Annotated in this window: 48 protein-coding genes and 1 pseudogene (1 of these 49 running past the window's edge); 27 read left to right on the plus strand and 22 right to left on the minus strand. The window is 68.5% G+C overall.

The annotated features are described in order from the left end of the window. The first annotated feature begins 45 nt into the window (after positions 1 to 45). The 7 genes from QZ500_RS17060 to QZ500_RS17090 all read left to right on the plus strand — a co-directional run bounded on the left by QZ500_RS17060 (position 46) and on the right by QZ500_RS17090 (position 8,005). The gene (locus QZ500_RS17060; RefSeq protein WP_295856869.1) at positions 46 to 1,140 is read left to right on the plus strand and encodes an isocitrate/isopropylmalate dehydrogenase family protein; all 1,095 of its coding nucleotides are present in this window, start codon (positions 46 to 48) and stop codon (positions 1,138 to 1,140) included. 63 nt (positions 1,141 to 1,203) lie between these two features. Further along, positions 1,204 to 2,184 carry a tripartite tricarboxylate transporter substrate binding protein gene (locus tag QZ500_RS17065; protein WP_295856871.1) on the plus strand — a complete coding sequence of 327 codons (981 nt, stop codon included), beginning with the start codon at positions 1,204 to 1,206 and terminating at the stop codon, positions 2,182 to 2,184. A gap of 93 nt (positions 2,185 to 2,277) precedes the next feature. Then, positions 2,278 to 2,574, plus strand: coding sequence for an antibiotic biosynthesis monooxygenase (locus tag QZ500_RS17070; protein ID WP_295856873.1), 297 nt, complete (start codon positions 2,278 to 2,280; stop codon positions 2,572 to 2,574). A gap of 328 nt (positions 2,575 to 2,902) precedes the next feature. Beyond that, entirely contained in the window at positions 2,903 to 3,577 is a 675-nt protein-coding gene (locus tag QZ500_RS17075; protein ID WP_295856875.1) for a polymer-forming cytoskeletal protein, read from the plus strand. 140 nt (positions 3,578 to 3,717) lie between these two features. Then, entirely contained in the window at positions 3,718 to 4,767 is a 1,050-nt protein-coding gene (locus QZ500_RS17080) for a nitronate monooxygenase (RefSeq protein ID WP_295856877.1), read from the plus strand. 556 nt (positions 4,768 to 5,323) lie between these two features. Next, the gene (locus QZ500_RS17085) at positions 5,324 to 7,030 is read left to right on the plus strand and encodes a hypothetical protein (RefSeq protein WP_295856879.1); all 1,707 of its coding nucleotides are present in this window, start codon (positions 5,324 to 5,326) and stop codon (positions 7,028 to 7,030) included. Then, positions 7,031 to 8,005 (plus strand): HNH endonuclease, encoded by a 975-nt coding sequence (locus tag QZ500_RS17090; RefSeq protein WP_295856881.1) that lies wholly within the window; start codon positions 7,031 to 7,033, stop codon positions 8,003 to 8,005. An 8-nt stretch (positions 8,006 to 8,013) separates the two neighbouring features. On the opposite strand, the gene dndE is transcribed toward QZ500_RS17090, so the two are convergent. The 4 genes from dndE to dndB are packed head-to-tail and all read right to left on the minus strand — an operon-like array spanning position 8,014 to position 12,952. After that, positions 8,014 to 8,391 carry a DNA sulfur modification protein DndE gene (gene dndE / locus QZ500_RS17095; RefSeq protein ID WP_295856883.1) on the minus strand — a complete coding sequence of 126 codons (378 nt, stop codon included), beginning with the start codon at positions 8,389 to 8,391 and terminating at the stop codon, positions 8,014 to 8,016. Further along, positions 8,391 to 10,388: a DNA sulfur modification protein DndD gene (gene dndD, locus QZ500_RS17100; protein ID WP_295856885.1), complete on the minus strand. Its 1,998-nt coding sequence runs from the start codon at positions 10,386 to 10,388 to the stop codon at positions 8,391 to 8,393. Before dndD ends, dndE begins: the two co-directional genes overlap by 1 nt. Positions 10,389 to 10,391: 3 nt before the next feature. Continuing rightward, positions 10,392 to 11,843, minus strand: coding sequence for a DNA phosphorothioation system sulfurtransferase DndC (gene dndC / locus QZ500_RS17105; protein ID WP_295856886.1), 1,452 nt, complete (start codon positions 11,841 to 11,843; stop codon positions 10,392 to 10,394). Then, complete coding sequence (gene dndB, locus QZ500_RS17110; protein WP_295856888.1) at positions 11,840 to 12,952, minus strand: DNA sulfur modification protein DndB; 1,113 nt, start codon at positions 12,950 to 12,952, stop codon at positions 11,840 to 11,842. Before dndB ends, dndC begins: the two co-directional genes overlap by 4 nt. Before the next feature lie 732 nt (positions 12,953 to 13,684). Here dndB and QZ500_RS17115 point away from each other — a divergent pair. After that, positions 13,685 to 15,172, plus strand: a complete 1,488-nt coding sequence (locus QZ500_RS17115) for a M20/M25/M40 family metallo-hydrolase (RefSeq protein WP_295856890.1) — start codon at positions 13,685 to 13,687, stop codon at positions 15,170 to 15,172. Between the two features lie 77 nt (positions 15,173 to 15,249). On the opposite strand, the gene QZ500_RS17120 is transcribed toward QZ500_RS17115, so the two are convergent. The 3 genes from QZ500_RS17120 to QZ500_RS17130 all read right to left on the minus strand — a co-directional run bounded on the left by QZ500_RS17120 (position 15,250) and on the right by QZ500_RS17130 (position 18,902). Next, positions 15,250 to 16,782 (minus strand): iron-containing redox enzyme family protein, encoded by a 1,533-nt coding sequence (locus QZ500_RS17120; RefSeq protein WP_295856892.1) that lies wholly within the window; start codon positions 16,780 to 16,782, stop codon positions 15,250 to 15,252. A gap of 235 nt (positions 16,783 to 17,017) precedes the next feature. Next, positions 17,018 to 17,722, minus strand: coding sequence for a 16S rRNA (uracil(1498)-N(3))-methyltransferase (locus QZ500_RS17125; RefSeq protein ID WP_295856894.1), 705 nt, complete (start codon positions 17,720 to 17,722; stop codon positions 17,018 to 17,020). Between the two features lie 58 nt (positions 17,723 to 17,780). Beyond that, positions 17,781 to 18,902, minus strand: a complete 1,122-nt coding sequence (locus QZ500_RS17130; protein WP_295856896.1) for a phosphotransferase — start codon at positions 18,900 to 18,902, stop codon at positions 17,781 to 17,783. Between the two features lie 146 nt (positions 18,903 to 19,048). On the opposite strand from QZ500_RS17130, the gene lptD reads away from it, so the two are divergent. The 3 genes from lptD to rsmA are packed head-to-tail and all read left to right on the plus strand — an operon-like array spanning position 19,049 to position 23,722. Further along, positions 19,049 to 21,451, plus strand: coding sequence for an LPS assembly protein LptD (gene lptD, locus QZ500_RS17135; protein ID WP_295856897.1), 2,403 nt, complete (start codon positions 19,049 to 19,051; stop codon positions 21,449 to 21,451). 53 nt (positions 21,452 to 21,504) lie between these two features. Further along, on the plus strand, positions 21,505 to 22,932 hold the full coding sequence (locus QZ500_RS17140) for a peptidylprolyl isomerase (RefSeq protein ID WP_295856899.1): 1,428 nt from the start codon (positions 21,505 to 21,507) through the stop codon (positions 22,930 to 22,932). A 13-nt stretch (positions 22,933 to 22,945) separates the two neighbouring features. Further along, on the plus strand, positions 22,946 to 23,722 hold the full coding sequence (gene rsmA, locus QZ500_RS17145) for a 16S rRNA (adenine(1518)-N(6)/adenine(1519)-N(6))-dimethyltransferase RsmA (protein WP_295856900.1): 777 nt from the start codon (positions 22,946 to 22,948) through the stop codon (positions 23,720 to 23,722). A gap of 184 nt (positions 23,723 to 23,906) precedes the next feature. Here rsmA and QZ500_RS17150 read toward each other — a convergent pair whose 3' ends face one another. The 4 genes from QZ500_RS17150 to QZ500_RS17165 form a co-directional block, all read right to left on the minus strand. Next, entirely contained in the window at positions 23,907 to 24,035 is a 129-nt protein-coding gene (locus tag QZ500_RS17150) for a hypothetical protein (RefSeq protein ID WP_295856902.1), read from the minus strand. An 89-nt stretch (positions 24,036 to 24,124) separates the two neighbouring features. Continuing rightward, positions 24,125 to 24,556, minus strand: a complete 432-nt coding sequence (locus tag QZ500_RS17155; RefSeq protein WP_295856904.1) for a barstar family protein — start codon at positions 24,554 to 24,556, stop codon at positions 24,125 to 24,127. Between the two features lie 92 nt (positions 24,557 to 24,648). Next, a complete protein-coding gene (locus tag QZ500_RS17160; protein ID WP_295856906.1) occupies positions 24,649 to 25,107 on the minus strand; it encodes a ribonuclease in 459 nt (152 codons plus the stop codon). 207 nt (positions 25,108 to 25,314) lie between these two features. Continuing rightward, positions 25,315 to 27,636: an NADP-dependent malic enzyme gene (locus QZ500_RS17165; protein WP_295856907.1), complete on the minus strand. Its 2,322-nt coding sequence runs from the start codon at positions 27,634 to 27,636 to the stop codon at positions 25,315 to 25,317. Positions 27,637 to 27,837: 201 nt separating this feature from the next. Here QZ500_RS17165 and QZ500_RS17170 point away from each other — a divergent pair, with 201 nt between their 5' ends. The 9 genes from QZ500_RS17170 (at position 27,838) to chrA (ending at position 38,141) form a co-directional block, all read left to right on the plus strand. Then, positions 27,838 to 28,887 (plus strand): SPFH domain-containing protein, encoded by a 1,050-nt coding sequence (locus QZ500_RS17170; protein WP_295856909.1) that lies wholly within the window; start codon positions 27,838 to 27,840, stop codon positions 28,885 to 28,887. A gap of 89 nt (positions 28,888 to 28,976) precedes the next feature. Beyond that, positions 28,977 to 30,473, plus strand: a complete 1,497-nt coding sequence (locus QZ500_RS17175) for a DUF4178 domain-containing protein (protein ID WP_295856911.1) — start codon at positions 28,977 to 28,979, stop codon at positions 30,471 to 30,473. Positions 30,474 to 30,521: 48 nt separating this feature from the next. Further along, positions 30,522 to 30,743 carry a DUF350 domain-containing protein gene (locus tag QZ500_RS17180; protein WP_295856913.1) on the plus strand — a complete coding sequence of 74 codons (222 nt, stop codon included), beginning with the start codon at positions 30,522 to 30,524 and terminating at the stop codon, positions 30,741 to 30,743. A gap of 86 nt (positions 30,744 to 30,829) precedes the next feature. Continuing rightward, entirely contained in the window at positions 30,830 to 32,740 is a 1,911-nt protein-coding gene (locus QZ500_RS17185; RefSeq protein ID WP_295856914.1) for a 5'-nucleotidase C-terminal domain-containing protein, read from the plus strand. A gap of 175 nt (positions 32,741 to 32,915) precedes the next feature. Next, the gene (locus QZ500_RS17190; protein WP_295856916.1) at positions 32,916 to 33,350 is read left to right on the plus strand and encodes a nucleotidyltransferase substrate binding protein; all 435 of its coding nucleotides are present in this window, start codon (positions 32,916 to 32,918) and stop codon (positions 33,348 to 33,350) included. Beyond that, entirely contained in the window at positions 33,343 to 33,708 is a 366-nt protein-coding gene (locus QZ500_RS17195) for a nucleotidyltransferase family protein (protein ID WP_295856918.1), read from the plus strand. Before QZ500_RS17190 ends, QZ500_RS17195 begins: the two co-directional genes overlap by 8 nt. Continuing rightward, a complete protein-coding gene (locus QZ500_RS17200) occupies positions 33,705 to 35,249 on the plus strand; it encodes a polyamine aminopropyltransferase (RefSeq protein WP_295856920.1) in 1,545 nt (514 codons plus the stop codon). The genes QZ500_RS17195 and QZ500_RS17200 overlap by 4 nt, the downstream gene beginning before the upstream one ends. After that, positions 35,246 to 36,919, plus strand: a complete 1,674-nt coding sequence (locus QZ500_RS17205) for an FAD-dependent oxidoreductase (protein ID WP_295856922.1) — start codon at positions 35,246 to 35,248, stop codon at positions 36,917 to 36,919. The genes QZ500_RS17200 and QZ500_RS17205 overlap by 4 nt, the downstream gene beginning before the upstream one ends. Positions 36,920 to 36,950: 31 nt before the next feature. Next, the gene (chrA, locus tag QZ500_RS17210; protein WP_295856924.1) at positions 36,951 to 38,141 is read left to right on the plus strand and encodes a chromate efflux transporter; all 1,191 of its coding nucleotides are present in this window, start codon (positions 36,951 to 36,953) and stop codon (positions 38,139 to 38,141) included. A 115-nt stretch (positions 38,142 to 38,256) separates the two neighbouring features. On the opposite strand, the pseudogene QZ500_RS17215 reads toward chrA, so the two are convergent. From QZ500_RS17215 to QZ500_RS17245, 7 genes and pseudogenes are all read right to left on the minus strand, one after another. After that, positions 38,257 to 38,948, minus strand: a pseudogene (locus QZ500_RS17215) (MarC family protein). 206 nt (positions 38,949 to 39,154) lie between these two features. Beyond that, positions 39,155 to 41,476, minus strand: a complete 2,322-nt coding sequence (locus QZ500_RS17220; protein ID WP_295856926.1) for a molybdopterin guanine dinucleotide-containing S/N-oxide reductase — start codon at positions 41,474 to 41,476, stop codon at positions 39,155 to 39,157. Positions 41,477 to 41,619: 143 nt separating this feature from the next. Continuing rightward, a complete protein-coding gene (locus QZ500_RS17225; protein WP_295856928.1) occupies positions 41,620 to 42,606 on the minus strand; it encodes a tripartite tricarboxylate transporter substrate binding protein in 987 nt (328 codons plus the stop codon). A 33-nt stretch (positions 42,607 to 42,639) separates the two neighbouring features. Then, positions 42,640 to 43,506: a sulfurtransferase gene (locus QZ500_RS17230; RefSeq protein ID WP_295856929.1), complete on the minus strand. Its 867-nt coding sequence runs from the start codon at positions 43,504 to 43,506 to the stop codon at positions 42,640 to 42,642. 39 nt (positions 43,507 to 43,545) lie between these two features. Then, the gene (locus tag QZ500_RS17235) at positions 43,546 to 44,538 is read right to left on the minus strand and encodes a tripartite tricarboxylate transporter substrate binding protein (protein ID WP_295856931.1); all 993 of its coding nucleotides are present in this window, start codon (positions 44,536 to 44,538) and stop codon (positions 43,546 to 43,548) included. 132 nt (positions 44,539 to 44,670) lie between these two features. Then, positions 44,671 to 46,029 (minus strand): adenylosuccinate lyase, encoded by a 1,359-nt coding sequence (gene purB, locus QZ500_RS17240; RefSeq protein WP_295856932.1) that lies wholly within the window; start codon positions 46,027 to 46,029, stop codon positions 44,671 to 44,673. 74 nt (positions 46,030 to 46,103) lie between these two features. Next, on the minus strand, positions 46,104 to 47,567 hold the full coding sequence (locus tag QZ500_RS17245) for an FAD-binding oxidoreductase (protein ID WP_295857017.1): 1,464 nt from the start codon (positions 47,565 to 47,567) through the stop codon (positions 46,104 to 46,106). 172 nt (positions 47,568 to 47,739) lie between these two features. Between QZ500_RS17245 and QZ500_RS17250 the strand changes: the two genes are divergently transcribed. From QZ500_RS17250 to QZ500_RS17265, 4 genes are all read left to right on the plus strand, one after another. Next, positions 47,740 to 48,549: an IclR family transcriptional regulator gene (locus tag QZ500_RS17250; RefSeq protein WP_295856933.1), complete on the plus strand. Its 810-nt coding sequence runs from the start codon at positions 47,740 to 47,742 to the stop codon at positions 48,547 to 48,549. Between the two features lie 335 nt (positions 48,550 to 48,884). Continuing rightward, positions 48,885 to 49,484, plus strand: coding sequence for a DUF4303 domain-containing protein (locus QZ500_RS17255; protein WP_295856934.1), 600 nt, complete (start codon positions 48,885 to 48,887; stop codon positions 49,482 to 49,484). A 59-nt stretch (positions 49,485 to 49,543) separates the two neighbouring features. Further along, positions 49,544 to 49,885, plus strand: a complete 342-nt coding sequence (locus QZ500_RS17260) for a hypothetical protein (protein WP_295856935.1) — start codon at positions 49,544 to 49,546, stop codon at positions 49,883 to 49,885. Between the two features lie 153 nt (positions 49,886 to 50,038). Beyond that, on the plus strand, positions 50,039 to 50,578 hold the full coding sequence (locus QZ500_RS17265; RefSeq protein ID WP_295856936.1) for a hypothetical protein: 540 nt from the start codon (positions 50,039 to 50,041) through the stop codon (positions 50,576 to 50,578). Between the two features lie 64 nt (positions 50,579 to 50,642). Here QZ500_RS17265 and QZ500_RS17270 read toward each other — a convergent pair whose 3' ends face one another. The 3 genes from QZ500_RS17270 to QZ500_RS17280 form a co-directional block, all read right to left on the minus strand. Beyond that, the gene (locus tag QZ500_RS17270; protein ID WP_295856937.1) at positions 50,643 to 51,023 is read right to left on the minus strand and encodes a PIN domain-containing protein; all 381 of its coding nucleotides are present in this window, start codon (positions 51,021 to 51,023) and stop codon (positions 50,643 to 50,645) included. Beyond that, complete coding sequence (locus QZ500_RS17275; protein ID WP_295856939.1) at positions 51,020 to 51,223, minus strand: type II toxin-antitoxin system VapB family antitoxin; 204 nt, start codon at positions 51,221 to 51,223, stop codon at positions 51,020 to 51,022. The genes QZ500_RS17270 and QZ500_RS17275 overlap by 4 nt, the downstream gene beginning before the upstream one ends. An 85-nt stretch (positions 51,224 to 51,308) precedes the next feature. After that, entirely contained in the window at positions 51,309 to 52,733 is a 1,425-nt protein-coding gene (locus QZ500_RS17280; RefSeq protein WP_295856941.1) for an MmgE/PrpD family protein, read from the minus strand. A 79-nt stretch (positions 52,734 to 52,812) separates the two neighbouring features. Between QZ500_RS17280 and QZ500_RS17285 the strand changes: the two genes are divergently transcribed. The 3 genes from QZ500_RS17285 to QZ500_RS17295 all read left to right on the plus strand — a co-directional run bounded on the left by QZ500_RS17285 (position 52,813) and on the right by QZ500_RS17295 (position 55,758). Next, positions 52,813 to 53,685: an MBL fold metallo-hydrolase gene (locus QZ500_RS17285; RefSeq protein ID WP_295856943.1), complete on the plus strand. Its 873-nt coding sequence runs from the start codon at positions 52,813 to 52,815 to the stop codon at positions 53,683 to 53,685. A gap of 281 nt (positions 53,686 to 53,966) precedes the next feature. Further along, positions 53,967 to 55,430, plus strand: coding sequence for an esterase-like activity of phytase family protein (locus tag QZ500_RS17290; protein ID WP_295856945.1), 1,464 nt, complete (start codon positions 53,967 to 53,969; stop codon positions 55,428 to 55,430). Between the two features lie 112 nt (positions 55,431 to 55,542). Next, positions 55,543 to 55,758 (plus strand): hypothetical protein, encoded by a 216-nt coding sequence (locus QZ500_RS17295; protein ID WP_295856947.1) that lies wholly within the window; start codon positions 55,543 to 55,545, stop codon positions 55,756 to 55,758. A 549-nt stretch (positions 55,759 to 56,307) separates the two neighbouring features. Here QZ500_RS17295 and QZ500_RS17300 read toward each other — a convergent pair. Continuing rightward, positions 56,308 to 57,671 carry the 3' portion of an aminopeptidase P N-terminal domain-containing protein gene (locus QZ500_RS17300; RefSeq protein ID WP_295856949.1) on the minus strand. It continues 28 nt past the right edge of the window, so 1,364 of the gene's 1,392 nt are visible here — the last part of the coding sequence; the start codon falls outside the window, past its right edge; it ends in the stop codon at positions 56,308 to 56,310.

Below are 57,671 nucleotides of genomic sequence, written 5' to 3' on the forward strand. Positions count from 1 at the left end.
CCCTCGCTTTACCCCTCCTCCTCTTCTTCTCTTCCACAGGATTCCATGGACACGCAACACCGCATCGCCGTGCTCGCCGGCGACGGCATCGGCCCCGAAGTCATGCAGGCGGCCGAGGCCGTGCTGCAGGCCGTCTCGCAGCGCATCGGCACCGGCTTCGCGCTCGAATGGCTGCCGGCCGGCGCGCAGCATTACCTCGACAGCGGCGACGCCCTGCCCGAGGCCACGCTGCGCGCCTGCGAGGCGGCCGACGCGATCCTGTTCGGCGCGATGGGCCTGCCCCACGTGCGCGGCGCCGACGGCACCGAGATCATTCCGCAGCTCGATTTGCGCATGCACTTCGACCTGTATGCCGGCGTGCGGCCGATCCGCACCTTCGCCGGCCTGCCCACGCCGCTCGCGCATCCGCAGGCCGCCCACATCGACCTGGTGCTGGTGCGCGAGAGCACCGAGGGCCTGTTCTATGCCCGCGGCCGCGGCGACGTGCGCGGCGACGAGGAGGTGTTCGACACGATGCGCATCACCCGCAAGGGCACCGACCGCATCTGCGAATTCGCCTTCAAGCTCGCCGCGCGCCGGGCCGAGCGGCTGGGCCGGCCGGGCCGGGTCACCAACGTCGACAAGGCCAACGTGTTCGCCTCGATGGCCTTCTTCCGCAAGGTGTTCGAGGACGTGGCCGCGCGCCACCCGGGCGTGGCGGCCGACAGCGGCTACGTGGACGCGATGGCGCTCAACCTGGTGATGAAGCCCTGGACCTACGACGTGCTGGTGACCGAGAACATGTTCGGCGACATCCTGTCGGACCTGATCGCGGCGCTGGTCGGCGGCATGGGCATGGCGCCCTCGGGCGACATCGGCGACACGGTCGGCCTGTTCCAGCCGGCGCACGGCACCGCGCCAGACATCACCGGCCAGGGCAAGGCCAACCCGACCGCGATGCTGCTGTCGGCCGCGATGATGCTCGACTGGCTGGCCGCCCGCCCCGGCGGCGACGCGCGGCTGGCCGACGGCGCCGCGCTGATCGAACGCGCGGTGGAACACGTCTTCGCTTCCGGCCAGGTCCGGCCGATGGAGTTCGGCGGCAGCGACGGGACCGTCGCCATCACCCGCGCGGTGGTCGAGGCGCTGCGCACCGCCTGAGGTCCGCGCCTTCCGCCCGGCACCCGGTTGCCGGCCCGCTTTCCCCCCTGACGGAGACAACCCATGCACAAGAGAACCTTCCTGACCGCCGCGCTCGCGGCCGCCCTCTCGCTCGCCGGCACGCTGGCGCAGGCCCAGGCACCGGCCGCCTGGCCGGCCAAGCCGGTGAAGATCGTCGTGCCCTCGCCGCCCGGCGGCAGCACCGACCAGATCGCCCGCGCCATCGGCCAGAAGCTGTCGGACGCCTGGGGCCAGCCGGTGGTGATCGAGAACAAGCCCGGCGCCGGCCTCACGCTCGGCGCCGACTTCGTCGCCAAGTCGCCGCCCGACGGCTACACCCTGCTGATGGGCGCGGTGCACCACTCGATCGCCCAGTCGGTCTACAAGAAGCTGCCCTACCACTTCGGCCGCGACCTGGCGCCGATCACGGTGCTGGCGATCGTGCCCAACGTGCTGGTGGTGTCCGCCGCCAACCCGGCGAAGACGGTGCAGGAGCTGATCGCGCAGGCCAAGGCCCAGCCCGGCAAGCTGAGCTACGGCAGCACCGGCGCCGGCACCGCGCACCACCTGATCGGCGAGCAGTTCAACATGATGGAGGGCGTCGACACGCTGCACGTCGCCTACAAGGGCAGCGCGCCGGCACTGGTCGATTTGATGGGCGGCCAAATCACGATGATGTTCGACACCATCCCGTCGGCCAATGCGTTGATCAAGTCCGGCAAGCTGCGGCCGCTGGCGGTCGCGACGGCCCGGCGCTCCTCGACCCTGCCCGAGGTGCCGACGCTCGCCGAATCCGGCCTGCCCGGCTTCGACATCGCCACTTGGTTCGGCCTGATGGCGCCGGCCGGTACGCCCAAGGCCGTGATCGACAAGGTGTACGCCGACGCGGCCCGCATCCTGGCCCAGCCCGAGACGAAGAAGCAGTGGCAGGACATGGGCGCCGAGCCGGTCGGCAACACGCCCGCACAGATGGCCGCGCAGATCCAGGGCGAGATGGCGAAGTTCGCCGACCTGGCGCAGAAGGCCAAATTGAGCCTGGACTGACGTTTCACCCGCTGATGGCGGCCGGCCGCCGGAGCGGCCGGTCTACCCTTCGTCCTCCCACTGCTACTCCCACTTCCACGGTCGCTCCCCGCCATGACCCTCGCCCTGATCGTCGATTTCCGCATCGACCCGGCCCATGCGGAGGCCTTCGCCGCCGCCATCGCCCACAACGCCCGCCAGTCGGTCACCCAGGAGCCGGGCTGCCAGCAGTTCGACGTCTGCCGCGATCCGGCCGACGCAGGCGTGTTCTTCCTGTACGAGCGCTACGACGACGCCGCCGCGATCGCCGCGCACCTGGCGTCGCCGCACTTCCTGGCCTTCGACGCGCAGACCCGCGGCTGGGTGCTCGACAAGCGCATCCGCACGCTGGAAGTCGCCGGCGGCGCCTGAGCACTGCACTCTCGCGTGCGGTCTACCCGGACTGCGTTTCAGACGCGGCAGTGCACCCGACCCGACCCGACCCGACCCGACCCGACCCGACCGATGTGCGTCGATTTCCCAGCGCGGTTCCCCTTCGCGCGGCGGATGACGTAATCGAATGCTTCTGTCCGGTCGCTGCGGCGCGGTGCCCTTACAGGGCAGCACGCGAAGGCGACGCCTGCCGCTGACAGGACCGTGCCGTACGTCGCTTACGATGTATTGCGTTACCTCTCTTGCGAAATGACGTGGAGCTTTGCCGGTAAGTGATCCCTAGCATCAAGGCTTTTCCGGAGAACCCATGGCACTGCAATCCCCCTTCTTTGGCAAACGAGAGGCCGAACCCTTGAACACCCGCACCACCCCCGGTTCGTCGTCGATGGCCCTGCCGTCCGGCGGCGCCGCATCCTCTTCCACGCCGCAGGGCGGCGCAGCCTCCGCGGGAATCGCCAGCCCGTTCGGTTCGGCCGGCAGCAGTGCCGTGTCGTCCGGCGCCACGGCCCGGGACGGTGTGACCGAGAGCCCGAGCAAGCTGACGGTCGGCCCCAACATCAAGCTGAAGGGCGTCGAGATCACGGATTGCGACACTCTCGTGGTCGAAGGCCTGGTGGAAGCGACGATGGATTCGCGGGTGATCCAGATCTCCGAGCAGGGCGCCTTCAAGGGTTCGGCCGAGATCGACATCGCCGAGATCCACGGCGTGTTCGAGGGCAACCTCGTCGCGCGCCAGAAGCTGGTCATCTACGCCACCGGCCGTGTCACCGGCAAGGTGCGCTACGGCAAGATCGTGATCGAGGAAGGCGGCCAGCTCGGCGGCGAAATCCAGTACGGCGTCGGTGCGACAGCATCCTCGTCTACGTCATCCTCTTCTTCGTCCAGTGCTTCGTCGTCCGGCGGCAAGAGCGGATACGGCAGCAGCAGCAACGCGTCCTCCCGCGAGCGCGACGGCAGCAGCGCCATCGCCGCGGTGGCCTGACGCCGCCAGGGCCCGTTCCCATCCCTGCGCGCTACGTTTTTCGTAGCAACTCACGCCCGCCGGACCAGCGCATGCGGGCGTTTTTCATGCAAAACGGGGCTTTCTACAATGGCCGCACCCCATCCACCGGAGTCCGCGCCATGCCCAGCCGCATCCTGTCGTCCCTTGCCCTGCCGATCGTGCAGGCGCCGATGGCGGGGGTGCAGGGCAGCGCCCTGGCCTGCGCGGTGATGGAGGCCGGCGGGCTCGGCTCCCTGCCCTGCGCGATGCTCGGCGCCGAGGCGTTGCAGGCCGAGCTGGAGATCCTGTCGGCCCGGGCGGCACAACTCGGGCGGCCGTGGAACCTGAATTTCTTCTGCCACACCCCGCCGGTGCCCGACGCCGCGCGCGAGGCGGCCTGGCGCGCATCGCTCGCGCCCTATTACGCCGAGTTCGGCATCGACCCGGCCGTCGAGCCGCCGGTCGCCAACCGCGCGCCCTACACCGCCGAAGTCGCCGCGCGTATCGCACCGTTCCGCCCGCCGGTGGTGAGCTTCCATTTCGGGCTGCCGGCGGCCGACTTGGTCGCGCAGGTGAAAGGCTGGGGCGGCGAGGTGTGGTCCACCGCCACGACGGTGGAGGAAGCGGTCTGGCTGGAGGCGCACGGCGCCGATGCGGTGATCGCCCAGGGCCTGGAGGCCGGCGGCCACCGCGGGCATTTCCTGTCCGACGACCTGACCCGGCAGATGGGCACGTTCGCGCTGCTGCCGCAGGTGGTGCAGGCGGTGCGGGTGCCGGTCGTTGCGGCCGGCGGCATCGCCGATGCGGCCGGCGTGGCGGCGGCGCGAGCGCTCGGCGCGGCGGCGGTGCAGGTCGGCACGGCCTATCTGCTGTGCCATGAAGCGACCACCACCCCGCTGCACCGCGCAGCGCTGCAGAGCCCGCGCGCGGCCCACACGGCGCTCACCAACCTGATCACCGGCCGCCCGGCCCGCGGCATCGTGCAGCGGCTGATGCAGGAACGCGGCCCGCTCGGCGACGCGCCGGCCTTTCCGCTCGCCGGCACCGCCCTCGGTCCGCTGCGGACGGCGGCCGAGCGGGCGGGGCAGGATGGGTTCTCGACGCTGTGGGCGGGGCAGAACACGCGCGGGTGCCGGGGGGTGGGGGCGGGGGAGATTACGCGGGGGCTGGCGGAGGGGATCGCGGTTTAGTTCGCGCTTTCGGTTTTTGGGGTACTGCTGGGCCGCGGGGTTGGCTGGCGCGATGGGGGGTTGTGCGGGGCGGGGCACGTGGGTACTGTCGGTTTGCGCTTAACTTAGAACTGGTTCTCGTTGTTGTTGGCGACGACTTGGTATTCCACGCCAATCGAGCACACGCCAAAGCTTTAGCCGTCGTAGGAGACATGATTGGCGATCCTTTGGAAATCACGTCGCGCGTGCGCGGTGTCTTCAAGCAGCAGGCGCCAGAGCAGATCTCGCCATAGGCATTGCCGCGGGCGGCTACCGCTTCATCGTGCGTGTTATCCGGGTGGTGCCGCCGTAAGCTCGATGCTTACTTTGCTTAGCAGCGTTGGCCTTCAGTCGCGGCAGAGTGCAAGTGATGATGCGAGGACTACCCCAGCAGTCGATCACTCCGCCTTCAGATGAGTAACTGCTACCCTTGCACCAGGAGTTCATGGAGCGCCTCGCATCCAAAAAGATGCCTTGAGGTCGAGGGCACTCAGACGTCGATGGCGTTGTTCTAAGAGAAATTTCAGAGGGAAAGCAAGTGAAAAAAACATACGCATGCGTTCGGGTCAAGCAAGTCGATAACGCCAAGGAATTGCTACTTTTCTCGGCGCCGGCGGATGACATCGGCGACTGGGTGGGCATCCCCCAGCGGCTATCGTTTGGCGCGGCCGAAACGGCGGGCTTTCAACGAACTGTTTCGCAGCGCAGGGAAGACGCCTTGCGGAAGTTCTTCTCTGTTGCCGAAAACGTCATCCAGAACCCCCTTCTTTGCGCAATTCGCCAGGCGCCAGGATTGGAGGTTGCCTATGTCCCAAGCGACGCCGACCCGAACATCGGACATGTGGATATCACCGCTACTGACCTTACAAAGATTCCCATTACTAAGCTATTGCGCTCTGTAAGAAAAGCCCTTGAGCAACGCGTGCCAGGCTTGGCTGATCGACCGCGCCCGGAGGAACTGATAGCCAGCATTCAAGGTGCACTAGCGTTGCAGGGCGGATTTTTGATTCCCGCTACACAGCCCGACGAAGGCTTGGATGCCGATTCTCAGGAAGATGCCGACCAAGAGCAGGAGGCTGCCGAGGAGGCCCTGTTTGACGAGTCTCAGATTACAGAGTTCTGGGATGAGCTCTATGCCCGCGAAGTCATCGCGGACAAGATCCCAGATTTGGCGATAAGTGACCAGATCCAAGGCTTCTCGCGTGGAATGCTGGAGTCATATCTGAAACCGGTAATCCTTGTGGACGGTCAGCATCGACTTACAGGTGCAATCTTAGCGGCGCACGACGCTGTCAGCGCAAGCGAAGAAGCTAAGGCGCTAATTAATGATGGAGTTCCGGCTAGCGAAGTCCGAAAACTGCTGATTTCGAAGTTCGCCAAACGACTGCCCGTGTCTCTGCTGATGAATGAGTCTCCAGCGGAGCATGTCTTTCAGTATGTCGTTGTCAATCAGAAGGCGACTCCGGTACCGAAGGCGCTCCTCGGCACCATCATTTCCACAAGCTTGGCCGCGGGCGAGTTGGCAACAGTTGCAAAAAGGCTGGAAGACGCTGAGATTCCCCTAGAGGGATCCCGCATTATTTCTATCCTTTCACGAGATCACACAAGCCCATTTTTTGGGCTCGTTGCGAAAGGTATGGATGACGAAGCGAAAGGAAAAATTCCTTGGAGCGTAGTAGGCTCACTTGCAGAAATATTCCGCGACTTGGAGGGCGCTCGCTTTTATCACGATCCAGTCCTAGACCACGCGAAGACGTGGAGGAACCACTTGTTGGAGAAGTCGAAGCTCGTCGAGGCTTGGCAGGCCAGCGATCACGTTTCGGCCTACGACTACTGGCGTGACATCAATGGTCCATGGCTACCAGCGTTTAAGGCGTTTTGGACAGCAACTAGGGGCCTGCTCGCCTCGATGGACAATCCAGATGCCAGGAATTATTGGGGTAATCCAAGGGAATCAAACATTTTCAATAAACCCAGCCTTCACATCCTTACAGCAGACTTCTTCTGCCATTTGCGAGAAATGAAGACCCCGCTAGACAGCATAGAGGCGGTAACAACTGAGGTGGCAAGTTGGCTTGAGTACGCCACGCCCCAATATTTCGCTAGAGACTGGAAGCTCGCAGGAGTGAAGAAGGACTCTGTGGGAACGCGCAAGCAATGGTCCAAGCTGTGGGCGAACTACCGGCGGACTGGAGGAACACCGCCGCCTCCTAGTCAATTCAGCCAGGTGTACAAGGCGCAGTAGATGTCTGTCGACATTCTGACGAGCTTCATCAACAGCGCGCCAGTAGATTTAGCAAGCGCGTGGGCGTACGACAGCGTTGTTGCGATGTCGGCCATGGCTTCTCCGCAACAGTTGATGCGGGATCAGGAGCCGCTCCTTCGCGCAGACCAGAATCGGCTATGGCTGCGCTGGTTTCTCGATGGGATGGTTAGCCCACATCTAGCTGCCTCCGATCCACTCTTTGACACTCTGGCTATTTACGAGACCTCACTCAAGAAAGTAAATGAGCTGTATGCAACCGTGGAAAAGTCGCGACGTGAAGCACTCGCATCAGCGATAACTGCGCACGTTGACGACGTAGTCAAAAAGCTGCGTGCGACGCACAAGCGCGACTATGCGAGTCCGGCCACGAGAAAGTTGCTTATCGCTTCTACGCTAACGCCTAGATGCTATATATGTGGCTTCGAGTTTTCGCAGCCTGCGGTGGATGCTTTCCTAAAGGTAAAGGGATCCGCAGCAATTACTGTTCCCGCATTGCTAGATGTTTTCCGACCGCGGGGCCTGGTCATGCGGGACTTGGGCATTGAGATAGACCACATCGTCCCCGTAGCCTCGGGCGGCTCCGGTCAGAACAACCTCAGGATTGCGTGCGGGTGGTGCAACAAATACAAGAGCGATAAGGTGTCGTTATATGAGGCGCCGTTTCTTGCAGCTCGAACAGAAAACGCGTTCCTGATTGGGCCTCACAAGCTCTTCGAGCTACCTAACCCCTTTTGGACAATCCGCATCCTCGCTCTACGTGGCTTTTGCCAACACTTCGATGGATGCGCACATAGCGCAAAAGATGCGGAGATGTTTGTAACGCCAGTGGACTGGAAGGGTTCGCCCAACCCGACGAATCTAACTGTTCGCTGCGAGCATCACCTACCGTTCAAGAACGAGCGCCGGCAGGCTTCGAAGGACATCGAAAAGTTGTGGGGAGGCCGGAAGAAGTGACTTTCGGCTTAGCGGACCAGCACCACCGCTGATGCCAACTCCCCTAGCAGATCCTTCTCCTGCCTACTCATGAGATAGGACAGCCCGCGGTGGACGTGCATAAGCGCAGCCTTGCGGACCGCATCCTCTATTGGCGCGATGCCCTCCTCCAGCAGCCTCACCATCAGTAGGTTGTAGTACAGGGCATCCTGCCCACCAGTCAGCACCCTCCACTCAATCTCGATGCCGCCAGCGAAGTTGAAGTCTTCATCTGGCGGCGTCGAGGCGTTTGCTAAGGACAGGCACAGGGCGTGGCGGCACAGCACGTTGTTGTGCTCAAAGCCTGTCCTGCGCTTGAGGGCGACCAGCTGGTTTCGCGCAGTGGCAGAAAGTCGAAGCCGGTCCATCACGTGGCCTCCTTAGCCACAACCTGGTCAATCGAAACACGGTTGACCTCGGTCCGACGCTCAGTGTCGTCATACTCCAGCACGTACTCAGATGTAGTGTGCTGGCGCATGGTCTCGTGAGAGGGTCCTTCGACCTCCTGGTCGGTCGACAGCACCACGACTTGGTGGGACACAGTGGCGAAGAAGCGGCTAATCAGCAGCGACCTGTGCTGCTGGTCTAAGCGGGCCAGGGGTGTGTCCACGACCACTGGGAAGCGGCCTTTGCGCTCCTTGATGAGCGCGCTCAGCACAGCGATGGCGAGCAACTGACGCTCGCCGGCGGACAAGCGCTCCATCGGCAGCTCTCGGTTCTTTCCGTCCTTGATGGAGACCCGGTAGGTCTCAGGATCCACAAGCACGCGGGCAACCAGGTTCTTCTTCCGCAGCAGCTCCTGGAAGGCACCAGTGATCATGTTGGAGAGCCACTCGGCCTTTGATGCCAACAGGCGCTCCTTGAACAGTACAAGCGTCTGGCGCGCTCTTCTCGATGCTTCCAGGCTTCGACCCTCCAGCGCCTTGTCGCGAAACTCGCTGTCCATGCGGCTTTCAGCACCTTGCAGGCGAACGCTTTGGTTAGCGTATTGCAACTCAGCCTCGGCAAGCCGTCGTTCGATGTCGCCCAGCTTCGTTTCTGCGTCCGACACGACCTTGCTGTACTCCTGCAGCTCAGAAAGAATCGACGCCATCTGCTCTTTGGCAGGAATCTCTCCGACGGCCTTCTCGGCCTTGTCGGCAACGCGTTGATTTTGCATGACGGTCAGCAGTTGGTCCTTGAGCTCAGCCTGCTTCTCAAGCGCACGCCAACGCAACAACTCGGGGTCTGCATCTTGGAATCCGACAGTCCTCTCAGACTTGCCATCAAAATAGACCTTCATGTCATCCACGAGGGCGGCCTTGAAGTCCTGCAGTATGGATTCTGGTGCACGTGCGGCCAACTGCTTGATCAACCTAGCGTCGCGCTTCTTGAACTCCGCGGCCAAGTGGCGAGCCTGCTTTGCCTGAACCTCACCTGTCCACTGCGTCTGGTACTTGGCCCATAGCTCACCGATCCAAAGCGTAGGCAGCACCGGGTCTGACATCAGGTCGACGAGTTCCTTGCGCGCCCTTTCGAGCTTGGCATTGGCATCAGCCACCGCTGTCTTAATCTTTGCTGCGCCCTCGTAGGCGGCCTTGCCCTTGCGCTCGGCACGGCGCGAGAATTTCTCCAGCGCCAAGCGTGCCATGTCGACGTCGTTGCGCGCGGAGCCGCGCTCCTGCCGAAGGCTTTCGACAGTTGAGGCCAGGACCTCAACGTTCTTCTCCAAGGACTCTAGCTGCTGGCGAGCTGCGTCGAATTCTGCGGACTCACCCCGGTTCTTGATAGCTGTGCGGCGCTCGACGGCCTTCAGGTCATTGCCCAAGGCATCGATGCCGCCAATGCCCAGGAAGACTTCCGTCGCCCGACGCAGCAGATCCGGCAACCGGTCAGGATTGGCCAGCGCCTCAATCTTTTCGCCGTCAAAGAAGAACAGTTGAATAAGCTCCGCCGGCAGGACGCCTTCTATGAACTCATCCCAGGAGGCAGAGAGATCGAAGTCCTTGGCGCCGTCGGTGTAGACAGTCACTTGCTCCGAAACGCCGTCGGCCCTAGCCACCCACTCGCGACGGACCAGGTACTCCAAACGCTCGGCCGCGGTGTCATGGCTGATCCCAACTTCAACGAAATGCGGACCGTCCGCGTCAGAACGAAGCAGCGCGCGCACAAGGCTTTCGTACTCGCTCTTGCGGCCGCTGGTGATGGCGCGTTGCCCGTACAGGCCAACCTGGAGTGACGTTAGCAGCGTAGTCTTACCACTACCGTTGAGCGCCTTGACCAGGATGACGGGCTTGTTCGTCTTGACGTGTAAGTCGAACTCTTGTTTCTCGCGATAGGGGCCGAAGTTCGCAATGGCCAGCGTCGTAATCGTTATCTTCGCCATCGTTCAGGCAATCACATTGGATGGGTCTGCGTTAGTGTCAACAGGCCCATCAGAACTATTCCCCGACAGAGCGAATGCTCGCGCGTCATCCTCATTGCGGAAGGCAAACCGACGCAGCGTCTCTTCCAGCCGGTCCAGGTGTTTGGACCGCTTGTTCGAGTCCATCGTCTGGAACTGCACAGCCAGCAATCCACGGGTGAGCTTGTAGAGCTCCTCAGCACCGCCGGGGTCCAGCTCGCCAGCAACTGTCTTCAATATGCCCAGATCAGAAGCGTCCAACGGAACTTGCTCTCGCTCCTTCCCTGGGTAGGCTGCACCGTAAATTTCCTGGTAGATGACAGGAACCAAGTCCTCAATTTCGCCCTTCTCTTCCGTCCAGAGGCGCCGAATCTCATCAACCTCGTCCATGGAGATAAGTACGATGCGGCTGCCTTCAGCGTGTCCAGACGTCTGAATGCTGAGCTGAGTACGGAGAAGCTCACGCAGCAGCTTGGCGCGGTAGTCCTGGGTGTACGGGCCGTGAACAAGCTCCCCTCTAAATACCGTCAGTCGGTTGTTCAGGCGCCTGAAATCCCGCACGCTGCGGTCTTCACCAGCCAAGTGGGTGTTGCGGAAGTCGAGGATAGGCTGCATCCACTGCTTCTGCTCGTCGTTCTGGACCATAGCCTGCATGGACTTGTCTTGCGTCACCATGGTGCAGACATAGCAGCCGAACCGGCTGTCGCCACAGCTCGGCGTCGAGGTGTCGACGACGATGGGGCACTCGGCGTCTGGCGTCGCGCCGCGATAGATGTCCAGCAGCTCCCGGTTGTTGATGCCCCAAGGGTTGTCCTCAGTCACCAGGTACTCCCATACATCGTCGCTGGTCCATGTCTCGATGGGTAGGTAGACCCAGACACGCGACAAGCGCGGGTCTTTGTTCTTGCTCAGGCGGTCACGGGTGCTACCTGAGTACTGGTCCATCGTCTTGTCACGACGTTGGCTCTCGCCGCGGCGCTGGCCTAGCACGAGGATGGCCTCGCCGTTGTTCTCAGACAGGTCCTGGATGTACTTAGTGGACGCACTGATCTTCAGGCGGTCCGTACACCAGCGGAACTTAGGTCTCGGCGCTGGGTATCCCTTGCCGATGAGATTGACCCAAAAGCGGTTCTCAAGGCTGGGCGTAAGACGTCTGGACAGGATGGGAAGCCCTTGCGCCTGCGCAGCGACCTCAATGCTCTTTAGAGAGACATCGACCCAGGCGGCGATAACGGGGTTCTCCACTAGCGTGTCCGTCGATATGACGTGCACCTCTTTCTTTCGCTCCTCTGGCTTGAGTCCGGCCAAGGCCTTCCACACCAGTTGTAGCGAAGCTGTGGAGTCTTTGCCACCGCTGTAGCCCACGATCCAGGGCACGTCATCTGAGCGGTACAACGACTGAATTTCGGCAACGATGTCTTCAACGGACGTAGTCATGTTCTCTTTCCACGACGTTGGGCCTTACGAGCTTCCAACATCGCGTTCTCGGCGGCGGACTCCTCGGCAGTCAACTCAAGGTCCAACACCTGCTTAATCTGATTGCTAGTTAAAACGACATTCTTCGCTGAGTTCTGAACAGACCACCCGGTGGTGGCTCGCCCCTCCCACATCGCCGCGTTCTTTCTAGACCAGTCGATGGTGCGCAGGCGTCTTAGGCGCCATGCATGCTCTTCCGGCGGGTACTCGTAAAGCGAGCGGCCTACACGACCAAGAGCTTGGAGCACTATGGCGTGGGAATGAATGAAGTCGCGTCGAACTTCGCCGGACGTCATCCGGCCCTCCCGCACCAGCGACCAGGCTGGCATCTGCTCACCAACGGCCGTCCAAAACTCCATGGACTTCTTGATTGCTGAGGTGAAGTCTTGGAGCTCCTCCTCGGACAGCAGCTCGACGGTTGCAAAGTTCAATGCGCTCAAGGTGAACAGCTTGCGCGAGCGCGCTGATAGCGATGACTTCCCGGTTTCGATGAGGTCACGGAAGATCGGCGACTGCATGCTGAGGTGTCTGGCCACGTTGCCCGAGTCACTGCGGTGGTCATACAGCACTCGAACCGAAGCAGAGGGACGTACTGCGCAATTTAGGTCGGCAAACATCTGCTGGCAGCGCTCAAGCCCTCGATCGATGAAAAACACGACCGCAATCGTCTCGTCGCCTAGCTCGGGCGCGCGCTGAAGCGCAGCTTCGATTGCAGCCCTGCGATGCTGGCCGTCGTTCACGATGAACTTGGCTTCCATGGATACGGTCAACGTGCCCATGCGGAAATTGGTAGGGCCAGCGCCCAGCGCCTCAAACTGAACGCCACCGTCCACTGACGCGGTGATAGCTGAGAACGTGTAGCTGTTGGGGTTGTCGGTGATATACCGCGCAATCTCAGGCACACGCGCTTTATTCAACGAGCGCTGTGCTCGCACCTCAGGCATGAGCTCTTCTTCATCGAAAAGAAAGAGCCTAGGGAGGAGGCGCAGGGGGCACATGGATACGTAGTACTCCCGGCCTGCCTGGACGCCTCGAATGGCAGGAAATACAAAGGAGAACTCGTGTGACATTACCGTATTCTAGGTACGCTCGTCACCTTGATGGCGTACGTACGTCGGTCTGTCGACAAACATGGTTAGTTTAAACGCTCTGACTTCCTAGGGCGATCAGGGCGTGGATGATGCGCCAAACGGCGGCGCTGAGTTGTCCGGTATGTACTGCGCTGCTTGGCGAGCGCGTCGCCAACTCAGAAAACTCAAAGTTGAGTGAAACGAAAAACCGATAGTTCAGACTAAGTGAGACATGGTTTCAAAGCCTACCGATCCATCTAGAGCCAAATGGTTGATCAGAGGCAGTCTTCAGTTTTAGGTTAAGCGCAAGCCAGCAGGGACGCCGGGCAGGCGGATAGCTCCGTGTCCCCCGGAAACCTACGCTATCCGCCTGCCCGCCATCCCCGTCGAACCGAGCGCTGGTGCACGGAGGCCTGCGGTTCGGCCGTCGGCCCGTTCACGGCGCGCCGGCCGGTTCTGCCCGTCACAGCGGCAGGACCGGGGCGGCAGGTGCTCCCCGCAGCGAAATCAAGGAGGAGGCCGCAGGCCGGGGGACATTCGCGGAGGGGAGTACCCACCGACCCGGTCCGGACCACAAGGCGCAACACCCGCGCGCCACGATCTGCCCCCGCCTCCAGTCGCCCTGACGAACCCAGCCCCGAAAACCCATTCCACACAGCCCCCTCCCCAGCGGCGTACAGTCAAAACCCCGCGGACACGGCCGTCCGCACCGCTTCCGGAAAGACACCCGCCATGAACGCCCCGCTCCACCGCGAAATGCCCGCCGTCCTGCTCGATGCGGCCCGCCTGCAGTCCGACATCGACGCCCGCTGGGACGGCGACATCGTCCGCCAGCTCACCGACTACATCGCCATCCCCGCCAAGTCGCCGGCCTACGAGACCGACTGGGCGGCGCTCGGCCATCTGGACACCGTGGTGCGCAACGCCGCGCAATGGATCGAGGCGCAGAAGGTCGTGGGCCTGCGGCTGGAGATCGTGCGGCTCGACGGCCGCACGCCGGTGCTGTTCTTCGAGGTGCCCGCCACCGGCACGACCGTCGCCGAGACGGTGCTGATGTACGGCCACCTCGACAAGCAGCCCGAATTCACCGGATGGCGCAACGACCTCGGCCCCTGGACACCGAAGTACGAGGACGGCCGGCTGTACGGCCGCGGCGGTGCCGACGACGGTTATGCGGTATACGCTGCCATCGCCGCGGTGCAGGCGATCAAGGCGCAGGGCGTCGCCCATCCGCGCATCGTCGGGCTGATCGAGACCTGCGAGGAATCGGGCTCCTACGACCTCCTGCCGTACGTCGAAACGCTGCGGCCGCGGCTCGGCGACGTGGGCCTTGTCGTCTGCCTGGACTCGGGCGCCGGCAACTACGACCAGCTGTGGCTCACCACCAGCCTGCGCGGCCTGGCCGCCGGCACGCTGAAGGTCGAGATTCTCACCGAGGGCGTGCATTCGGGTGACGCGTCGGGCCTGGTGCCGTCGTCGTTCCGCATCCTGCGCCACGTGCTCGACCGGCTGGAAGACAGCGCCACCGGCCGGCTGCTGCCCGCGAGCTTCCACTGCGAGGTGCCGGCCGAGCGGCTCGCGCAGGCGCAGGTCACCGCCGGCATCCTGGGCGACGAGATCTACAAGCGTTTCCCGTGGGCCCACTACGACTGCGGCGGCTCCACCACCTTCGCGCTGCCGACCACCACCGATCCGGTCGAGGCCCTGCTCAACCGCACCTGGAAGCCAACTCTCAGCGTGACCGGTGCGGACGGATTCCCGGCACTGAAGGACGCGGGCGCCGTGCTGCGGCCCTACACCGCCTTCAAGCTGAGCCTGCGGCTGCCGCCGCTGGTCGATGCGGCCGGCGCGGTGCAGGAACTGAAGGCGCTGCTGGAGGACAACGCGCCCTACCAGGCGAAGGTGACCTTCGAGGGTGGCGGCGGCGCCACCGGCTGGAACGCGCCGGCCACCGCGCCGTGGTTCGCACGGGCGCTCGATGCCGCATCGCTCGCGCACTACGGCGCACCCTGCGGCTACATCGGTCAGGGCGGCACGATTCCGCTGATGAACCTGCTGAGCCAGGGCTTCCCGACCGCGCAGATGATGGTCTGCGGCGTGCTCGGACCGAAGAGCAATGCGCACGGACCGAACGAATTCCTGCACGTGCCGTACGCGCGCAGGCTGACCGCCGCCGTGGCGCAAGTGATCGCAGCGATGGCGGTGCCGGCGGAAGGCTGATCCGTCTTGCACGGCACAAGGGACCAGCGCGGGCCTATCGCCCGCGCTGGCCCCTTCGCTTTTTGGCGGGTCGTGCCTCAGGCCAGTGCTAGCCGCATGAAGCGCTGCGTCGCCATCAGGCCGACCGGCATCCAGTGGCGCGACGGCGCCATCGCCTCGACCAGCAACTGGCCCAGCGCGGCGGTGTCGGGCGTGCGAGCGATGGCGAGTTCGAGCGCGTCGATGTCGGGGTCGAGCAGCGTCGCCGCATCGGGTGCCGGCGCGGCAGTCGGCGTGCGGGCGGCGTCGAGCCGCTGCTGGGCGCGGAAGCTGCGCGGTCGTCGCAATGTGCCGTCGCCGCCGGTCGCGGTGGTGGAAACCGGTGCGCCGTCGGCACTCGCATCGCCGCGCAGCCAGTCCTGGATCACCTGCAGTTCGTAGGTGCTGAACACGCCGAACATCTCGGCATGGTCGCCGTCCAGCAGCTTCCAGAAGCGGCTTTCGGCGGGTGGCGCATTGCGCACGATCCAGCCGGTGCGTTCCAGCGCCGTCAGGAAGGCCGGGATGTACGCCGGCTCCGCCAGCCACTGGTTGACGCTGCGGCCGGCGACGCGGCAGTAGTCCGAATGCGCGGCACGGCCGGCGCTGCTCTTGCGTTTGAAGATGCGCTCCACCTCGTCCTGGATGTCGAATCCGCGGATCACGTCGTTCGTGCCGGCGCCCAGGTCGTTCAGGCTGAAGCCGACCCGCACCCGGCGCCAGAATTCGCTCGCGTCGCCGACCCGCGGCATCGCGTCGAGTACCGCGTCGACCGCCCGGTGGGCATGGCCGGTGTCGGCGTTGTCGACGGTCACGTGCAGCGTGAAGTAGTACGGGTCGATGCCCAGCTCGTTCAGCTCATAGGCGGTGATCGGCAGGTGCAGCGGCAGCTGTTCGTAGCCGAGGTTGAAGCCGATCACCTCCGGCAGCAGGTCGTCGGTGTGGACCGCCAGCGCGAGCTGCAGGGCGCCCTGGGTGTAGCGGTCGTCTGGCAGGTCCTGCCAGTGCTCCAGGCCGTGCGCGGCGAGCAGCTGGCGGTAGAGCAGCACATGGTTGCGGTCGGCGCGACCGTCGCCGAGTTCCTCGACATAGGTGCGCACCAGGTCCATGTAGCGCGGGTTCTGCCAGTGGCGCAGCACGCCGTGCAGCCAGGAACCGTCGACCAGCTTGGTCGGCGCAACGCCGCGCAGGAAGGCCAGCGCGTGCGCCCGGTTGCGGAAGAAGCGGCGCGGCGCACCGGCCTTGCGCTGTGCGAGGTAGACCTGGTAGCGGTCGCCGGCTTCGTCGGCGCTGGCGGTCATCCAGGCAGCCAAGTCTTCCGGTGCGTCGGGCAGGGCGCAGGGCAGCGCCGCGGCTTCCGCCAGCCGCTGGTCCAGCCACTGGCGCGAGGCGCTGCGCACATCGGCGTCCTCGGGGTGGTTGAACAGTGCCTCGTACAGCGCACGGTCGGAGTCGATGCCGGCAGCGCGGGCGTCGTTGGCGGGATGCCGGCCGGCCTGCGGCACGGGGGCTGCGACGGCGGACGGCAGGTGGGCAGGCGCCTGCAGCGGCAGGGCCGGTGCGACGGAACGGTAGGAAGCGGATGCGGACATGGCAGGGGGCCGGCGCCGCAACGGGGTCGTCTGCGGCAGGACGGCAGAAGTCGTCTGTTGGAGATCGACTGTGGCCGGCGCCCAACGCGCCCCGTATCAGTGCAGGGACCCAGCCGCCGTGGGAGGATGCCTACCGAATTCGGACGGCACGCCGTCGGTGCATCAGGTTCTGAGGAGCGGTTCTGACAGGACACGCCGGCATCTCGTGGATGCTTCGGCCGGGCGTCGCTGCAGGTCAGGCCGTCAGGCGCGCCAGCGCGGCCAGCGGCGCGGTCTCGGCGCGCAGCACCTGCGGGCCGAGCCGCACCGGGCGGAAGCCCGCCGCCTCGGCCGCATCCTCTTCCGCGGCCGACAGTCCGCCTTCGGGCCCGGACAGGAAGGTGACGACCGCCGGCCGGTCCGCCGGCGCCAGCACCGCCGCGGTGCGCAGCGACAGCAACCGCCGGTCGCCGGCCGCACCGCCCGCCGCCAGCCATGCGGACAGCTCGCGTACCGGATGTACCGTCGGCACCCGGTTGCGGCCGCTCTGCTCGCAGGCCGCCGCGGCGACCGCCTGCCAGTGGGCGATCTTCTTGTCGGCGCGCTCGCCCTTCAGGCGCAGCACGCTGTGGGCGGTCATCAGCGGCTGGACCGAGGCAGCGCCGAGTTCGGCGGCCTTTTCCACCAGCCAGTCCATGCGCTCGTTGGCCGGCATGCCGCAGGCCAGGTGCACCGCGACCGCGGCCTCGCGTTCGACCGGGTCGTGCGCACCGACCGCCACCACCACCTCGCTGCGGCCCATCTGGCGCACGGTGGCGGCGTATTCCCCGCCGCGGCCGTCGAACAGCGTGAGCGCATCGCCCGGCTGGAAGCGCAGCACCTGCACATGGCGGGCGGCGCCGGGCGGCAGCGCCAGGGTGTCGCCGCTGGCCAGCGGCACCGGGCAGTAGAAACGGGACATCTGCTATCGAATCAGGAGCTGTCTGCGCAGGCGGGACGGGCGCTAGCGCCGGATTTTTTCACATCCGGCCGTAGGCGAAGCCGGTGACCGGTTCGGTGCCCTCGATCCGGTCCACCAGCCGCGACAGGGGCGCCAGTTCGCGGTAGCGCGCGGCGGTGGCGCGGATGTAGCCGATGAAGCGCGGCGTGTCGGCCAGGTATTTCGGCTTGCCGTCACGCAGCGTCAGCCGCGCGAAGATGCCCGCGACCTTCAGGTGGCGCTGCAGCCCCATCCACTCCACGCCGCGGTAGAACTCGCCGAAATCGTCGCCGACCGGCAGACCGGCCTTGCGCGCCTGCTGCCAGTAGCGCACCGTGACGTCGAGCACGAAGTCCTCGTCCCAGCTCAGGAACGCGTCGCGCATCAGGCTGGCGATGTCGTAGGTGACCGGGCCGTGCACCGCGTCCTGGAAATCGAGCACGCCGAGCGGGCCATTCGGGTCCGTGTCGTCGACCATGAGGTTGCGCGGCATGAAATCGCGGTGCACGTGCACCGTCGGCGCAGCCAGGTTGTGGCGCACGATGAGGTCGAAGGTCTTCGCGAGCGTCTCGGCGATCTCGCCCTCGACGGCGACGCCGCGGTGGCGTGCCAAGTACCAGTCGGGAAACAGCGCGAGTTCACGGCGCAGCAGAGCGTCGTCGTAGGGCGGCAGTTCGCCGGGCTTCGATGCCGACTGCCAGGCGACCAGCGCGTCGATCGCGCGGCGGTAATAGGGCAGCGCGGCCTGCGGGTCGGGCGGCGTGGCGGACCCGACCGGCGCGATCGTCTCCAGCACGGTGCGGCGGCCCAGGTCGTCGAGCAGCAGGAAGCCCTGCGCCAGGTCGGCCTCGAGGATGCGCGGCACCCGCACGCCGGCACGCTCCATCAGGCCGGCGACATGCACGAACGGGCCGCTGTCCTCCTGCGCGGGCGGCGCGTCCATCACGATGGCGGTGCCGCCCGGCAGCGGGGGTGCGTCGATGCGGAAATAGCAGCGGAAGCTGGCGTCGGCGGAGGCGGCGCGCAGCGTGGCCGGCTGGAGGCCGTGGGCCGGCGCGACCCGGGCGAGCCAGGCGCCGAAGGCGGCCTCGCGCTGCGGATCGGCCCAGGCGATGGCGGCGGTGGGCACGGCGGCCGCGGCGGGGGACGGAGGGTGGCTCATGGATAATCCATTCTACAAAGCCACCCCCCGGGCGCCGCCCGCGGAGTGGCGACTCACGGCGCCGGTGCCGTGGCCCCGTCCGCCGGCCCGGCGGACGGCCCGCGCCGTCCGCCCCGTCGTCCGCCCGTCCCGTCTTCCTGCCGCCGATGACCCGCCCGCTGTCCGACCCGAAACGTCCGGTGCGCCCGCTGCGCGCCCGTGCGCCCGGCGTGCTCACGCCCCTGGCCCTGGTCGCCGCGGCCCTGCTGCAGGGTGGTGCCGCCCGGGCCCAGCAGACCGCTCCCGATGCGGGCGAGCCGACGCTCAACCTGCGCCGCAGCCCGCTGCTGCGCGAGCAGATCCCGCCGGAGCAGCGCAACAGCCTGCCGAGCTTCGTCACCGGCGACCGGGTGCGCGGCCAGACCGACTTCAACACCGTGGTCGAGGGCAATGCCGAACTGCGCCGCGGCGACACCGTGATCCGCGCCGACCAGCTCGACTACACCCAGCCCGACGACCTGGCCAAAGCGCTCGGCAATGTCTACATCAACCGCTCGGGCGACACCTTCGCCGGCCCGCGGCTGGAGCTGTACGTGGACGCGATGCAGGGCTACTTCGAGCGGCCGCGCTACCGCTTCCTGAAGAACCAGGCCTACGGCGAGGCCTCCCGCATCGACTTCGTGGACGACCAGCGCATGGTGATCCACGACGTGACCTACACCACCTGCGAACGCCGGCCCGGCCCGAGTTGGATGCCCGACTGGATCATCCGCGCCCGGTCGATCGACATCGACCAATCCGACGAGTCGGGCGTCGCCCGGGACGCGGTGATGGAGTTCAAGGGCCTGCGCACGCCGCCGATCCCGACCCTGCCCTTCCCGCTCACCGACGCCCGCCAGTCGGGCCTCCTGCCGCCGATCGTCGGCGTGAACACCCGCAGCGGCGTCGAAACCATCGTGCCGTACTACTGGAACATCGCGCCGAACCGCGATGCGACGCTGTATCCGTCGCTGCTGTCCAAGCGGGGCGTGGACCTGGCCGGCGAATTCCGCTACCTGGAAGACGGCTACCGCGGACAGATCCGGGGCAACTACATGCCCAACGACCGGCTGCGCGACAACACCACGCGCTGGGGCATCGCGTCGCAGCACGTCGGCACGCTGCCCACCAGCATCGGCGGGATCGGGACGAGCATCAACATCAACCGGGTCAGCGACGACAACTACTGGCGCGACTTCCCCCGCACCAGCACCTCGCTCACGCAGCGGCTGCTGCCGACCGACCTGAACTTCAGCTGGGGCTACGGCGACTTCGGCATCGCCTCCCGCGCGCTGAAATGGCAGGTGCTGCAGACGGTGGACGCACCGATCGTCCCGCCGTACGACCGGCTGCCGCAGGTGATGGGCCGCTACGGCAAGCTCGACGTCAACGGTTTCGACATCTCGGTCGACGCCGACTACACCCAGTTCCAGGCCAACAGTGCGCTGACCCGCCAGCCGAACGCCCGCCGCGCGTTCACCCTGGCGCAGATCAGCCGCCCGTGGGTGGCGCCCGGCTGGTTCGTCACGCCGAAGCTGCAGCTGCACAGCACCCGCTACGATTTCGACACCGCGCTGCCGCTCAACAACCAGACGGGGGCGAGCCGCAACGTGCCGACCTTCAGCCTCGACAGCGGGCTGATCTTCGAGCGGCCCACCCGGCTCTTCGGCCGCAACCTGACCCAGACGCTCGAGCCCCGCGCCTTCTACGTGCGCACCCCGTTCCGCGACCAGAGCAACCTGCCGAACTACGACACCGCGCGCAGCGACTTCAACTTCGCGTCGATCTACACCGAGAACGCCTTCGTCGGCAACGACCGGATCGCCGACAACAACCTGCTGACGCTCGGCACCACCACCCGCTTCATCGACGCCGACACCGGCGCCGAGGCGGCGCGCTTCGGCATCGCGCAGCGGCTGCGCTTCCAGGACCAGCGCGTGGTGCTGCCCGGCGAGACGCCGGTGGTGGACCGGCTGAGCGACATCCTGCTCGGCACGCGGATCAACTGGACCGACCGCTGGGCCTTCGATTCCACGGTGCAGTACAACCCGAAGACCGACCGGTCGATCCGCTCGTCGATCGGCGGGCGCTACAACCCGAGTCCCTACCGCACCATCAGCGCCGCCTACCGCACCCAGCGCGACATCAGCGAGATGATCGACATCGGCTGGCAGTGGCCGATCAACGACCTCTGGGGCGACCGCGGCGAGAACCGCGGGGCCGGCCGCGGCCAGGGCCCGGGCCGCTTCTACAGCGTCGGGCGGGTCAACTACAGCATGCAGGACAGCAAGCTGGTGGACGCGATCGCCGGCATCGAATACGAGGGCGACTGCTGGATCGGCCGCGTCGTGATCGAGCGGCTGCAGAGCAGCACCACCACCTCCACCAAGCGCCTGCTGTTCCAGATCGAGTTCTTCGGCTTCTCGCGCATCGGCTCCAGCCCGCTGCAGGTGCTGCGCACCCAGATCCCGCGCTACCAGTTCCTGCACGAGCAGGTGCAGTCGCCGAGCCGCTACAGCTACTACGACTGACGGCCCCGCGGCCGCGCGTGAACCCTTTCCCACCGGACGAGTCCCACACCACCATGAACACACGTGTCTCCCTCCTGCCGCTGGCCGCCGGTGGCCTCGCGGCCCTGCTCGCCGCCGGTGCCGCGGCCCAGGGACTGCGCCCGTCGGGTGCGCTGTCCGGCAGCGGCCTCGGCAGTCCGCGCAGCGCCGCCGGCGGCGGTGCCATCCCGCAGGTGACGGTGCCGGCCGCCAGCGCCGCCCGGGGCGCCCCGCAGCAGGCCGACTACATCGTCGCGGTAGTGAACTCCGAGCCGATCACCAACAGCGAAGTGCGGCTGCGCACCGACCGGGTGATGCAGCAGCTCGCGCAGCAGAACACCGCGCTGCCGCCGCAGAACGTGCTGGCGCGCCAGGTGCTGGAACGCCTGATCAACGAAAAGGCGCAGCTGCAGCAGGCGCGCGAATCCGGCATCAAGATCGACGACGCCGCGGTCGACCAGGCCGAGCAGAACGTCGCCCGCCAGAACCAGATCGAGCCGGCCGAACTGCGCCGCCGGCTGGCCGCCGACGGCATCCCGCTGGCGCGCTTCCGCGAGGACCTGCGCAACCAGCTCACGCTGCTGCGGCTGCGCGAGCGCGAGGTCGAGTCGCGGGTGCGGGTGAGCGACCTGGAGATCGACCAGTTCATCCGCGACCAGCAGACCCGCAGCGACCCGGCCTCGCTCGAGATCAACCTGGCCCACGTGCTGGTGCTGGCGCCCGAGAACGCCTCGCCGCAGCAGGTCGCCACGCTGCAGGAAAAGGCCGAGCGTGTGGCCGGCCGCGCCAAGGCGGGCGAGGATTTCGCCGCCCTGGCGCGCGAGAACTCCGATGCCAACGAGGGCCGCAACGGCGGCCTGCTCGGCCTGCGCCCGGCCGACCGCTATCCGCAGCTGTTCGTCGATTCGACCCGCAACCTGCCGACCGGCGGCATCGTCGGGCCGCTGCGCTCGTCGGCAGGGTTCCACATCCTGAAGGTGGTGGAACGGGTGCAGGGCGGCGTGCCCGGCACGCAGGTGCTGCAGAGCCACGCCCGCCACATCCTGCTGCGCGCCACGCCGCAGATGTCCGAGGCCCAGGCGATCGCCCAGTTGGCCGACTACAAGCGCCGGGTGCAGTCCGGCAGCGCCGACTTCGCCCAGCTCGCCCGCGAGAACTCGAAGGACGGCTCCGCGGCGAACGGGGGCGACCTGGGATGGGCCAACCCCGGCCAGTTCGTGCCCGAGTTCGAGGAGGTACTGGACGCGCTCACGCCCGGGCAGATCAGCGATCCGGTGGTGTCGCGTTTCGGCGTGCACCTGATCCAGCTGCTGGAGCGGCGCCCCCACACCCTGACCCAGCGCGAACAGCGCGACATGGCCCGGGCGGCGGCCCGCGAGAAGAAGCTCGACGAGGCCTTCCTCAACTGGGCGCAAGAAACCCGCGGCCGCGCCTACGTCGAATACCGCGAGCCGCCGCAGTGACGGGGCCGCATCCGTGAAGCACATCGCGCGCAAACGCTTCGGCCAGCACTTCCTGTCGGACGACGGGATCATCGACGCGATCGTGCGTGCGATCGACCCGAAGCCGGGCCAGCCGATGGTCGAGATCGGCCCCGGGCTCGCGGCGCTCACCCAGCCGCTGGTCGAGCGTCTCGGAAAGCTCGCGGTGATCGAGCTCGACCGCGACCTGGCCGCCCGGCTGCGCGCCCATCCGCAGCTGCAGGTGATCGAATCCGATGTGCTGAAAGTGGACTTTGCGCAGGTGGCGTCTGCGCTGGGCGCTATGAAATTGAGAGTGGTGGGCAACCTGCCCTACAACATCTCGACGCCGATCCTGTTCCACCTGCTCGAGCAGGTCGATGTGATCGAGGACCAGCACTTCATGCTGCAGAAGGAGGTCATCGACCGCATGGTGGCCGCGCCCGCCACCGCCGCCTACGGCCGGCTGTCGGTGATGCTGCAGTGGCGCTACGCGATGGAGGACGTACTGTTCGTCCCGCCCGAAAGCTTCGACCCGCCGCCCCGGGTGGACAGCGCCGTCATCCGCATGGTGCCCCGCACCGCGCCCGCCGCGGTGGACCCGGCCCGCCTGTCCGCCCTGGTGCAGGCAGCCTTCAGCCAGCGCCGCAAGCTGCTGCGCCACAGCCTCGGCCCCTGGCTCGCGCAGCAGGGTTTCGTCGGCAGCTTCGACCTCCAGCGCCGGGCCGAGGAAGTGCCGGTGCAGCAGTACGTCGGCCTGGCCCTGCAGCTGCCCGCGTCCGCTGATCGCTGATCGCTGATCGCTGATCGCTGATCCTCCGCGCCCGACGGCCGCGCTATAAAAAAACCCCGCTCCGAAGAAGCGGGGTTTTTTCGTCCCAGGGCAGCCGGCGATCCGGCTCCGCCGGTCGCCTGGCTGCGCCCCAAAGGGGTAGGCAGAGCGCAGCGCAGCCTGGGGGTTGGCTCTACGGCAGCCGTCAGGCTGCTGAGAGCCAATAGCCGGAGTTAAACGGACTGCTCATGCGCAACGCCAACGGCGACACGTCCACGAGCTTGTCCGTCGGCATCTTCTCGCCGCTGTCGTCCGTCACCGCGATGGTGCTCACTGCGGGGACCGGTGTGGCTGCCACGGGCGTCGCGGTCTGTGCCGGAGCCTCGTTCGCCCGTTCTGCTTGGCTGGTGGATGCAGAACGGGCTACAGAAAAGAATAGAAGCACCGGAACGGGACCTTGCGGTCGCCCCAGTAGTCGGATGCGTCGCGGAAGATGTCGAGCAGCTGCTCGCGCGCCTCCTTGTCGAACTTGGCATGCGCCGGGATCTGCTCGAGCACCACGATGAAGCCGGGCTGCGGGCCCGATTTGTGCAACGGGTCGGTCATGCAGTCGTACAGCGCGTCGAAGTTCTTGCCGAAGTGCGACGGGAAGGTGAACTGCGCGGCGATCATGTCGAGCACGTCCTGCTTGGACTGTGCCTCGGCCAGGTTGGCGTACAGGAAGTGCTGTCCGAGCGACTGGGCGATCTCCTGCAGATCGGGCACGCGGAACGCGCGGATCGACTGCACGATGTTGCTGCGAACGCCGCGCAGCGGGGTGTCCGACTCTTTCAGACGAAGCGGGGGGGTATCCATCTCCGTTGCTCTTTCTCTATCTGATGGGTTCCAAGAATCCTGGCCGGAGGCGCCCGTCGGCAGGCTCCGCGCACCGAAGTTCAGGTCGGCGGTCATTCGACGATCGCCCTGAAGCTCGCGTAGTGGTCGGCGGTGTAGTAGCAGCGGTCGGGCCTGCGGGGCTCGCCGCCGCAGACGATGCGGCGGGCGCCCCGGTTGCGCGCACCCGGCGTGTCCACCGTGTACTCGCGGTAGTAGCCGCGCGCCTGGGCGGGCAGCAGCCGCTCGCGGTTGCCGAACACTCTGCCGTCCTTGTCGTGGGCGAACGGGCCGCCGGCACGGATGAGTCGGAACACCTCGCGTCCCTGCGCGGGCAGTTCGGCAACGGTGACGGTGGCGGATTCGAGTGGAGCGGACGGAACCGGGGAGCGGGCTGCCGCGGGCGACAGGGCCAGCAGCAGCGCCGACCCGAGAGCCCAGGCACCGGCACGGCCTGCAGCGGCAGAGGGCGCGATCACCGCACGGACCGCAGTCCGCAGGGACAGGGCGCCCCGCGCCACTTTTCGCAACATGCACTACACCTTTCGGAAATTTCGGCAAAAACCGCCCGAAGGCGGTTCCGAACCATTCGGGTTAACCCCGAAATTTCAATCCGCTAGTGTGACGCAAAGAGGCCCCGCCTGCAAGTGGCGGCTTGCCGACATGCAGGGGGAACCGGGGCGTCCGGACGCCGGCAGGCGCTATCGAAAAAATAGCGCCCGCAGCGGTCCGGACCGTCGTCAGCGCGCCGCGTTGGCGTCCGCGACGGTGAGCGCCGTCATGTTGACGATGCGCCGCACGGTGGCGCTGGCGGTCAGGATGTGCACCGGCTGGCTGGCGCCCAGCAGCACCGGGCCGATCGCGATGTTGCCGCCGGCCGCGGTCTTCAGCAGGTTGTAGGAGATGTTGGCCGCGTCGATGTTGGGCAACACCAGCAGGTTGGCGTCGCCGACGAGCGAGCTGTGCGGCATCACCTGCGCGCGCTCGGCGCCGCTCAATGCGACGTCGCCGTGCATCTCGCCGTCCACCTCGAGCCAGGGGGCCTGCACGCGGAGCAGTTCCAGCACCTGGCGCATCTTGACGGCGCTCGGCTGGTTGCTGCTGCCGAAGTTCGAATGGCTCAGCAGCGCGGCCTTGGGCTTGAAGCCGAAGCGCAGCATCTCGTCGGCCGCCATCATGGTGATCTCGGCCAGTTCGGCGGCGGTCGGGTCGTAGTTGACGTGCGTGTCCACCAGGAACACCTGGCGCTCGGGCAGCAGCAGGCCGTTCATGCAGGCGTAGGTGCTGACGCCGGCGCGCTTGCCGATCACCTGGTCGATGTACTGCAGGTGGTGCGCGGTGTGGCCCCAGGTGCCGCAGATCAGGCCGTCGACCTCGCCCTTGTGCAGCAGCATGCAGCCGATCAGCGACAGCCGGCGGCGCATCTCGATCTTGGCGATCGGCACGGTCACGCCCTTGCGCTCGGCCATGCGGTGGTAGGTCTGCCAGAAGTCGCGGTAGCGGTCGTCGCGCTCGACGTTGACGATGTCGTAGTCGCGGCCCTGCTCCAGCCGCAGGCCGAACTTCACGATGCGCTCGGCGATGATCGCCGGACGACCGATCAGCGTCGGCCGGGCGAGGCCTTCGTCCACCACGATCTGCGCGGCGCGCAGCACCCGCTCCTCCTCGCCCTCGGCGTAGGCCACGCGCTTCTTCTGTGCGGCCTTGGCGGCCTGGAAGATCGGCTTCATCGTGGTGCCGGAGGCGTAGACGAAGCTCTGCAGGCTGTCGCGGTAGGCGTCCATGTCCTGGATCGGGCGCAGCGCCACGCCGCTGTCGACGGCGGCCTGGGCCACGGCCGGCGCGATCTTGATCATCAGCCGCGGATCGAACGGCTTCGGGATCAGGTAGTTCTTGCCGAAGGCGAGCGGCTCGCCCGCATAGGCAGCGGCCACCACCTCGCTCTGCTCGGCCTGGGCCAGCTCGGCGATCGCATGCACCGCGGCGATCTCCATCTCGTCGGTGATGGTCGTCGCCCCTGCATCCAGCGCGCCGCGGAAGATGTAGGGGAAGCACAGGACGTTGTTGACCTGGTTCGGGTAGTCGGTGCGGCCGGTGGCCATGACCACGTCGCCGCGCACCGCATGCGCGTCTTCCGGCGAGATCTCGGGGTTCGGGTTGGCGAGCGCGAAGATCACCGGATTGGCCGCCATCTTCGCGACCATCGCCGGCTTGAGCACGCCGCCGGCCGACAGGCCGAGGAACACGTCGGCGCCGTCGATCACCTCGGCCAGGGTGCGCAGGTCGGTCTTCTGCGCGAACTGGATCTTGTCCTCGTCCATCAGCTCGGTGCGGCCTTCGTAGACCACGCCGGCCAGGTCGGTGACGAACACGTTCTGGCGCTGCAGGCCCACCTTGAGCAGCAGGTTCAGGCAGGCCAGCGCCGCGGCGCCTGCGCCGGAGGTGACCAGCTTCACCTGGCCGATGTCCTTGCCCACCACCTTCAGCGCGTTCAGCATCGCTGCGGCGACGGTGATCGCGGTGCCGTGCTGGTCGTCATGGAACACCGGGATGTTCATGCGCTTGCGCAGTTCGCGCTCAACGTAGAAGCAGTCCGGTGCCTTGATGTCCTCGAGGTTGACCGCGCCGAAGGTCGGTTCGAGCGCGGCGATCACCTCCACCAGCTTCTGCGGGTCCTTCTGGTCGATCTCGATGTCGAACACGTCGATGCCGGCGAACTTCTTGAACAGCACGCCCTTGCCTTCCATCACCGGCTTGGAGGCCAGCGGGCCGATGTCGCCCAGGCCGAGCACCGCGGTGCCGTTGGTGATGACGGCCACCAGGTTGCCGCGGCTGGTGTACTTGAAGGCGTTGACCGGGTCCTTGACGATCTCCTCGCAGGGCGCGGCGACGCCGGGCGAGTAGGCGAGGGCCAGGTCGCGCTGGTTGACCAGCTGCTTGGTCGGGACGATCGCGACCTTGCCCGGCCGCGGCTTCTCGTGGTACTCGAGCGCGGCGCGGCGCAGCTCGGCGCGGCGGTCTTCCTGGCTGGACGCGGAGGCGGTGGACGGAGGGGTGGACATGAGGGAATGGCTCCTGCGCGCGGCTGCTGGGGAGGCGGATTGTAGACACCGGCCGCACGCCGCCATTCCCGCACGACCGTGCGGCGCCGTCAGGACTGATCGGACTTTCGCGGCGTGAATCGACCCACCGCGGCGGTCCGCGACCCCGGCAGTATGATCCGCCGCACCCCCCTCGCCCCTCGCCCCTCGCCGGAGAACGCCATGGCCCTGATGGATTTCATCAAGAAACAGTTCATCGACATCCTGCAGTGGACGGAGGACGACGACGGCACGCTGGCCTGGCGCTTCCCGATGCGGGACCTGGAGATCCAGAACGGCGCATCGCTCACGGTGCGCGAATCGCAGGTCGCGGTGTTCGTCAACGAAGGCCAGGTGGCCGACGTGTTCGGCCCCGGCATGTACCGGCTCACGACGCAGACGCTGCCGGTCCTCACCTACCTGAAGAACTGGGACAAGCTGTTCGAGTCGCCCTTCAAGAGCGACCTGTACTTCTTCAGCACCCGCCAGCAGACCGACCAGAAGTGGGGCACGCCCCAGCCGATCACGATCCGCGACCAGGACTTCGGCGCGGTGCGGCTGCGCGCCTTCGGCAACTTCAGCTTCCGCGTGGCCGATGCGAAGCGCTTCCATACCGAGGTCTCGGGCACCCGCGCCGAATACACGGTGGCCGAGCTCGACGGCCAGCTGCGCGGCCTGGTGCTGCAGAACATCAGCACCGCGATCGCGGCGAGCGGCGTGCCCTTCCTCGACCTGGCGGCCAACCAGATCCGGTTCGCCGACGCGCTGAAGACCCAGCTGCAGCCGGAGTTCGCCAAGCTCGGCCTGCAGCTCGACGGCATGACGGTGCAGAACGTGTCGCTGCCGGAAGAGCTGCAGAAGGTCATGGACCAGAAGATCGGCATGGGCATGGTCGGCAACGACATGAACCGGTTCATCCAGTACCAGACCGGCCAGGCAATTCCGAAGATGGCCGAGGGTGCCGCCCAGGGCGGCGGCGGCATCGCGGGCGACGCGATGGGCCTGGGCGCCGGCGTGGCGATGGGCCAGATCCTCGCGCAGAACCTGCAGCAGGGCCTGCAGGGCGGCGCGCAGCCCGCACCGGCAGCCGCCGCCACGGCGCCGGCCGCCAGCGTGCGCCCGGAGGACGTGATCGCGACGCTGGAGAAGCTCGGCGACCTGAAGTCCAAGGGCATCCTGACGCAGGAAGAATTCGACGCCAAGAAGGCCGAACTCCTGAAGAAGCTGGCCTGACCGCATCGCTATGCATTCGATAGCGCCTCGCGCCCGCCGGACGGGCGCCAGAGGCCGAAAATCATCGCAAAACCTGCCACAGCGCCGCCATGGCTGAGGCTGCCGGCACGCAGCGCCATTACCGCGCGCCCTGCCCCGGCTGCGGCGCGCCGGTGGAGTTCCGCAGTGCGCAGTCCACCCATGCGGTCTGCGCGTATTGCCACAGCACGGTGGTGCGCCGCGGCGAGACGCTGGCGCGCATCGGCCGCATGGCCGAGCTGTTCGACGACCACAGCCCGCTGCAGACGATGGCGGCCGGCCGCATCGACGGCCAGGCCTTCACCCTCGTCGGCCGGCTGCAGTACCGCTCCGAGGAAGGCGTGTGGAGCGAGTGGCATGCGGCGATGGCCGACGGCACGTCCGCCTTCCTCGCCGAGGACAACGGCAGCTACGTGTTCGCCCGCCCGCACGCACTGCCGATCGCCGCGCCGCCGGCCGATGCGCTGCGCGTCGGCGCGACCACCGCCGTCGCCGGCAAGTCCTACACCGTCGCCTACCGCGGCCGGGTGACGCTGATCGGCGCCGAGGGCGAGCTGGCGCACCTGCGCGAGCAGGGTACGGCCTTCGACGCCGCCGAGCTGCGCGCGGACGACGGCGCAGTGCTGTCCCTGGAGTACGACACCGCGCCGCCGGAGGCCACGCTCGGCCGCGCGGTGCGGCTCGAGGACCTGCACCTCACCGGCCTGCGCGCCGCATCGGAGAAGACCGAGACCGCGCGCCAGTTCGCCTGCCCGCACTGCGGCGCGCCGGTCGCAGTGACGCTCGACACCACGAAGACCATCACCTGCCCGAGCTGCCGCAGCATCATCGACATCGCGTCGGGCATCGGCGGCGAGCTGCGCCATGCGGTGCAGGACGAGCCGGTGCGGCCGCTGATCCCGCTGGGCGCCATCGGCCAGCTGCAGGGCGTGCCGTGGCAGGTGGTCGGCTTCCAGCACCGGATGGGGCAGGAGCCGGGTGACGACGAGCAGTTCGGCTGGAGCGAATACCTGCTCTACCACCGCCAGCGCGGCTTCAGCTTCCTGGTGGACGCGACCGACGGCTGGAGCATGGTCAAGCCCGCCACCGGCGCGCCGAAAGTCAAGCGCAACGAGGAGCAGGCGACCTACCTCGGCACCACCTACGACCTGCAGAGCCGCTACCGCGCCGAGACCACCTACGTCGCCGGCGAGTTCTACTGGCCGGTGGCCCGCGGCGACCGCACCGACAACGCCGACTACGCGAGCGGCCGCAACCTGCTGTCGCGCGAGCGCAGCCGCCACGAACTGACCTGGTCGGTCGGCAGCCGGCTGGAGAGCACCGCGGTCGCCGCGGCCTTCAAGCTGCCGGCCGAGAAGCAGGCGGTGCTGGCGCGCGGCGATGCACGGCCGGGCTCGGCGATCGGCTGCCTGACGATCATCGTCGTGCTGGTGGTGCTGCTGCTCCTGGTACTGCTGCTGTCGCGCTGCAGCCGCTGCGATCCGGCGGTCGAGAACTGCAACTCGTCCTCCTACCGCAGCTCCGGCGGCTCCTGGGGCGGCTCGTCGAGCGGCGGCGGGCACAAGTAGCACACCGCCGCACCCCTTCTATTTCCACGACCACGACAGGAGATCCCCATGGAACTCGAATGGCTCAAACCCGGCGCCTTCATCGGCTCCATCGTCTTCGCGCTGATCGGCGTGCTGGTGTTCTGGCTGTGCTTCGTCATCATCGACAAGATCACGCCCTACGACCTGTGGGGCGAGATCGTCGAGAAGCAGAACGTCGCGCTCGGCATGGTGGTGGCGGCGATGTGCCTGGGCATCTCGATCATCGTGGCGGCGGCGATCCACGGCTGACAAGCGGCCGCGCGGCCTGTCATGGCCGCTTCACGGGGCGTGGACAGCATGGCGGCTCCGCCTGCCGCCCTCGAAGGACGTTCCCCGTGCCCCTGCCCTCCCGTGCCTCCGGCATCGCCCTCGCGCTGTCCGCCCTGCTCGCTGCCTGCGGCGGCGGAGGCGGCGACGGCACCCCGGTCTCGCAGCCGATGGACCTGACCATCCTGCACCTCAACGACCACCATTCCACCCTCGACGGCAGGAGCCGCACGCTGCAGCTGAAGACCTCCGCCGGAGCCACCGCGCCCAGCGCCGTGACGGTCGACGCCGCCGGCTTCCCGCGCGTGACGCAGGCGATGGCCGAGCTGTCCGCACAGTCCGCCCACGTGCTGAAGCTGCATGCCGGCGACGCCCTGACCGGCACCCTGTACTTCAACCGCGCCGGCGCCGATGGCGAGGCCGACGCGGCGCTGATGAACACCGTCTGCTTCGATGCCATCACGCTCGGCAACCACGAGTTCGACAAGGGCGACAGCGGCCTGAAGAACTTCATCGACCTGCTGCACAAGGGCAACTGCAAGACGCCGGTGCTGAGCGCCAACGTGAACTTCGGCGCCACCTCGGCGCTGAACCCGGTCCGCGCGCCGGCGCCCGACTATGTAAACCGGTCGGTGGTGCTGCAGCGCGCCGGCCAGCCGATCGGCATCGTCGGCCTGACCGTGGCCGACAAGACCAAGGCGTCGTCCAGCCCCGACGCCACCACCACCTTCGAGGACGAGACGGTCGCCGCGCAGCGCGAGATCGACGCGCTGCGGGCCAAGGGCGTGAACAAGATCGTGCTGCTGAGCCACATCGGCTACGACCTCGACAAAACCGTCATCGCCAAGCTCAGCGGCATAGACGTGGTGATCGGCGGGGATTCGCACACGCTGCTCGGTCCCGACGCGCTGACCCGCTACGGCGTCGGCTCGCCCGCCGGGGCCTATCCGACCCGGCTGACCGACCGCGACGGCCGGCCGGTCTGCCTGGCGCAGGCGTGGGAATACGGCCAGGTGGTCGGCGAGCTGAAGGTGTCGTTCGACGCGGCCGGCAACGTGACCGCCTGCAACGGCACGCCGCATGTGCTGATCGGCGACAACTTCAAGGTCGGCGGCACCGAGGCCAGCGCCGCCCAGCGCAGTGAGATCCTGGCCGACATCGCCGCCACCGACGGGCTGCTGCGCGTGACCGCACCGAACGCTGCTGCGGCCGCGACGCTCGCGCCGTTCAAGGCGCGGGTCGACGCCTTCACCCGCAGCGTGGTCGCCACCGCGCCGGCCGAGTTGTGCTCGCGCCGCGTGCCCGGCGGCCCTGGCACGACCGACTACAGCCGGTCGAGCGCCGCCTGCAACGCGGCCGGCAGCGTGAGCGTCCGCGGCGGCGACATCCAGCAGCTGGTGGCGCAGGCGTACCTGGAGGTGGCGAATGCGAACTACGGCGGCGCCGACATCACGCTGCAGAGCGGCGGCGGCGTGCGGGTGCCGCTGTCCGGCGCGGTCACCGCGGCCCACGTGATCGAGGCGCTGCCCTTCGGCAACCAGCTGTTCCGCCTGAACGTGACCGGCGCCGAGGCCCGCACAATGGTCGAGGACGGCCTGCAGGCGGTCTACGGCGCGGGCGGCTCCACCGGCCCCTATCCCTACACCGGCGGCCTGCGCTTCGACGTCGATGCGACCCGCCCGCAGGGCAGCCGCGCGCGCAACCTGGAGGTCTACGACGCCGCCGCCAAGGCCTGGGGTCCACTCGATCCGGCGAAGACCTACCGCCTGTTCGTGCTGAGCTTCAACGCCACCGGCGGCGACGGCTACCGGACCCTGGCCGCCGTGCCGGCGGCCCGCCGGCTGGACATCGGCGTGCTGGATGCCGACGTGTTCCAGGCTTACATCGACCGCCAGCCGAAGGATGCGGCCAGCGGCCTGCCGGTGCTGCGCCGGCTGGACAGCAGCCTGTACAGCACGAAGTCGTACGTGCAGCCCTGAGCGGCGTCCTCGCGGAGGATTCTGCCGCGAAGAAGCGGCGGGCCGGGGCCCAGGGAACCCGGCCTTCTCTTTGTCGGGGTGCCACACTCCCGGTCCGCCGCCCTGCGCTCCCGATCCGAGCACAATGCGGGCATGCCGTACGCAGTGCCGATCGTCGATCACCGGGAGAAGGTCCGTGGCTGATGCCCCGCTGGACCTGAGCGCACTGCGCAGCGCGGTGGCGTCCCTGGAGGACGGTCTGGAGGTGGTGCGCGACGGGGACTGGTTCGGCCGGCAATCCGCCAAGGTGCAGAACACCCTGATCGCCGGCGTGATCCAGAACTTCGAGTTCGTCTACGAGGTGGGCTACAAGATGCTGCGCCGCCAGATCGAGCGGGAAGCGGCCAGTCCTGCCGATGTGGACGAAAGCAACTTCCGCGACGTGCTGCGGCTCGCGGGCGAGAAAGGTCTGGTCGCCGATGTGGAGGCCTGGTTCGACTACCGCAAGATGCGCAACGTCACGGCGCACACCTACGACCATGAGAAGGCGCGGAAGGTCTACCAGGGCACGCTGCGCTTCATCGAGGATGCGCGGGCGCTGCTGGCCCATCTCGAAGCGCGCAATGGCTGAGCGACCCGCGGTCGACGTGCGTCCGGACCTGTGGGACATCGTGCGCGGCGTCCTGCAGAAGCACGTGCCCCAGTACGAGGTGTGGGCCTTCGGCTCGCGCGTCACCGGCACGGCCAAACCGTATTCCGATCTCGACCTGGCCGTGCTCACCCGGGACCCGTCGGGCTGGGAGGTGTGCGCCGAACTGGCCGACGCCTTCGCCGACTCCGACCTGCCCTGGCGGGTGGACGTGGTGGATTGGGCGAGCACGGGCGCATCGTTCCGCCGGATCATCGAGCGCGACAGGGTGGTGGTGCAATCCGCCGCCGTGCCGTGCGGACCGAGCGCGGCGCCCCGCCCCGCTCCGCCCGGCGCGTGACCCCGACCGCCGGGGCGCCTGCTTCCCCGCCCCGCCCCCTGCAGGTCGCCCTGCTCGCCAGCGTCTTCGTGATCGCGGCCTGTGGGCTGCTGTACGAACTGGCGGCGGGGGCGCTGGCCTCCTACCTGCTGGGCGATTCGGTGCTGCAGTTCAGCACCATCATCGGCACCTACCTGTTCGCGATGGGTGTGGGCTCCTGGCTGTCGCGATTCTTCGAGCGGCAGCTGCCGGCGCACTTCCTACGCATCGAGCTGCTGGTGGCGCTGATCGGCGGCGCGCTGCCGGCGCTGCTGTTCCTGGCGCATGCGTGGCTGCCGGGGTCGTTCCGGCTGCTGCTCTACGGGCTGGTGTTCGCGGTCGGCACGCTGGTGGGGCTGGAGATCCCGCTGGTGATGCGCATCCTGAAGCGCGACATCGCGCTCAAGGACCTGGTGAGCCAGGTGCTGACCTTCGACTACCTGGGCGCGCTGGCGGTGTCGCTCGCCTTTCCGCTGCTGCTGGTGCCGCACCTGGGGCTGGTGCGCACCGGCCTGCTGTTCGGCCTGCTGAACGCGGCGGTGGCGGTGTGGGCGCTGTGGCTGTTCCGGCACGAGCTTCGCGCCTTCCGTGCCCATGCGGCGGCCTGCGCGCTGACGCTGGCGGCGCTCGGCGCGGGCTTCGCCGGGGCCGAGCGCATCACCACGCTGGCCGAGGACCGCTTCTACCAGGACCGCATCGTGTTCGCCGCCGCCTCGCCCTACCAGCGCATCGTGGTCACGCAGGGCCGCGGCGGCCACCGGCTGTTCCTGAACGGCAACCTGCAGTTCGCCGAACGCGACGAATACCGCTACCACGAGGCGTTGGTGCATCCCGCGATGGCCGCGCACGGCGCGCCGAAGCGGGTGGCGGTGCTCGGCGGCGGCGACGGAATGGCGGTGCGCGAGATCCTCAAATACCCCTCGGTCGAGCAGGTGACGCTGGTCGAGCTGGACCCGCACATGACCGGCCTGTTCCGCGACCACGCCACGCTGGCCCGGCTCAACGGCGGTGCGCTGGCGTCGCCGAAGCTGCGGGTCGTCAACACCGACGCCTTCGGCTGGCTGGAGCGCACCGAGGAGACCTTCGACGTGATCGTGGTCGATTTCCCAGACCCGACGAATTTCGCGATCGGCAAGCTCTACACCCAGAGCTTCTACGCGCTGCTCGGCCAGCGCCTGGCGGCCAGCGGCTATGCGGTGGTGCAGACCACCTCGCCGCTGATCGCGCGGCAGAGTTTCTGGACGGTGGTGCAGACGATCGAGGCTGCCGGCCTGGCCACCACGCCCTACCACGCCCATGTGCCGAGCTTCGGCGAATGGGGCTTCGTGATCGCCGGCCACCGGCCGTGGCGCATGCCGCAGGCGTTGCCCTCGGGCCTGCGTTTCCTCGACCTGCCGAGCCTGCCGCTGCTGTTCGATTTCCCGAAGGACATGGCGCGGCTGCCGGCCGAGGTGAACCGGCTGTCGAACCAGGTGCTGGTCCGCACCTACGAGCGGGAGTGGGGCCAGGTGGCGGCCCGGTGAGGCGGCGCACCGCGCTGCTGCAGGGCGCTGCGCTCGCGGCCGGGCCGGCGCTGCTGGCCGGCTGCGCACCGGCGGCGCCGCGCGACCTGCCGGGCGGCTTCGCAGGCACCGCGGTCGAGCGCGGGCACCTGCTGCGCGACCCGGCGCGCGTGCTTGCATCGCCGCCGGCCGTCGTGCGCCGCACCGGTGTGGTGATCGCCGGCGGCGGCATCGCCGGGCTGGCAGCGGCGCGGGCGCTGCGGCAGTCCGGGGCGGACGACTTCGCGCTGCTGGAACTGGAGGACACCGCCGGCGGCAACAGCCGGGCCGGCGCGGTCGGCGGCATCGCCTGTCCGCTCGGCGCGCACTACCTGCCGGCGCCGGGCGACGACGCCGCGCCGGTGCAGGACCTGCTCGAAGAACTCGGCCTGCGCCGCCACGTGGCCGGCCGCTGGACCTACGACGAGCGCCACCTGTGCCACAGCCCGCAGGAGCGGCTCTTCTTCCGCGGTGCCTGGCAGGAGGGGCTGCTGCCGGTGCAGGATGTCGGCGCCGCCACCCTCGCCGCGTACCGCGGCTTCGCCGACCGGGTGGTGGCGCTGCAGCGCGCGGCGCATTTTGCGATTCCGGTGCAGAAATCGGCGTTTGCGCCCGTCCAGCTTGCGCTGGATGCTATGACTTTCGGAGCATGGCTGGACCGGGAGCAGCTCACCGATCCGTACCTGCGCTGGTACCTGGACTACTGCTGTCGCGACGACTACGGCGCGGGCCTCGGCACCGTGTCGGCCTGGGCCGGCATCCACTATTTCGCGAGCCGCCACGGCTTCCATGCGCCGGGCGACGGCGATGCCGAACGCGAACCGGTGCTCACCTGGCCCGAGGGCAACGGCTTCCTGGCCCGCGCGCTGGCCGCGCCGCTGGGCGACCGGATGCAGCCCGCGCGCACCGTGCTGCGGATCGACGACCGCGGCCGCGCGGGCGTCGCGGTCGATGCCTGGGACCATCGCGCACAGCGCCTGGAGCGCTGGGAGGCGCCGCGCTGCATCGTCGCGCTGCCGCTGCATGTGGCGGCGCGGGTGGTGGCGGCCCCATCCGCGCGGCTGCGCACCGCCGCCGCCGCGACCCGCCATGCACCCTGGCTGGTCGCCAACCTGCAGCTCGACGGCCCGCTGCAGGACCGCCCCGGCGCCGCGCCCGCCTGGGACAACGTGGTCTACCGCGACGCAGCCGATGCCGGCGATGCGGACGCCGCCGCCTGGGGCCGCGGGCTCGGGTATGTCGATGCCCGCCACCAGACCCTCGACCCGACACCCGGCCCGACGGTGCTGAGCTGCTACCGCGCGCTCGGCGACCTGCCCGGCGGCCGCGCCGCGCTGCTGGAGCGGCCGTGGCAGGCCTGGCGCGACGCGGTGATGGCCGAGCTGGCGCTGCCGCATCCGGACATCGCCGCCCGCGCGGTCCGCATGGAGATCACCCGCTACGGCCACGCGATGGCGGTGCCGGTGCCCGGCACGTTGCAGCGAATCGGGCTGCAGCGCCCGCCGGACCTGCGCCGTGCGCTATCAAAACCAGAGCACATGGCAGTGCGCGACGGCCGGCTGCTGTTCGCGCATGCCGACTGGTCGGGCTACTCGATCTTCGAGGAAGCCTTCGTCCGCGGCGATGCGGCCGGCCGTGCGGCCGCCGCCTGACGCGCCCCTGTCCCTTTCCACATCCCGCTGCATGCCCCGTACCGCTCCCGGCTCCGTCTTCGAGGTGTTCCGCGTCTTCCTGCGGCTCGGCTGCACCGCCTTCGGCGGGCCGGTCGCGCACCTCGGCTATTTCCGGGCCGAACTGGTCGCGCGCCGCCGCTGGCTGGACGAGGCCGACTACGCCGACCTGGTCGCGCTGTGCCAGTGCCTGCCGGGCCCGACCAGCAGCCAGGTCGGCATCGGCCTGGGCCTGCGGCGCGCCGGCATGGCGGGCGCGGCGGCCGCATGGCTCGGCTTCACGCTGCCGTCGGCGCTGCTGCTGGTGCTGCTGGCCCTCGGGCTGCAGACGGTCGCGGGCGGCCCGGCGCTGGACGGTGTGCTGCACGGGTTGAAGATCGCGGCGGTGGCGGTGGTCGCGCAGGCGGTCTGGGGCATGGGCCGCAGCCTGTGCCCCGACCGGCCGCGCGCCGGCCTGGCGGTGGCGGCCCTGCTGGTCGTGCTGCTCGGCCCGCCGACCGCCGGACCGCTGCTGGCGATCGGGCTCGGCGCCGTCGTCGGCCGCTGGGCGCTGCCGGCGGTCGAGGCGCCGCCCGCCATCGGCGGCTACGGCGTGTCGCGCCGGACCGGCGCGGTGCTGCTGCTGGCGTTCGTCCTGCTGCTCGTCGGCCTGCCGCTCGTGGCGGCGGCCACCGGCGCGGCCGGATGGTCGGCCGTCGCGGCCTTCTACCGGGCCGGCGCGCTAGTCTTCGGCGGCGGCCATGTGGTGCTGCCGCTGCTGCAGGCGGCCGCTGTGCCGCCCGGCTGGATCGACCACGGCCTGTTCCTGGCCGGCTACGGCGCCGCGCAAGCCGTGCCCGGCCCGCTGTTCGCCTTCGCCGCCTACCTGGGCGCGGCGATGCAGGTGCCGTTCGGCGGAGTGGCCGGCGCGGCGGTGCTGCTGGTCGCGCTGTTCGCACCGGGCGTGCTGCTGGTGCTGGGCGCCCTGCCGTTCTGGGAAACGCTGCGCCGGCACGCGGCGGTGCAGCGGGCGCTGGCGGGCGTCAATGCGGCGGTGGTCGGCGTGCTGGCCGCAGCGCTGTACGACCCGGTGATCGTGCAGGCGATCGAAGGGCGGATGGACGTGGCGCTGGCGGTCGCGGCGGGCGGGTTGCTGATGGTGGGGCGGGTGTCGCCGGTGGTCGTGGTAGGGCTGGCGGCGGTGGCGGGAGCTTTGACCGTCTAGGTCCTGCGGCGACGCCTCCGGCCCGCTGCGCGACGGCTACGGAACCCTGTACTTCACGGGTGCCTACCGGGCCGCCGCCTTCGCTACCGCCCTCACCCGGCGGCCACCCGCGCTCTCACGGCGCCAGGCCGGCCCGCAGCATGCCGACACCCAGTTCGTAGATGCCGTTCCACACGATCTGGACGCCGAGGCACAGCAGGATGAACGCCGCCAGGCGCAGAAAGGTCACGGTGCCGGCCTCGCCCAGGGGCCGCAGCAGTTGCTGCGCGTAGCGAAACGCCAGGTACAGCAGCACGGCGATGGTCGCCAGGGCCAGGATGCCGCCGCCCACCCGGGCCAGGGACACCGACAGCCGGACATCGGCCAGCGATACGCCGACCGTGATCGCCGCCGCGATCGATCCGGGGCCGCAGGACACCGGGAAGGTCAGGGGATAGAAGGCCTGCCTGCTGGCCATGTCGGCGGTGAAGCTCTCGGCGAGTTCGGTGCGGCTGTCCACCGTCGCCTGCGTCGCAGTGAGCAGCCGCCAGGCCGATGCCGCCACAGCAGCCCGCCCCCGACGCGCACGATGGGCAGCGAAATCCCGAAGAAGTCGAGCACGTACGAGCCGACCAGCATCGCCCCCAGCAGCAGCCAGAACATGTTGCGCGCGATGCGCCGTGCCAGCATGGCACGGGTGGCGCCGCTCGCGCCCTGGGTGAGCCCGAGGAAGATCGGGGCCGTCGCGGCGGGATTGAGAATCGGCAGCAGGGTCGCCAGCGCGAACAGAAAACTCTTGCTGAAGGCGCCGAGCAGTTCAACGGTCACGGGATGGCCTCGGTCGAGGCGGGATCATAGTCAGCGCTCCCCCGACGCCCGGCAGACAGGGTTGGATCGCGCCAGGCGATCCGCCGGGACCGGCCGCGCCGCTGCATCGGGCGGCGCCCACGCCGGTCCGGTACCGACTTCATGCACAAAAGCCCGCTCGGCGCAGAGTGCGCCTGCGCCGTCAGCTATCGAAACAATAGCGACGATCAGCCTGCCGCACGGGCCGCTTCTGCCCCCGCCGGCAGCTCGAACGCGCGGATCGGCGGCACCGGGCCCGCATACCGCTCCACCTGCACCGTGCTCAGTTGCCCTGCGCAGCCCTGCGCCAGCGACGAGGTGCCGATGTCGCGGGTCAGCACGTTGGGGTTGCCGTGGGCGCACATCGGCCGGCCCTGGGCGTCGTGTACCGGGTCGTACCAGGCGCCGGTGGGCAGCTGCACCACGTCCTCGCGCATGCCGGCGTCCAGCCGGGCGGCGGCGAGGCAGGCGCCGACCTCGTTGAACAGCCGCACGATGTCGCCGTCGGCGATGCCGCGGGCAGCCGCGGCCACCGGGTGCAGGCGGCAGACCGCGCGGCCGCGGTGCTTGGCCGACTGGCTGTGGCCGCCGAAGTCGAGCTGGCTGTGCAGCTTGTCGTGCGGCTGGTTGGCGACCAGCCAGAGCGGATGGGCCGCATCGGGCGCGAACCGGGGCGCGAGCCAGGCGGGGTGCCCGGGGCAGTCGGCATAGCCGAAGGCGGCGACGACCGGCGAGGCGACCTGCACCTTTCCGCTGGGCGTCGGCAGCGGCGCGCCGTCGGGGTCGTCGCGGAAGGCGCGCAGGATGCCGCCGTCGTCGTCGCGCTGCGGCAGCCGCAGTTCGCCGCGCTGCCAGAAGTCGTCGAAGGCGGGTGCTTCCAGGCCCAGCGCCTCCAGGCCGGCGCGGGTGCGCTCGTACAGGTGGGCCAGCCACTGGCGGGTATCGCGGCCTTCGCTGAAGGCCTCCAGGCCGCCCAGGCGCGCGGCCAGGTCGCAGAAGATGTCGTAGTCGTCGCGGGCCAGGCCATGCGGCTCGGCGATGCGGTGCATCGCGACCACCAGCGGGTCGGTCGGCGTGGCGCCGATGTCCTCGCGCTCCAGCGTCATGGTGCAGGGCAGCACGATGTCGGCGTGGCGGGCGGTGGCGGTCCAGGCGATTTCGTGGACGACGAAGGTGTCGAGCGTGCGGAACGCCGCGGCCAGCCGCTGCAGGTCCTGGTGGTGGTGGAACGGGTTGCCGCCGGCCCAGTAGGCCAGGCGGATGTGCGGATAGGTGCGGCGCACGCCGTTGTAGTCGAACGGTGTGCCGGGGTGCAGCAGCATGTCGCTGATGCGGGCGACCGGGATGAATTCCTTCACCCCGTTGGTGCCCTGCGGGAGGGCTGCGGCCGGCACCGCGTTGGTCCGCTTGCCGTAGTGCGCCAGCGTGCCGAGCGCATAGTTGTAGCCGCCGCCGGGCAGGCCGATCTGGCCGAGCGCGGCGGCCAGCACCGCGCCCATCCACACCGGCTGCTCGCCGTGCTCGGCGCGCTGCAGCGCGTGCGCCACGACCACCAGCGTGCGCCGGCCGACCAGCGAGCGGGCCAGGTCGGCGATCTGCCGCGCCGGCAGGCCGCAGATCGGCGCGGCCCAGTCGGGGCTCTTGGCGACGCCGTCTGCGCGGCCGGTCAGGTAGTCCTCGAAGGTGTCCCAGCCGTCGCAGTAGCGGTCGATAAAAGCGCGGTCGTGGCTGCCGTCGGCGACCAGCTGGTGCACCAGCGCCAGCATCAGCGCGGTGTCGGTGTTGGGCACCGGTGCCAGCCATTCGAAGGCGGCCTCGTCGGGCAGGTCGCTGCGGATCGGGCTGATCGAGACGAAGCGGCAGCCGCGCGCCGCCGCTGCGCGCATCGCGTCGCGCTCGACGTGGCGGCTGATGCCGCCCGAGGCGACGCGCGAGTTCTTCAGCGCCATGCCGCCGAAGGCGAGCACCACGTCGGTGTGGTCGACAATCTGCTCCCAGGTGACATTGCGGCGCGCCACCTCGTCCATGCCGCCGAGGATGTGCGGCAGCATCGGCCCGGAGGCGCCGGCGCTGTAGCTGTTGACCGAGCGCACGTAGCCGCCGAGCGTGGTGTTGAGGAAGCGGTGCACCTGGCTCTGCGCATGGTGGAAGCGCCCGGCGCTCGACCAGCCGTAGGAGCCGCCGAAGATCGCGCCGTTGCCGTGCGTGTCGCCGACCCGGCGCAGCTCGGCCGCCAGCCGGTCGAGCACCTCGTCCCACGGCATCGCGACGTAGTCGTCGTGGCCGCGGGCGGCGTCCGGGCCGGGGCCGCGCTCCAGCCAGCCGCGGCGCACCATCGGCGTGGCGACGCGCACCGGGTGGCGCAGCGCGCCCGGCAGGTTGTCGATCAGCGGGTTCGGGTCCGGATCGCCCGGGTGGGGCCGCACGGACAGCGTGCGCCCGTCCCAGGCGGCGGAGAACGCGCCCCAGTGGGCGCTGTGCGGCTTGAAGACGGGGGACTCGGTGTTCATGGGGTGGGATCGCAGAAAGGCGGGCACGGCGGTGCGCCCGGGAATGGAGAAGCGGGCCGTGCAGACGGCCCGCAGGAGCGCCGCGGGGCCCGGCAGCGGCCGCGCAGCCGCTGCAAAGGAGCCGCGGGCCTTTCAACCGGCCGTCATTCGGCCTTCAGATTGCCGCGCTCGACCGCCCGCTTGTAGTTGGCCGCGTCCTTCACGATGAAGTCGCGGAACGCGGCGCCGGTGAGCTGCGATTCCTGCGCACCGTCGGCGCGGTAGACGCGCAGCAGTTCCGGGTCCTTCATCGCCTCGGCCACCGCGCGGCTCAGGTGGTCCACCACCTCCTTAGGCGTGCCGGCCGGCGCGGCCAGGCCGTACCACTGCGTCATCACCACGTCGATGCCGGACTCCTTCAGCGTCGGCACATCGGGCAGCGACGGGATGCGTTTGGCCGAGCTGACCGCCAGCAGCCGCAGCTTGCCGCCGGTGATCTGGCCCATCAGCGGCGTGTAGGGCGCGAAGAAGCTCGACACCTGGCCGCCGAACAGGTCGTTGAGCGCCGGGCCCGAGCCCTTGTACGGGATGTGCAGGATGTCCACGTCGGCCTGCTGCTTGACCATCTCCATCACGATCTGCGCGGCGCCGCCGGTGCCGGTGGAGGCGTAGGTGAGCTTCCCGGGCCGGGCCTTGGCATCGGCGACCAGCTGGCGGGCGGACTTGATCGGCGAGTTGGCGGCGACCATCAGGCCGAAGGGCGTCTCGACCAGCTGGGCGATCGGCACGAAGTCGTCCGGCACCTTGTAGGGCAGGTTGGGCCGCAGGGCGACCGCGCTGCCGAAGTTGCCGCTCATCGCGAGGATCAGCGTGTAGCCGTCGGGCTTGGCACGCGCCACCGACTCGGCGGCGATGTTGCCGCCGGCGCCGGCCTTGTTGTCGACGATCACCGTCTGGCCGACGGTCTTCGACAGCGCGGTGGCGATGGTGCGGCCGTACAGGTCGCCGCCGCCGCCCGGCGGGAAACCGACGACCAGCCTGATCGGCTGCTCGGGATAGGCCGCGTGCGCGGTGCCGGCCAGAGCCAGCACGCCGGTGGCGGCGACGGCCGCGGCGGTGACGGTACGACGGAGGAATTCGCGTGTGCGCATGGGGTGTCTCCAGTGGAGGGGAAAGCGGCTGCTTCAGGCGGCGCCCGTGGCGATGGGGGCACCGGGCTGGGCCGACCACTCGCTCCACGAACCGGGATACAGCGCCGCGCCCTGCAGCCCGGCCACTTCCATCGCCAGCAGGTTGTGGCAGGCGGTGACGCCCGAGCCGCACTGGTTGACCAGCTGCGCGGCCGGCCGGCCGCCGGTGATTGTGTCGAACTCGTGGCGCAGCTGCGCGGCGGGCTTGAAGCGGCCGTCGGCGCCCAGGTTGTCCTTGAACAGCCGGTTGCGGGCGCCCGGGATGTGGCCGCCGACCGGGTCCATCGTCTCGTTCTCGCCGCGGAAGCGGTCGGGCGCGCGGGCATCCAGCACCAGGCGTTCGCCGCTGTCGATGTTGGCCTTGACGGCCGCGTAGTCCACCGTGGCGACCAGCGGCGTGCGCAGCGTGAAGCGGCCGGTTGGCGGCGCGGCCGGCACGTCGGTGGACAGCGGCTGGCCCGCGGCCTTCCAGGCGGCCAGGCCGCCGTCGAGCACCGCCACGGCGCGGTGGCCGGCCCAGCGCAGCATCCACCACAGGCGGGCGGCGTACATGCCGCCGGCGTTGTCGTAGGCGACGACCTGGGTGTCGTCGCCGATGCCGAACGCGGCCATGGTGGCGGCGAAGGTCTCGCGGCTCGGCAGCGGATGGCGGCCGTTGGTGCCGGTCTTCTCGGCCGACAAGGCGTGCTCCAGGTGCAGGTAGCGGGCGCCGGGCACGTGGCCTGCGGCATAGGCGCGCTGGCCGGCGTCGTGGTCGGTCAGCTCGAAGCTGCAGTCGAGCACCACCGGCGGCGTGGCGGACTGCAGTGCGGCGGCCAGCTGGTCGGCGGAGATCAGGGTGTCGTAGAGGGTCGTCGTCATGGCGGGCATTCTGGTGAGGGGGTGCGGTGCGCCCAAGCGCTAATTGGTAATTTCCTTCAGCAGCGCGGGCGTGAGCGCAGCCTTGTAGCGGGCGATGTCGTCGGTGATGAAGCTGCGGAAGGCGTCGCCCGGCAGGTGGCGTTCGGTGGCCGCGTCCTTGCGGATCGCGTCGCGCACCTCGGCGCTCGCGAGCGCGCGGCCCAAGTGCTCCGACAGCGTCCGCAGCACCGGCTCGGGCGTGCCGGCCGGCGCCACCAGGCCGTACCACTGCACCACCGGCACCCGCACGCCCAGCTCCTGGAAGGTGGGCACGTCGGGGATCGCCGGGTTGCGCCGGTCGCCGGTGATCGCCAGCAGGCGCAACTGGCCCTGGCGCACCTGCGCGACCAGCGGCGATGCGGTGGCGAAGAAGCTGTCGACCTGGCCGCCGAGCATGTCGGTGATCGCCGGGCCCGAGCCGCGGTAGGGCACGTGCAGCATGTCGACGCCGGCCGACTGCTTGACCATCTCCATGCCGATGTGCGCGGCCGCGCCGGTGCCGGTGGAGGCGAAGCTGAGCTTCTGCGTCTTCGCCGCGGCCAGCAGTTCCTGCGCGGTCTTGAAGCGCGAGTTGTGGCCGACGAACAGGCCGTGCGGCGCCTCCAGGATCAGGCCGATCGGCGCGAAGTCGTCGGGCACCTTGTACGGCAGGCTCTGCGGCTTGGTGGCGGGCGCCACCGCCAGGTTGCCGCTCATCGCGAGCAGCAGGGTATAGCCGTCGGGCTTGGCCTTGGCGACCAGGTCGGCGGCGATGTTGCCGCCGGCGCCGGCCTTGTTGTCCACCACCACCGGCTGGCCCAGCGTCTTGCCGAGCGCGTTGGCGATCAGCCGGCCGTACAGGTCGCCGCCGCCGCCCGGCGGAAACCCGACGACGAGCCGCACCGGCTGTTCCGGATACGCCGCCCAGGCCGGCAGCGCGGCCAGCCCCAGCAGCCCCGCCAGGGCGAGCGCCACGCGGCGGCGGAGTTTCTTGTCAGCGACAGTGGATGGCACGGTGTCTCCTTTTTCTGGGGTAGCGACGGGTCTCACATCCGGGGGGCACAGCGGAACCGGCTTTGCCGGGCCGCAGGTGCCGCCCCCGGCAGGGGGAAGGCGAAGACGCGTAGCGCGCAGCCTGGGGGCGAGTTAATTGATCCAGCCCTGCTGCTGCGCGACCACGCGGTCCACTGACGCGCCGCATTCGCCCAGGTAGCCGGCCGGATCGGTCAGGTCGCGGATCTCGTCGTCGGTCAGCAGCTGGCCCAGGCCTGGGTGCTGGCGCATCGCATCGGCGAAGGTCAGCTTGCCGGTGATGCCGTGCATCGACGCTTCGTAGATCCATTCGTGCGCGGTCTGCTTGCCCACCCGCTCCGAGAGTTCCAGCATCACCCGCTCGGAGAGCAGGTAGCCGCGCATCTTGTCGAGGTTGGCGGCCATCACGTCGGCGTTCACCTTCAGGCCGCCGAGCAGGTTTTTTGCCTGGAACAGCATGGCGCCGGCGATCAGGCAGCATTCGGGCAGCGCCTTCCATTCCATCTTCCAGGCGATGCCGTCGCGCTCGCCTTCCTGCACCATGCCCTCGACCATCATCGTGGCGTTGTAGCGCAGCGGCCGCGACAGGCCGGCCAGGTTCTCGGCCGAGGTCGGGTTGCGCTTGTGCGGCATGGTCGACGAGCCCAGCTTGCCGTCGGAGAAGCCCTCTTCCACTTCGCCGAACTCGTTCCTCTGCATGTTGAAGAGTTCGTTGCCGATCTTCGACAGCGTGGCACCGATCATCGCGAGCAGCAGCGCGTATTCGGTGAAACGGTCGCGCGCGGGCGCCCAGCTGATCGCCGGTGCGCCCAGGCCGAGCTTCTGCAGCATCCGCGCCTCCAGCTCCACCGCCTTCGGGCCGAGCGATGCCTGGCTGCCGACCGCGCCGGCCAACATGCCGACCAGCACCCGCGGCGCGGCCTGCACCAGCCGCTCGTGGTGGCGGCCCAGTTCATCGAGCCACAGCGCGCACTTGTGGCCGAAGGTGATCGGCAGCGCCTGCACGCCGTGGGTGCGGCCGGCCATCGGCGTGTCGCGGTGGGCCACGGCCAGGCGAGCCAGCTCCCGGCCCACGGCCTGCAGGTCGCGCAGCGCGACCGCGTGGAATTCCTTCAGCTGCAGCGCCACGCCGGTATCGACCACGTCCTGCGTGGTGGCGCCGTAGTGCACCCATTCGCCGTTCTCTTTCGAGCAGGCGGCCTGCAGCTGCTTGAGCGTGGGCACCAGCGAGTGCTTGATGCGGCGGATCTCGGCCGACATGGTGGCGATGTCGATGTTCGCGACCTTCGACTGCGCGGCGATCTCGGCGGCCGCGGCCGCCGGGATGATGCCCAGCTCGGCCTGGGCCTCGGCCAGCGCGGCCTCGAAATCCAGCCATTTCTGGATGCGGTTCTCCTCGCCGAAGATGGTGCGCAGTTCCTCGGTGCCCCAGAGGTGCTGGAGCGATTGCATGTCGAAGACGGAGACGGGCATGGGCGGAATCCTGGAAAGCGTGAAAGGAAAGAAAGGAAAAAGAAGGAAGCAGCAGGCCGGCGCGGCCGGCGGGCCTAGCGCGCCGCGGCCGGCCGGGGCCGTAGGCGCGGCAGCACGCGGCCGGGGTTGAAGGTCTGCGCCGGGTCGAGCGCCTGCTTGATGCGGGCCATCGCGTCGAGCGCGACCGGGCTCTTGTAGTGAAGGAAGGCCGCCTGCTTCTGGCGGCCGATGCCGTGCTCGGCCGAGATCGAGCCGCCGAGCCGCGCGGCGGTGGCGTGCACGATGTCGTGGATCGCCTCTTCCTGCGCGCGGAAGTCGGCGGCGGCCATGCCGGCCGGCGCGCTCTGGTTGTAGTGCAGGTTGCCGTCGCCCACGTGGCCGAAGCAGACGATGCGGATGCCCGGCATGAAAGCCTGCAGCGCGGCGCCGGCTTCGTCGATGAACTGCGGGATGCGCGAGATCGCGACCGCGATGTCGTGCTTGACCGACGGGCCTTCGAGCCGCTGCGCCTCGGGCACGAATTCGCGCAGCGCCCAGAACGCGTGGGCCTGGCTGTCGGAGGCGGCGAGCGCGGCATCGAGCACCAGGCCGTCCTCCATCGCGGCGCCGAGCACCTCTTCCACCGCCGGCGCCGGGTCGATGCGGGCGGAGACTTCCGACACGTCGAACAGCACCGACCAGGCGGGCACGCTGCCCAGCGGCGCACGCATGCCGGCGGTGCCGTGCTGCAGCACCATGCCGAGCGGGCCGTCGCCGATCAGCTCGAAAGCGGTGACGCGTTCGCCGACCGCATCGGTCAGCCGCGACAGCAGCTCGACCGCGGCCTGCGGATCGCGCACCGCCACCCAAGCGGTGACCACGGTGCGCGGCCGGGCGAACAGCTTGAACACCGCGGCGGTGACGATGCCGAGCGTGCCTTCGCCGCCGATGAACAGCTGCTTCAGGTCGTAGCCGGTGTTGTCCTTGCGCAGGGCACCCAGCAGGTCGAGCACCCGGCCGTCGGCCAGCACGACTTCCAGGCCCAGCACCAGCTCGCGGGTATTGCCGTAGCGCAGCACCTGCTCGCCGCCGGCGTTGGTCGAGACCACGCCGCCGACGGTGGCGCTGCCTTCCGACGCCAGCGACAGCGGGAACAGCCGGCCCGCTGCCTCGGCCGCCTGCTGCGCGGCGAGCACGGTGCAGCCGGCCTCGACCGTGAGCGTGTTGTCGAGCGGATCGGCGCGGCGCACCGCGCGCATGCGGTCGAGGCTCAGCACGACCTCGGTGCCGGAATTGTCGGGCGTCGAGCCGCCCACCAGCCCGGTGTTGCCGCCCTGCGGCACCACCGCCACGCCCGCCGCCGCGCAGGCCGCGACCACGCGCGACACCTCGTCGGTGCTGGCGGGCCGCACCACCGCGAGCGCATCGCCCGGGTAGGTGCGGCGCCATTCCGCTTCGTAGCGGGCCTTGTCGGCTAGGGCGGTCAGCACCTGGGGCGCGCCAACGATGGCGGCGAGCGTCGCGATCAGCGCATCGGTGCGGTCGCCGCCGGACGACAGTACGGTCGCCGGCAGGGGCCGGTCGGTACAGGAATCGAAGGTTGTCTCCACTTGCTTTGTTTCAATGAATGAAATATATTTCAAACGTTGAAACTATAGGCGTGTCCCTGCGGACTGTCAAACGGCGGGACATGCCGGGGGCGGTGCCGCGCGACCCGCACCCACGACGACCATGGCCCGCACGTCCCCTCCTGCCGCCGCTCGCATCGCGGCGCCTCGCCCGAAAACCGGGGCATCCGCGACAACATCGGCGGCGCCTGCCGCCACCGACGGCTCCGGCGCGGCCGCATCGCCCCAGCCGCCGTCGGGCGTGCTGGAACGCGGCATCTCCATCCTGGAATGCTTCTCCGAAGACCGGCTGCGCCTGCCGCTGCGCGATCTGGCCGCGCTGACCGGGCTGGACAAGGCCACGCTGCTGCGGCTGGCCGGCGTGCTGGTGAAGGCGCGCATGCTGCACCGCTTCGACGACGGCTGCTACGCGCCCGGCCCGGCGCTGCTGCACATGGGCATGCTGTACCGCCGCACCTTCGACCTGGGCGCGCGGCTGCAGCCGGTGCTACGCCAGGTGATGCAGCAGACCGGCGAGACGGTCGCCTTCTATGTGCGCAGCGGCGAGGAGCGGGTCTGCCTGTACCGCGAGAACAGCGCCAACGAGGTGCGCCACCACGTCGAGATCGGCAACCGCCTGCCGCTCGCGGCCGGCGGCTCGTCGGCGCATGTGCTGAAGACCTTCACCGGCGGCGACACGCCGCTGCAAGCCCAGGTGCTGCAGGACGGTTATGCGATCACCCGCGGCGAGCGGGTCGACCAGATGGCCTCGGTCGCGCTGCCGGTGTTCGAGGGCGACGGCAGCTTCCTGGGCGCGCTGGTGGTGATCGGCCTGGCGCCGCGGCAGAGTGCGGCGGCTCAAAGGAAGGCGGTGGAGGTGGCGCGGCGGGCGTTGGGGGAGCAGGGGTTTGGGTGGCGGCAGCCGGCGGTGTGAGGGGATGCGCACGGGCAGCGGGCGATGCATCCATCTACAGAGGTGCTGCCAAGGCGACACAGGGCATCTGAAAACGGTATTTCGCGGGTTTCTGCAGAGGGCGGTGGGCCTGGGCATCAGGCACCATCGACGGTTGCAATGCAGGCGTATCAGATGACTCGCCCAGGACCGACCCTGTGCCAGGAACAAGCGTTGAAAACCATCCGTGAAAATTTAGGTTTGTATAAACAGCCGTGTGGTCGGATTGGCCGCAGGAGAAAGCAGATTTTGCGCATTGGCGGACCATCCAGTTCTTCATCGCTGTCGTCCAATTCACGTTAGGGCGCATCGGAATCATGGATCAACTACGCATCGAGCTTGAAAAAGCCGCGCTTGAGGCTTTTCGGCGTTCGGCAGCCCAGCATCGTTTTGAGACGATTTATTGCGCAGCGCTTTATACAAGCGGCGAGTATGGATACGTATGCGATACCGTTTCCACGGTTGAAGGGCTCCATCAGATCGCAAAGAACTACGTGCAGAAGGGATCGTTTGAAAATATTCAGAAAGCAGTTCGCGACTTGAAATGGAGCCCCTGTGACTCTCCGTACCACTTGGAAAACGAGCACCTTTTCGAAAGAAGCAATGCGCTTCTGAGTCAAATTTGGAATGCTGTGCGCCAGGATCCTGCAGGGGATTCAGATCGCGTCTATCGCGAGGTTCACGCAGTTTTTGTGGATGTGCTTAAAACCGTGCGCGGCTCCAACATCTTCGCGCCAGATTGCCTCATCACGTTGCTAGCCGGAGACCAAAGTGACGAGGCGCGTCTTGTTAATTCCGAAGAAGTGAACCCATTCTCAATTTGTCGCGTATTTGAGGCTGATCTGACACTCGACGCCAAGCGACTCGCAAGGTTGCGGGCTACGCGGTGGCCATCAGACGATAGCTATGAGCCCTAACATGCATTTCCATCGGACCGCCTGCGGCGTCCGCTGAAATCTGACGTTAGGCGTTGCAGATGTACAGGCTCTACCCACTTGGCGCGATCGATCACGATCCTGAGGCGCTATGGCTTTCGTACGATTGGGGAGAGTCTTTTGACAACCAGGAATGGCGGCAGTGCGTCGAAGACTTCCTAGGCGAGATCAAACAGCTTGGTCACCAAGTCGCTCCACTCTCGGTGCCGCCATTCACGCCCACAGAAGACTTCGTCAAGATCGAATATCTGATTGGCGGCGTGCGAACGATCTTCACATCCGACCATCTGCTTTCTCTGATCACAGTACACCCTGAAAATCAAAGTGTTCTTCGCGGTGCATGGGAATCCATCGGAAACAGAGTTGGCTGGGAAACGCAATGAACTACGCCAAGCAACAGTCGCATAGACGTGAGGCAAGCGGAAGGCAGGCATGCGCCATGCGCAACGCAACGCCTAACCCTTCCATCGAAAGGACGCTGCCCGGCAAGCCGGTCAACGCCCCTCATGTCAAACGTTGGGCGTCATAGGAAGAACATGGATCACTTTGAAAGCTTGGTCTGCACCCTACTCGAAACAGACGGGTATTGGATACGCCGCTCATTCAAAGTCAGCCTTACCAAGGAAGAGAAAAGAGAAATTGGGAAGCCATCAATTCCGAGACCAGAAATCGACATCCTCGCTTTCCGGTTCGAGAAGAACGAAGTGGTAGCGATGGAAGTCAAGTCGTTCCTAGACTCAGGCGGCCTCGCTCTAAAACAACTGCAAGCTGAACACGAAACACCGGAAGGGCGCTACAAGCTCTTCACGTCAAAGCGCTATCGAACGATAGTCCTCGAAAGATTGCATCAAGATCTGATCGCGTGCGGGATGGCCAACGAACAAACGAAAGTGGTTCTGGGGCTGGCGGTCGGAAAGGTTCATCAGAATCGCAGCGAACCCATACAACAGTTCATGCAAGAGAAAGGGCTGCTCTTCTGGTCTCCTGAAGACATAAAGAAGAGAGTCACAGCCCTGGCGGATCGAGCGTACGAGAACGATCCCGCAATCCTGGTGGCGAAGGTTCTCCTGCGATGACGCCCAACCCTTCCGTCGAGAGGACTCATCCCGACAAGCCGGGCCGAGCCTCTCATGTCAAACGTTAGTGCAGCGGCACAGCGAGGTACAAAACCCCGAGAGCCTCCGCCATGTCGGCCAGCCGGCGGTCCAGGGTCCACAGGACTGCCTCGGGCGTCAGGATCGTCGAGGCCAGCAAGGTCAGGTCCACCAGTCCACAACCGCGGTCGTATAGCTGCTCACGGTCCAGGAAGGCGATGACCTCCCCGACCGTGGCTTGGCTGGCCGGCGCCAGATCGGCTAGGTCGCGCAGTAGGGCGGTGCGCTGCGGTGGTGTTCCGCAGGCGATCTCGCCCAGCACCATGGGATGCATCAGCACCCGGTCGGCCTCCAGCAGTGCTGCAAGCGCGTCGTTACGCTGCCGGAAATGCGCGATCCAGACGGAGGTATCGACCAGGACCCTCACGCGGGAGCATCCTCGCGCCGGCGCGGAACATCGGCCAGGTCAGGGGCCGTCCCGCCCAGCGCAGCCAGCCGCCGGCCCGCCTGCACGCGGACGAAGGTCTTGACCGCCTCGCGGAACAGGTCGGCCTTGTCCATGGTCGGATCGGCCACTTCCAGGGCGCGGTCGTACAGGGTGTCGTCGATGGTGACGGTAGTGCGCATGGCTTTCCTCATCAAAATCGGCATCATCATGCATCAGATTGATGACTGATGGAACGGCCTTGGTCGTCTGCCGACACTCGACGGTTCATCCGGCGCTGAACAGTGGAGTATCCCAACGCGCCGCGTGCCCAGCAAAGTCTTCACTCGGCAATGCCTGGCAGGCCGCGACCAAAGCGTGCGCCGTCGAATCGTCCACCGCCGGCGCAAACGCCCGCAACCGCGCCTGCAGCCCTTCCCAGGTGAACGGGTCCTCCGGATCGCCCCGCCGCAGTTCCCGGTACGCACGCACCTCCCGCCCGTCGCGCAGCACGATCCGCACCTCGCTCGGCCGCTTCTGCGGGAACGCCTTCTGGTACTCCGGCTCGGTCCGGACCGTGATGCGCCCGGCCAACGCCTGCAGGGCCGGGTCGTCGAACGCGGGCGCTTCCACGTCGGCGATGCCGATGCTGCCCCGCGTCAGCAGCACCGCGACCAAATAGCGCAAACAGAAGCTCGCCTCCGACGCCTTGGCCGGCCAGTGCACGCCGGCGATCTTCAAGGCGTGGGGAAAGATCGCGATGTCCACCGCCTGTATGTCGGCGGCGGCGATGCCGTGCTGCTGGATCAGCTCCAGCGTCGCGTCCAGCGGGGTGAACAACATGGCGCAGGCGGGCCAGGCCTTGATGGTGGCGGTGTGGATGCGCGCCGGGGCATCCAGGTCGCCGTCCAGAGCGGACAGCGGGCCATTGCCCGACAGTGCGGCGTACAGGCCGCGCGGGCCGGTGACGAACGCGCGCGCACCGGGCAGGCCGGCGCGGGCGGCGTAGGCGGCGGTCATGCCGTTGCGCACCGCGAAGGCGGGGTGCAGCGACTTGGCTTCGTGCGCGTCGTCGTCCACCAGCTGCCACAGGCCGGCGGCCTGGGTGGCGGCGATGCCGAGGGCGTGGTGCAGCCGCGGGGCGTCCAGGCCCAGCGCCAGGCCGGCGGCGGCCGCGGCGCCCACCGCGCCCGCGGTGGCGGTGGCGTGGAACATGCCGGCGTGGCCCGCGCCCATCGCCTCGCCGACGCGCAGCGCGACTTCGTAGCCGCCGACGATGGCCTGCGCGACCTGGCCGTTCGTCAGGCCCAGCGCGGGCGCCAGCGCCAGCACCGGGGTGATCGCGACCACGCCGGGGTGCAGCATCGCGGCGCGGTGGGCGTCGTCGATCTCGCGCAGGTGGCAGATGCCGGCGTTGGCGAAGGCCGCGGCCATCGGGGTGGCGCCGGCGGCGTCGCCGAACGTCGCGGCCGGCCCGTCGCCCGGGAACAGCTCGCGCGCCAGGCCGCGCAGCGTGGCGGCGGCGGGCAGGTCTATCGCCGACCAGCCTGCGGTGAACCAGTCGAGCAGTGCCTGCGACAACCGTTCGCGCGTGGCCTGCGGCATCGGGCGCGCGGCCTGCGCCAGCACGTGCGCAACCAGCGTGGCTTCGGGCAGGTCGCCGTTGCGGGGGGCCGGGGCGTCGCCGGAAGAGGAGTCGGTGGAAAGCGCCATCGTCGTCTCCATTGTTTTATTGAATGAAACATCTTTCATTATATAAAATGACACGCATCGCCACCGGAAGCCCGCTGCCATGACGCTCTCGATCCAGTCCTTCTTCGATGCCGGCACCTCGACCTTCACCCATGTGCTGGACGACGGCGCCGGCGATTGCGCGGTGATCGACCCGGTGCTCGGCTTCGACCCGCATGCCGGCCGCACCGACCCGCGGCCGGCCGAGGCGGTGGGGGCCTACCTGTCGGCCCGCGGGCTGCGGCTGCAGTGGCTGCTGGAGACGCATGCGCATGCCGACCACCTGTCGGGCGCACCCTGGCTGCAGCGGCGCTTCGGCGGCACGCTGGCGATCGGCCGCGGGATCACCCAGGTGCAGCAGGCGTTCCGCGGCATCTTCCACGCCGAGGACATGGCGGCCGACGGCTCCCAGTTCGGCCGCCTGTTCGCCGACGGGGAGACCTTCGCCATCGGCCGGCTGCAGGCCACCGCGCTGCACGTGCCCGGCCACACGCCGGCCGACGTGGCCTACCGCATCGCCGACCCCGAGGGCGGGCCGGATGCGGTCTTCGTCGGCGACACGCTGTTCATGCCGGACCTGGGCACCGCCCGCTGCGACTTTCCCGGCGGCGACGCACCGACGCTGTTCCGCTCGATCCGCCGGCTGCTGGCGCTGCCGCCGGAGACCGCCCTGTACCTGTGCCACGACTACCCGCCCGCCGGCCGCACCGCCACCTGCCGCACCACGGTGGCCGAGCAGCGCGCGGCCAACATCCATGTGCGCGACGGGGTAGACGAAGCCGCCTTCGTCGAGCGCCGACAGGCGCGCGATGCGACGCTGGCGCTGCCGGTGCTGATGCTGCCCTCGGTGCAGGTGAACATGCGCGCCGGGCGGCTACCGCCGGCGGAGGCGAACGGCACGGCTTATCTGAAGATTCCGGTCGACCGGCTGTGAACGCGGCGGTGCGCGGCGTGCCGGCGCCAAGGCATCGCTCCTGAAACGATAGCTGCTTGCGCCGCAGCGACGGGCGCTGGAGGCGGATTTGTGTCGTATCCGGTGCTGCGCATACACCAGGTGACAGGCGGCAGTCACAGGGACGCCCGCCGATGCCGGCGAGCCGGCGCCCTCGCCCCGGCTGTCATGCCCGGGTCACGCGGCGCGGGCACCGTGGCGGATTCGGCGGGACGTCCGGTTCCGCGTCTTCCCCATCCTGTGCTCCCCGCGCCGTCTCCACCATGGTCCGCCCTTCCGCTCCCGCTACTCCCGCCCTGCCGGCCGCCCGCCGCCTGCCCGCCTTCGCCGCCGTGCTGGCCGTCACCGCCGCGATGCTGGCGCTGCCCGCCACTGCCCAGCAGGCGCCGGCCACGCCCGCCGCCGCTGCCGGCACCGCGCCCGCCGCGCCGCCCGTCGCCTTCCCCGCCACGCTCGCCGGCCATGCGCTGCTGCCGGCCCGCAGCCTGGTGCCCGCGCCGGCGGACGCACCGGCCGACCTGCGCAGCAGCGGCAAGTTCACCACTGGCCAGCGGGTCGAGCAGATCGGCAGCGTCGAAGGCACCTCCGCCGGCCGCAAGACCGGCGTGTCGCTGCCCTTCGCCGGCCAGCCGCTGCAGGGCCATTCGGGCATCAAGCGCATGGCCGACGGCACCTTCTGGGTGCTGACCGACAACGGCGCCGGCGCCAAGGCCAATTCGCCGGACTTCATGCTGTACCTAAACCACTACCGCATGGATTTCCAGGCCGGCACCATCGAGCGGCTCCACACCGTCTTCCTGCACGACCCTGACAAGAAGGTGCCGTTCCGCATCGTCCAGGAAGGCACCGCGCAGCGCTACCTGACCGGCAGCGACTTCGATCCCGAGAGTTTTCAGTTCGCCGGCGGCTCGCTCTGGATCGGCGACGAGTTCGGCCCCTTCCTGATCCAGGCGGATCTGCAGGGCAAGGTGATTGCGGTGTTCGACACGCTGGTCGACGGCAAGCCGGTCCGCTCGCCCGACCATCCGGCGGTGCTCACCCCCGGCGCGCCCGACGCGGCGCCGGCGGCCGCCCAGCGCTTCGACATCAAGCGCAGCAAGGGCTTCGAGGGCATGGCCGCCTCGCCCGACGGCAGCCGCCTCTATGCGCTGCTCGAAGGCCCGGTGTGGAATGCCGACACCAAGGACTACGAACGCATCGGCGGCAAGGAAGCGCTGCGCGTGCTGGAGTTCGATACCCGCGCGGCCCGCTGGACCGGCCGGTCTTGGCGGTACCCGCTGGAGGCCAACGGCCACGCGATCGGCGACTTCAACATGGTCGATGCGACCACTGCCCTGGTGATCGAGCGCGACAACGGCGAAGGCACCGCCGCCCGCGCCTGCCCGCCGGGCGAGAAGCGCGGCGACTGCTTCCACGACCTGGCGAAGTTCAAGCGCGTCTACAAGATCGAGATGACCGATGCGAACGCGGGCGGCGCAGTGCGCAAGATCGGCTACATCGACCTGATGAACATCCAGGACCCGCAGCGACGCGCCCGCACGCCGCTCGACGGCGGCGTGCTGACCTTCCCGTTCTTCACGATCGAGAACGTGGACGTGGTCGATGCGAACCACATCGTCGTCGGCAACGACAACAACCTGCCGTTCTCCAGCAGCCGGTCGCCGAACCAGGCGGACGACAACGAGATGGTGCTGCTTGAGGTGGGGGCGTTCCTGCGGGCGCCTTGAGGACGGCACGCCGTCTGTAGGCGGCGTCGGCGGCGACGGTTGGACAGGTTCTTCACCCGGAGCAGCGCTGCGTCCGACCCCGGGCGGATATCCGCAGGGCCATCCTGCCGGCATGACTGATCCACGCAATGTCGCGCACGACAAAAAAGTGCAACAGGAAAAGAAGAAACACGGCGAAGAGATCGCACCCGGTGCGATCCACGCACCGCAGCCGGGCCAGAAGCCTGCGTTGCAGCGCGACGAGTCGGACGATGCCGCCGACAAGGCAGACAAGGCGGACAAGGCCGACAAAGGCGACAAGGGCGCGAAGCAGGACCACGCGAAGTAGCCTTCGGTTCATTCCTCCCGTCGAGTCCATCACCTGCCCGGACGGCCGTCGGCCCTCCGGGCATCGGCACGAAGGGAGCAGGTGGGCCGTGGGAATGCAGGAAGCGCGCACCGCCATCGAGTAGTACGAGCGGGCCGTCGGCAGCACGAGGCAACCGCCGCAGTCGGTGGACGCGCTGACCGCCCGGCTGCTGGCGGCCCAGACACGCGGCACGCTGGCCCAGCGGGTACGCGAGGTCGTCGAGGACAATGCCGCGCGCGCCGCCTGAGGCTGGCCGACGCCGCCTACCTGGGCGACGCACGCGAGGTCGCCGACGGCGGTCCGCGTCTGGTGGCCGTGCGGACGGCGTGCGACACCACGCTGGTCGATGCGCCGCTGCCGCCCTGGGCGCAGGCGATGCGGGGCGCCGGCTGACCGGACCGCCGCCGCAGGCGGGCGACCATTGCGCGAGCGCCCGCTACTTTTTCGATAGCTGCCAGCGCATGTCCCGTGGGCGCTGGAGGCCGATTCGTACCGAAACGCCCGTCGCCGCCCGCATTCCCCGCGCATTCATCCCCGCATCAGCGCCTCGATCTCGCCGCCCTCCACCGGCACGCCGCGGGTGATCAGCTCGCAGCCGTCCTCGGTGACGACCGCGTCGTCCTCGATGCGGATGCCGATGTTCCAGAACTCCTCCGGCACACCCTCGCCCGGCCGGACATAGAGGCCCGGCTCGATGGTCGTGACCATGCCGGGGCGCAGGATGCGGCTCGGCCGGCTTTTGACCGTCTCGCCGGTCAGCGGGTCGCGGCGCTCGGTCACGGTGGCGGTCTCGCTCGGCTCCACGTAGCTGCCGCAGTCGTGCACGTCCATGCCCAGCCAGTGGCCGGTGCGGTGCATGTAGAACGGGAAATACGCGCGTTGTTCCACCACGTCGTCCACGCTGCCGACCGCGTCGGCCCGCAGCAGGCCGAGGTCGAGCAGGCCCTGCGACAGCACCCGCACCGTGGCGTCGTGCGCGTCGTTGAATCGGTTGCCGGCCTTGGTCGCGGCGACGGCCGCGGCCTGGCTGGCCAGCACCAGGTCGTAGAGCGCGCGCTGCGGGCCGGTGAAGCGGCCGTCGGCCGGGAAGGTGCGGGTGATGTCGCTCGCATAGCCGTCGAGCTCGCAGCCGGCGTCGATCAGCACCAGCTCGCCCGCACGCACCGGCGCCGCATCGGCGTGGTAGTGCAGCACGCAGGCGTTGGCGCCGGCGGCGACGATGGAGTTGTACGCCGGCGCCTGCGATCCGCCGGTGCGAAAGGCGTGCAGCAACTCGGCATCCAGGTGGTATTCCCGCACGTCGCGGCCTTCGCGCAGCAGGCGGGCGCTGGTCTGCATGGCGCGGACATGGGCCTCGGCGCTGATCTGCGCGGCGCGGCGCATAGTGGCGAGCTCGTGCGCGTCCTTGACCAGCCGCATCTCGTCCAGTGGGCCGCACAGGTCGCGCTGCTGCTCGGGGCAGAGCGCGCCCATGCGCAACCGGGCGCGGACCTGGGCGAGCCAGCCGTCGACCTGCGTCTCCAGCCCGGCATGCGTCGCGAACGGGTACCAGACGGCGTCGCGGTTCTCGAGCAGCCGCGGCAGGCGGGTGCCGAGCTCGTCCACCGAGAACGCCTCGTCCACCCCCAGCGCGGCGGGCGCGGCCTCGGGGCCGAGCCGGTAGCCGTTCCAGATCTCGCGCTCCAGGTCCTTGGGCGCGCAGAACAGCGTGGAGCGGCAGTCGCCGGTCAGCACCAGCCAGGCGTTCGGCTCGGTGAAGCCGGTGAGGTAGTGGAAGTAGCTGTCGTGTCGGTAGAGGAATTCGCTGTCGCGGTTGCGGGTGCGCTCGGGCGCGGTCGGCACGAGGGCGATGCCGTCGGCGCCGAGCGAGGCGGCCAGGCGTGCGCGGCGGG

It is taken from the genome of uncultured Xylophilus sp. (assembly GCA_913776965.1).
GTDB lineage: Bacteria > Pseudomonadota > Gammaproteobacteria > Burkholderiales > Burkholderiaceae_C > Xylophilus.

Bases quoted from the DNA above. Each gene is read 5' to 3' on its own strand.
- dndC (WP_295856886.1), bottom strand. From the start codon at position 11,843: ATGACTACGTCCGTTGAAGACATCGTTGCCGAAATTCAGTCGTTGTAC.
- dndE (WP_295856883.1), bottom strand. From the start codon at position 8,391: ATGGACCGGCTTCGACTTTCTGCCACTGCGCGAAACCAGCTGGTCGCC.
- QZ500_RS17125 (WP_295856894.1), bottom strand. From the start codon at position 17,722: ATGTCCCGTTTCTACTGCCCGGTGCCGCTGGCCAGCGGCGACACCCTG.
- QZ500_RS17285 (WP_295856943.1), top strand. From the start codon at position 52,813: ATGACGCTCTCGATCCAGTCCTTCTTCGATGCCGGCACCTCGACCTTC.
- QZ500_RS17195 (WP_295856918.1), top strand. From the start codon at position 33,343: ATGGCTGAGCGACCCGCGGTCGACGTGCGTCCGGACCTGTGGGACATC.
- QZ500_RS17140 (WP_295856899.1), top strand. From the start codon at position 21,505: ATGAACACACGTGTCTCCCTCCTGCCGCTGGCCGCCGGTGGCCTCGCG.
- QZ500_RS17225 (WP_295856928.1), bottom strand. From the start codon at position 42,606: ATGCGCACACGCGAATTCCTCCGTCGTACCGTCACCGCCGCGGCCGTC.
- QZ500_RS17120 (WP_295856892.1), bottom strand. From the start codon at position 16,782: ATGTCCGCATCCGCTTCCTACCGTTCCGTCGCACCGGCCCTGCCGCTG.
- QZ500_RS17070 (WP_295856873.1), top strand. From the start codon at position 2,278: ATGACCCTCGCCCTGATCGTCGATTTCCGCATCGACCCGGCCCATGCG.
- QZ500_RS17250 (WP_295856933.1), top strand. From the start codon at position 47,740: ATGGCCCGCACGTCCCCTCCTGCCGCCGCTCGCATCGCGGCGCCTCGC.
- QZ500_RS17170 (WP_295856909.1), top strand. From the start codon at position 27,838: ATGGCCCTGATGGATTTCATCAAGAAACAGTTCATCGACATCCTGCAG.
- QZ500_RS17255 (WP_295856934.1), top strand. From the start codon at position 48,885: ATGGATCAACTACGCATCGAGCTTGAAAAAGCCGCGCTTGAGGCTTTT.
- QZ500_RS17080 (WP_295856877.1), top strand. From the start codon at position 3,718: ATGCCCAGCCGCATCCTGTCGTCCCTTGCCCTGCCGATCGTGCAGGCG.
- purB (WP_295856932.1), bottom strand. From the start codon at position 46,029: ATGCCCGTCTCCGTCTTCGACATGCAATCGCTCCAGCACCTCTGGGGC.
- QZ500_RS17290 (WP_295856945.1), top strand. From the start codon at position 53,967: ATGGTCCGCCCTTCCGCTCCCGCTACTCCCGCCCTGCCGGCCGCCCGC.
- QZ500_RS17155 (WP_295856904.1), bottom strand. From the start codon at position 24,556: ATGGATACCCCCCCGCTTCGTCTGAAAGAGTCGGACACCCCGCTGCGC.
- QZ500_RS17220 (WP_295856926.1), bottom strand. From the start codon at position 41,476: ATGAACACCGAGTCCCCCGTCTTCAAGCCGCACAGCGCCCACTGGGGC.
- chrA (WP_295856924.1), top strand. From the start codon at position 36,951: ATGCCCCGTACCGCTCCCGGCTCCGTCTTCGAGGTGTTCCGCGTCTTC.
- QZ500_RS17280 (WP_295856941.1), bottom strand. From the start codon at position 52,733: ATGGCGCTTTCCACCGACTCCTCTTCCGGCGACGCCCCGGCCCCCCGC.
- dndB (WP_295856888.1), bottom strand. From the start codon at position 12,952: ATGTCACACGAGTTCTCCTTTGTATTTCCTGCCATTCGAGGCGTCCAG.
- dndD (WP_295856885.1), bottom strand. From the start codon at position 10,388: ATGGCGAAGATAACGATTACGACGCTGGCCATTGCGAACTTCGGCCCC.
- QZ500_RS17165 (WP_295856907.1), bottom strand. From the start codon at position 27,636: ATGTCCACCCCTCCGTCCACCGCCTCCGCGTCCAGCCAGGAAGACCGC.
- QZ500_RS17175 (WP_295856911.1), top strand. From the start codon at position 28,977: ATGGCTGAGGCTGCCGGCACGCAGCGCCATTACCGCGCGCCCTGCCCC.
- QZ500_RS17115 (WP_295856890.1), top strand. From the start codon at position 13,685: ATGAACGCCCCGCTCCACCGCGAAATGCCCGCCGTCCTGCTCGATGCG.
- lptD (WP_295856897.1), top strand. From the start codon at position 19,049: ATGACCCGCCCGCTGTCCGACCCGAAACGTCCGGTGCGCCCGCTGCGC.
- QZ500_RS17090 (WP_295856881.1), top strand. From the start codon at position 7,031: ATGTCTGTCGACATTCTGACGAGCTTCATCAACAGCGCGCCAGTAGAT.
- QZ500_RS17180 (WP_295856913.1), top strand. From the start codon at position 30,522: ATGGAACTCGAATGGCTCAAACCCGGCGCCTTCATCGGCTCCATCGTC.
- QZ500_RS17275 (WP_295856939.1), bottom strand. From the start codon at position 51,223: ATGCGCACTACCGTCACCATCGACGACACCCTGTACGACCGCGCCCTG.
- QZ500_RS17295 (WP_295856947.1), top strand. From the start codon at position 55,543: ATGACTGATCCACGCAATGTCGCGCACGACAAAAAAGTGCAACAGGAA.
- QZ500_RS17265 (WP_295856936.1), top strand. From the start codon at position 50,039: ATGGATCACTTTGAAAGCTTGGTCTGCACCCTACTCGAAACAGACGGG.
- QZ500_RS17075 (WP_295856875.1), top strand. From the start codon at position 2,903: ATGGCACTGCAATCCCCCTTCTTTGGCAAACGAGAGGCCGAACCCTTG.
- QZ500_RS17260 (WP_295856935.1), top strand. From the start codon at position 49,544: ATGTACAGGCTCTACCCACTTGGCGCGATCGATCACGATCCTGAGGCG.
- QZ500_RS17065 (WP_295856871.1), top strand. From the start codon at position 1,204: ATGCACAAGAGAACCTTCCTGACCGCCGCGCTCGCGGCCGCCCTCTCG.
- QZ500_RS17060 (WP_295856869.1), top strand. From the start codon at position 46: ATGGACACGCAACACCGCATCGCCGTGCTCGCCGGCGACGGCATCGGC.
- QZ500_RS17230 (WP_295856929.1), bottom strand. From the start codon at position 43,506: ATGACGACGACCCTCTACGACACCCTGATCTCCGCCGACCAGCTGGCC.
- QZ500_RS17160 (WP_295856906.1), bottom strand. From the start codon at position 25,107: ATGTTGCGAAAAGTGGCGCGGGGCGCCCTGTCCCTGCGGACTGCGGTC.
- QZ500_RS17130 (WP_295856896.1), bottom strand. From the start codon at position 18,902: ATGAGCCACCCTCCGTCCCCCGCCGCGGCCGCCGTGCCCACCGCCGCC.